Annotated in this window: 50 protein-coding genes and 6 pseudogenes (2 of these 56 cut by a window edge); 35 read left to right on the forward strand and 21 right to left on the reverse strand. The window is 37.4% G+C overall.

Annotated elements, in window-relative coordinates:
- From putP to EGS71_RS21900, 14 genes are all read right to left on the reverse strand, one after another.
- A protein-coding gene (gene putP, locus EGS71_RS21835; RefSeq protein ID WP_000119796.1) for a sodium/proline symporter PutP crosses the window boundary here: on the reverse strand, positions 1-975 show its 5' portion. 516 nt of this gene lie to the left of the window's left edge; 975 of the gene's 1,491 nt are visible here — the first part of the coding sequence; the start codon lies at positions 973-975; its stop codon lies off the left edge, out of view.
- 406 nt (positions 976-1,381) lie between these two features.
- Positions 1,382-2,089: an SIR2 family NAD-dependent protein deacylase gene (locus EGS71_RS21840; protein ID WP_085946747.1), complete on the reverse strand. Its 708-nt coding sequence runs from the start codon at positions 2,087-2,089 to the stop codon at positions 1,382-1,384.
- A 93-nt stretch (positions 2,090-2,182) separates the two neighbouring features.
- Positions 2,183-2,557, reverse strand: a complete 375-nt coding sequence (gene gcvH / locus EGS71_RS21845) for a glycine cleavage system protein GcvH (RefSeq protein ID WP_001016343.1) — start codon at positions 2,555-2,557, stop codon at positions 2,183-2,185.
- Positions 2,558-2,595: 38 nt separating this feature from the next.
- Positions 2,596-3,621 (reverse strand): AraC family transcriptional regulator, encoded by a 1,026-nt coding sequence (locus EGS71_RS21850; RefSeq protein ID WP_000705518.1) that lies wholly within the window; start codon positions 3,619-3,621, stop codon positions 2,596-2,598.
- 108 nt (positions 3,622-3,729) lie between these two features.
- On the reverse strand, positions 3,730-4,170 hold the full coding sequence (locus tag EGS71_RS21855; RefSeq protein ID WP_000966086.1) for a MaoC family dehydratase: 441 nt from the start codon (positions 4,168-4,170) through the stop codon (positions 3,730-3,732).
- The gene (locus EGS71_RS21860) at positions 4,170-6,017 is read right to left on the reverse strand and encodes an ABC transporter ATP-binding protein (protein ID WP_000922234.1); all 1,848 of its coding nucleotides are present in this window, start codon (positions 6,015-6,017) and stop codon (positions 4,170-4,172) included. Before EGS71_RS21860 ends, EGS71_RS21855 begins: the two co-directional genes overlap by 1 nt.
- A 374-nt stretch (positions 6,018-6,391) precedes the next feature.
- Positions 6,392-6,928 carry a DUF2058 domain-containing protein gene (locus tag EGS71_RS21865; protein WP_000240310.1) on the reverse strand — a complete coding sequence of 179 codons (537 nt, stop codon included), beginning with the start codon at positions 6,926-6,928 and terminating at the stop codon, positions 6,392-6,394.
- Positions 6,929-6,931: 3 nt separating this feature from the next.
- Positions 6,932-7,612: a YoaK family protein gene (locus EGS71_RS21870; RefSeq protein WP_001116532.1), complete on the reverse strand. Its 681-nt coding sequence runs from the start codon at positions 7,610-7,612 to the stop codon at positions 6,932-6,934.
- Positions 7,613-7,617: 5 nt separating this feature from the next.
- Positions 7,618-8,820, reverse strand: a complete 1,203-nt coding sequence (gene sstT, locus EGS71_RS21875) for a serine/threonine transporter SstT (RefSeq protein ID WP_000889007.1) — start codon at positions 8,818-8,820, stop codon at positions 7,618-7,620.
- Between the two features lie 423 nt (positions 8,821-9,243).
- The gene (locus tag EGS71_RS21880; RefSeq protein ID WP_000651464.1) at positions 9,244-9,552 is read right to left on the reverse strand and encodes an ArsR/SmtB family transcription factor; all 309 of its coding nucleotides are present in this window, start codon (positions 9,550-9,552) and stop codon (positions 9,244-9,246) included.
- A gap of 474 nt (positions 9,553-10,026) precedes the next feature.
- Positions 10,027-10,593 carry a TetR/AcrR family transcriptional regulator gene (locus EGS71_RS21885; RefSeq protein WP_000037057.1) on the reverse strand — a complete coding sequence of 189 codons (567 nt, stop codon included), beginning with the start codon at positions 10,591-10,593 and terminating at the stop codon, positions 10,027-10,029.
- A gap of 337 nt (positions 10,594-10,930) precedes the next feature.
- The gene (locus tag EGS71_RS21890) at positions 10,931-12,094 is read right to left on the reverse strand and encodes a cupin domain-containing protein (protein WP_000133502.1); all 1,164 of its coding nucleotides are present in this window, start codon (positions 12,092-12,094) and stop codon (positions 10,931-10,933) included.
- 30 nt (positions 12,095-12,124) lie between these two features.
- On the reverse strand, positions 12,125-12,718 hold the full coding sequence (locus EGS71_RS21895) for a Maf family protein (protein WP_000812864.1): 594 nt from the start codon (positions 12,716-12,718) through the stop codon (positions 12,125-12,127).
- Complete coding sequence (locus EGS71_RS21900) at positions 12,718-13,101, reverse strand: DUF2237 family protein (protein ID WP_000022187.1); 384 nt, start codon at positions 13,099-13,101, stop codon at positions 12,718-12,720. The genes EGS71_RS21895 and EGS71_RS21900 overlap by 1 nt, the downstream gene beginning before the upstream one ends.
- 138 nt (positions 13,102-13,239) lie before the next feature.
- On the opposite strand from EGS71_RS21900, the gene EGS71_RS21905 reads away from it, so the two are divergent.
- The 3 genes from EGS71_RS21905 (at position 13,240) to fba (ending at position 15,953) form a co-directional block, all read left to right on the forward strand.
- Positions 13,240-14,427 (forward strand): phosphoglycerate kinase, encoded by a 1,188-nt coding sequence (locus EGS71_RS21905; protein WP_001011094.1) that lies wholly within the window; start codon positions 13,240-13,242, stop codon positions 14,425-14,427.
- 124 nt (positions 14,428-14,551) lie between these two features.
- Entirely contained in the window at positions 14,552-14,794 is a 243-nt protein-coding gene (locus EGS71_RS21910; protein WP_001049828.1) for a hypothetical protein, read from the forward strand.
- A 121-nt stretch (positions 14,795-14,915) separates the two neighbouring features.
- The gene (gene fba, locus EGS71_RS21915; protein ID WP_001174011.1) at positions 14,916-15,953 is read left to right on the forward strand and encodes a class II fructose-bisphosphate aldolase; all 1,038 of its coding nucleotides are present in this window, start codon (positions 14,916-14,918) and stop codon (positions 15,951-15,953) included.
- 118 nt (positions 15,954-16,071) lie between these two features.
- Here fba and EGS71_RS21920 read toward each other — a convergent pair whose 3' ends face one another.
- Positions 16,072-17,382: a peptidylprolyl isomerase gene (locus EGS71_RS21920; RefSeq protein WP_000850088.1), complete on the reverse strand. Its 1,311-nt coding sequence runs from the start codon at positions 17,380-17,382 to the stop codon at positions 16,072-16,074.
- Complete coding sequence (locus EGS71_RS21925; protein WP_000682632.1) at positions 17,382-19,820, reverse strand: LPS-assembly protein LptD; 2,439 nt, start codon at positions 19,818-19,820, stop codon at positions 17,382-17,384. Before EGS71_RS21925 ends, EGS71_RS21920 begins: the two co-directional genes overlap by 1 nt.
- A gap of 120 nt (positions 19,821-19,940) precedes the next feature.
- Here EGS71_RS21925 and EGS71_RS21930 point away from each other — a divergent pair, with 120 nt between their 5' ends.
- The 28 genes from EGS71_RS21930 (at position 19,941) to pyrF (ending at position 41,984) form a co-directional block, all read left to right on the forward strand.
- Positions 19,941-20,954: an aminoglycoside phosphotransferase family protein gene (locus EGS71_RS21930; protein ID WP_001096098.1), complete on the forward strand. Its 1,014-nt coding sequence runs from the start codon at positions 19,941-19,943 to the stop codon at positions 20,952-20,954.
- On the forward strand, positions 20,954-21,643 hold the full coding sequence (gene murU, locus EGS71_RS21935; RefSeq protein WP_000646455.1) for an N-acetylmuramate alpha-1-phosphate uridylyltransferase MurU: 690 nt from the start codon (positions 20,954-20,956) through the stop codon (positions 21,641-21,643). The genes EGS71_RS21930 and murU overlap by 1 nt, the downstream gene beginning before the upstream one ends.
- Positions 21,644-21,730: 87 nt before the next feature.
- Positions 21,731-22,363 (forward strand): 16S rRNA (guanine(527)-N(7))-methyltransferase RsmG, encoded by a 633-nt coding sequence (gene rsmG, locus EGS71_RS21940; protein ID WP_000553196.1) that lies wholly within the window; start codon positions 21,731-21,733, stop codon positions 22,361-22,363.
- 21 nt (positions 22,364-22,384) lie between these two features.
- Positions 22,385-23,167 (forward strand): ParA family protein, encoded by a 783-nt coding sequence (locus EGS71_RS21945; RefSeq protein WP_000057212.1) that lies wholly within the window; start codon positions 22,385-22,387, stop codon positions 23,165-23,167.
- Positions 23,164-24,051 carry a ParB/RepB/Spo0J family partition protein gene (locus EGS71_RS21950; RefSeq protein WP_000023429.1) on the forward strand — a complete coding sequence of 296 codons (888 nt, stop codon included), beginning with the start codon at positions 23,164-23,166 and terminating at the stop codon, positions 24,049-24,051. Before EGS71_RS21945 ends, EGS71_RS21950 begins: the two co-directional genes overlap by 4 nt.
- Positions 24,052-24,100: 49 nt before the next feature.
- On the forward strand, positions 24,101-24,736 hold the full coding sequence (locus EGS71_RS21955) for a MotA/TolQ/ExbB proton channel family protein (protein WP_000264042.1): 636 nt from the start codon (positions 24,101-24,103) through the stop codon (positions 24,734-24,736).
- Positions 24,737-24,751: 15 nt separating this feature from the next.
- Positions 24,752-25,180 (forward strand): ExbD/TolR family protein, encoded by a 429-nt coding sequence (locus EGS71_RS21960; protein WP_000669680.1) that lies wholly within the window; start codon positions 24,752-24,754, stop codon positions 25,178-25,180.
- The gene (gene msbA, locus EGS71_RS21965) at positions 25,177-26,904 is read left to right on the forward strand and encodes a lipid A export permease/ATP-binding protein MsbA (RefSeq protein WP_001070738.1); all 1,728 of its coding nucleotides are present in this window, start codon (positions 25,177-25,179) and stop codon (positions 26,902-26,904) included. The genes EGS71_RS21960 and msbA overlap by 4 nt, the downstream gene beginning before the upstream one ends.
- 2 nt (positions 26,905-26,906) lie before the next feature.
- The gene (lpxK, locus tag EGS71_RS21970; RefSeq protein WP_000050452.1) at positions 26,907-27,917 is read left to right on the forward strand and encodes a tetraacyldisaccharide 4'-kinase; all 1,011 of its coding nucleotides are present in this window, start codon (positions 26,907-26,909) and stop codon (positions 27,915-27,917) included.
- 9 nt (positions 27,918-27,926) lie between these two features.
- The gene (gene kdsB, locus EGS71_RS21975; RefSeq protein ID WP_000680701.1) at positions 27,927-28,688 is read left to right on the forward strand and encodes a 3-deoxy-manno-octulosonate cytidylyltransferase; all 762 of its coding nucleotides are present in this window, start codon (positions 27,927-27,929) and stop codon (positions 28,686-28,688) included.
- An 11-nt stretch (positions 28,689-28,699) separates the two neighbouring features.
- On the forward strand, positions 28,700-29,680 hold the full coding sequence (locus EGS71_RS21980; protein WP_001075418.1) for a DNA polymerase III subunit delta': 981 nt from the start codon (positions 28,700-28,702) through the stop codon (positions 29,678-29,680).
- Positions 29,681-29,691: 11 nt separating this feature from the next.
- Entirely contained in the window at positions 29,692-30,033 is a 342-nt protein-coding gene (locus EGS71_RS21985) for a PilZ domain-containing protein (protein WP_001183024.1), read from the forward strand.
- Between the two features lie 17 nt (positions 30,034-30,050).
- The gene (locus EGS71_RS21990; RefSeq protein ID WP_000497298.1) at positions 30,051-30,824 is read left to right on the forward strand and encodes a TatD family hydrolase; all 774 of its coding nucleotides are present in this window, start codon (positions 30,051-30,053) and stop codon (positions 30,822-30,824) included.
- 37 nt (positions 30,825-30,861) lie between these two features.
- Positions 30,862-31,470, forward strand: a complete 609-nt coding sequence (locus tag EGS71_RS21995) for a TetR/AcrR family transcriptional regulator (protein WP_000375838.1) — start codon at positions 30,862-30,864, stop codon at positions 31,468-31,470.
- 9 nt (positions 31,471-31,479) lie between these two features.
- On the forward strand, positions 31,480-32,034 hold the full coding sequence (locus tag EGS71_RS22000) for a type II secretion system protein (RefSeq protein WP_000841379.1): 555 nt from the start codon (positions 31,480-31,482) through the stop codon (positions 32,032-32,034).
- Positions 32,024-32,404 (forward strand): type II secretion system minor pseudopilin GspI, encoded by a 381-nt coding sequence (gene gspI, locus EGS71_RS22005; RefSeq protein WP_000836910.1) that lies wholly within the window; start codon positions 32,024-32,026, stop codon positions 32,402-32,404. The genes EGS71_RS22000 and gspI overlap by 11 nt, the downstream gene beginning before the upstream one ends.
- A complete protein-coding gene (gene gspJ, locus EGS71_RS22010) occupies positions 32,404-33,105 on the forward strand; it encodes a type II secretion system minor pseudopilin GspJ (protein WP_000594572.1) in 702 nt (233 codons plus the stop codon). Before gspI ends, gspJ begins: the two co-directional genes overlap by 1 nt.
- Positions 33,105-34,064, forward strand: coding sequence for a type II secretion system minor pseudopilin GspK (gene gspK, locus EGS71_RS22015; protein WP_000301481.1), 960 nt, complete (start codon positions 33,105-33,107; stop codon positions 34,062-34,064). The genes gspJ and gspK overlap by 1 nt, the downstream gene beginning before the upstream one ends.
- Positions 34,065-34,293: 229 nt before the next feature.
- Positions 34,294-34,890 (forward strand): 6-pyruvoyl trahydropterin synthase family protein, encoded by a 597-nt coding sequence (locus EGS71_RS22020; protein ID WP_000908450.1) that lies wholly within the window; start codon positions 34,294-34,296, stop codon positions 34,888-34,890.
- Positions 34,891-34,940: 50 nt separating this feature from the next.
- The gene (gene ung / locus EGS71_RS22025; protein WP_001177528.1) at positions 34,941-35,654 is read left to right on the forward strand and encodes a uracil-DNA glycosylase; all 714 of its coding nucleotides are present in this window, start codon (positions 34,941-34,943) and stop codon (positions 35,652-35,654) included.
- Entirely contained in the window at positions 35,651-36,775 is a 1,125-nt protein-coding gene (locus tag EGS71_RS22030; protein WP_001983908.1) for an enoyl-CoA hydratase/isomerase family protein, read from the forward strand. The genes ung and EGS71_RS22030 overlap by 4 nt, the downstream gene beginning before the upstream one ends.
- Positions 36,776-36,781: 6 nt before the next feature.
- Positions 36,782-37,285, forward strand: coding sequence for a tRNA adenosine(34) deaminase TadA (gene tadA / locus EGS71_RS22035; RefSeq protein ID WP_000033177.1), 504 nt, complete (start codon positions 36,782-36,784; stop codon positions 37,283-37,285).
- Between the two features lie 69 nt (positions 37,286-37,354).
- Positions 37,355-37,798 (forward strand): SRPBCC family protein, encoded by a 444-nt coding sequence (locus EGS71_RS22040; RefSeq protein ID WP_001246675.1) that lies wholly within the window; start codon positions 37,355-37,357, stop codon positions 37,796-37,798.
- A 7-nt stretch (positions 37,799-37,805) separates the two neighbouring features.
- The gene (gene cmk, locus EGS71_RS22045) at positions 37,806-38,492 is read left to right on the forward strand and encodes a (d)CMP kinase (protein ID WP_000218018.1); all 687 of its coding nucleotides are present in this window, start codon (positions 37,806-37,808) and stop codon (positions 38,490-38,492) included.
- Between the two features lie 104 nt (positions 38,493-38,596).
- Positions 38,597-40,270, forward strand: coding sequence for a 30S ribosomal protein S1 (gene rpsA / locus EGS71_RS22050; RefSeq protein WP_000140309.1), 1,674 nt, complete (start codon positions 38,597-38,599; stop codon positions 40,268-40,270).
- 156 nt (positions 40,271-40,426) lie between these two features.
- On the forward strand, positions 40,427-40,729 hold the full coding sequence (locus EGS71_RS22055) for an integration host factor subunit beta (protein ID WP_000205997.1): 303 nt from the start codon (positions 40,427-40,429) through the stop codon (positions 40,727-40,729).
- A gap of 24 nt (positions 40,730-40,753) precedes the next feature.
- A complete protein-coding gene (locus tag EGS71_RS22060; protein WP_001269278.1) occupies positions 40,754-41,119 on the forward strand; it encodes a lipopolysaccharide assembly protein LapA domain-containing protein in 366 nt (121 codons plus the stop codon).
- Positions 41,120-41,285: 166 nt separating this feature from the next.
- On the forward strand, positions 41,286-41,984 hold the full coding sequence (gene pyrF, locus EGS71_RS22065) for an orotidine-5'-phosphate decarboxylase (RefSeq protein WP_000392929.1): 699 nt from the start codon (positions 41,286-41,288) through the stop codon (positions 41,982-41,984).
- Here the strand turns inward: pyrF and EGS71_RS22070 are convergent.
- Complete coding sequence (locus EGS71_RS22070; protein ID WP_001190737.1) at positions 41,981-42,892, reverse strand: lysine exporter LysO family protein; 912 nt, start codon at positions 42,890-42,892, stop codon at positions 41,981-41,983. The genes pyrF and EGS71_RS22070 overlap by 4 nt on opposite strands.
- Positions 42,893-42,941: 49 nt before the next feature.
- Positions 42,942-44,488, reverse strand: a pseudogene (locus tag EGS71_RS22075) (flavin-containing monooxygenase).
- Between the two features lie 121 nt (positions 44,489-44,609).
- Here EGS71_RS22075 and EGS71_RS22080 point away from each other — a divergent pair.
- From EGS71_RS22080 to EGS71_RS22095, 4 genes and pseudogenes are all read left to right on the forward strand, one after another.
- A pseudogene (locus tag EGS71_RS22080) lies at positions 44,610-45,628 on the forward strand (helix-turn-helix domain-containing protein).
- 83 nt (positions 45,629-45,711) lie between these two features.
- Positions 45,712-46,854, forward strand: coding sequence for a cell division protein ZapE (zapE, locus tag EGS71_RS22085; RefSeq protein WP_000933387.1), 1,143 nt, complete (start codon positions 45,712-45,714; stop codon positions 46,852-46,854).
- 370 nt (positions 46,855-47,224) lie between these two features.
- On the forward strand, positions 47,225-49,390 hold the full coding sequence (locus tag EGS71_RS22090) for a malate synthase G (RefSeq protein WP_000126958.1): 2,166 nt from the start codon (positions 47,225-47,227) through the stop codon (positions 49,388-49,390).
- 99 nt (positions 49,391-49,489) lie between these two features.
- Positions 49,490-49,621: pseudogene (locus EGS71_RS22095) on the forward strand (GNAT family N-acetyltransferase); the annotation flags it as partial.
- 69 nt (positions 49,622-49,690) lie between these two features.
- Here the strand turns inward: EGS71_RS22095 and EGS71_RS22100 are convergent.
- The 3 pseudogenes from EGS71_RS22100 to EGS71_RS22110 form a co-directional block, all read right to left on the reverse strand.
- Positions 49,691-50,102: pseudogene (locus EGS71_RS22100) on the reverse strand (ExbD/TolR family protein).
- 45 nt (positions 50,103-50,147) lie between these two features.
- A pseudogene (locus tag EGS71_RS22105) lies at positions 50,148-50,504 on the reverse strand (ExbD/TolR family protein); the annotation flags it as partial.
- Between the two features lie 50 nt (positions 50,505-50,554).
- Positions 50,555-51,314: pseudogene (locus EGS71_RS22110) on the reverse strand (MotA/TolQ/ExbB proton channel family protein); it runs 114 nt beyond the window's last position.

A 51,314-nucleotide genomic window follows, 5' to 3' on the forward strand; every position in this document is an offset into this window, starting at 1 on the left:
CCATGGATTGAATAAAATTTTAGTCAATTCCATAAATACAGTTTCAGGGTTTTTGCTTACCACACCTGCAAGTTCAGGGTGTTGCTGGAAGTAAGCAATACCAAAGAAACCGGCACCGACAGCACCGACTAAACATAAAATCATCCAGGTCATACCGATACGGCGAGCAGCAGGAATTGATTTTACAGAGTCAGCAGCCATGAAACGTACAAGGATATGCGGTTGACCAAAATAGCCTAACCCCCAAGCCATGGAAGATAAAACGGCCACCACACTTAAATCAGAAATGATGTTAAATGCATGTGGACGAGCAGTTTCAATAAGCGTCACAAACTGAGTTGTGTCACCAATTGCGAGGTAAGTCACTATTGGAGTGAGCAAGAGGGCAAAAATCATTAAGCCCGCTTGGAAAGTATCAGTCCAGCTAATTGCTAAGAAACCACCAATACAAACATAACTGATTGTTGCAATAGCACTTAACCAGATTGCGGTGGTATATGACATACCGAATAAATTTTCAAATAAACGGGCACCAGCTACCATGCCTGAAGCACAGTAAATAGCGAAGAAAACCAAGATAATAACGGCAGAGAAAATACGAAGTATCTTTTTCTGGTCATCAAATCGACTTGTAAAATAGTCTGGCAGAGTGAGTGCATTATTTTGGATTTCAGTATGAACGCGTAATCGACCAGCAACCAGTAACCAGTTAAGCCAAGCACCGATAATTAGACCAATTGCAATCCACGCTTCAGATAAACCAGAAAGATAAATCGCTCCTGGTAAGCCCATGAGTAACCAACCACTCATGTCCGATGCGCCTGCGGATAATGCAGTAACGAAACTGCCTAAACTACGACCACCAAGAATATAATCAGAGAAGTCGCTTGTAGCACGGTAGGCAAATAAGCCGATAAGTACCATTGCTACGATGTACACCATAAACATGATGAGGGTGGGATCAAAATAACTCATAATGGATGTGTGTCCTTATATCCATAATCCGTGATTGTAACCTAATCCAGGTCGCTGTTTTCTTGTACGGCATTTCAAGAGGTTGAGATTCAACCATAAAAGAATTTTTTTGCTCTGTTATCTTTGTGATGTATTTTATGTATCTTTGTGTAAACAAGTGTAAATTTGATTACATATTATATTTAGTTTAATGAAATCAATTAATTATAAATTTAAAATAATATCAAAACTTATTAAAAAACTAATAATATAAAAAAACTAAGAGCTAAATTCAGTTTTTTAGTTACAAAAATAGTAATGACAGGGTGCCTTTTAAGAAAAGTTATTATTTAGATGAATAATTTCTCATCAATTTTACGCGAAAAAATGGTTTTAATAAGAAAAAAAGAATATCAAAAGAGGAATATTAACTCGTCAATTGATTAAATAACTCGTGCATACCTTCTGTAGCCGTCATATTTAATAATTTATATTGAGGTGGAACACGAGAATGATCTGCTTGGGGATCTATGTAATACGCTTTGGTATAATGAGGAATCTCATGGACCAAGGCGGCAACTGGATATACGCTTAATGTCGAACCGATTACAATAAAAATATCAGCACTTTGTACTAAACGAATTGCTTCTTCATAAGCAGGTACAGCTTCACCAAACCAAACGACATGAGGGCGAAGCGGGTAACCATCTGGACAAAAGTCCTGTTCTAAATCGAGCTTCCAACCATTAACTTCATAAAATTGAGTTGTATATTGTGCATCTGGCCCAGAACTTTTCGCTAGTCGAATATTGCCATGTAGATGTAAGACATTTTGGTTTCCAGCACGCTCATGTAAATCATCAATATTTTGTGTAATGACTTGTACATCATAATGGTCTTGTAGCTTAGCAATATATTGATGAGCTTCGTTTGGCTGGGCTTCTAAAATATTTTTACGACGTTCGTTATAAAAGCGTTGAACTAAAGCTGGATTTCTTTCCCATGCTTTGGGAGTCGCAACTTGTTGTATATCATAATTTTCCCAGAGACCATTACTATCGCGGAAAGTACGAATTCCACTTTCTGCACTCATACCGGCGCCGGAAAATACCACAAGTTTTGTCATATGAATGATCCATTATGAATTTGGTTTTTAAATCTGATCTATACATATATAAAAAAACCAGTTAAATCTAAACTGGTTTTTTTATTAAAAACTATATCTATATTATAGACCAGCTTCATACTCTGCATTTGTTAAAAGTTTTTCAACATCTGCAATATTGTCTGGTTTGATTTTATAAATCCAGCCTTTGCCATATGGATCTTCATTTACAAAATCCGGGTCATCTTCAAGATCAGTATTAACTTCTACTACTGTACCAGAGACAGGGGCATGAATATCAGAAGCAGTTTTAACTGATTCAACAACTCCGGCTTGTTCGCCAGCGGTTACTTGGCTACCCACTTCAGGAGTTTCAACATAGACCAAATCTCCAAGCTCATCTTGTGCATGGTCGGTAATCCCTGTAATAACAAGGTCTCCTTCAATTTTTACCCACTCATGTGTACGTGCATACTTCAATTCTGAAGGATGGTTCATGATAACTCCTTAAGCTTGTGTCCAATATTTTAATAACATTATAAATAGGGGTCTTTGCGCCAGTTGCTCGGACTACGACCGCTCCAGCGTTTAAAAGCGCGACTGAAATTTGCGACATCCGAGTAACCAAGTTCATCTGCAATTTGTTCAAGACTATAATCTGTACGCGAAAGCAGAGAGGTCGCATGACGATATCGAACTTCATCTACTAAAGTAGAAAATGAAGTACCTTCGGCTGCCAATTGTCGCTTTAAGGTACGATCTGACATATGTAAATATTCTGCTACACTTTCTATGCTTAAGTAATGTTGTTCCGAATTACTTAAAATATCACGTACACGCATGGCTAGACGTCGGCGTTCACCTAAAGCAGAGAGTTCAGCCTCGCATTGGTTAATAGCAATTTGACTTGCGATTGGATCTGAATTAATTAATTTAAGACCTAAATATTTTTTATCAAAACTAGAGATTAGATGAGGCTGGTTAAACCGAATAGTACTGCTTAGTTTGCTCTTATATTTATCAAAGCCTGCTGGTTCTGGAAAGTCTAAATCAACATCGCCTGCTAAATCTTCAATACCTGTCATAGCTTTAGCCATGGTCATAATACCAATAGTTAAACCTAAAACGATCTCAGTACGAAGAGGCTCTAACTCAATATCACATTGCAATTGTAATGTGGCTTTTGGTCCGAAAGTAGAAAAATATAATTGTAAAAAAGGTAAGCGTAATTGGATAAAACGGGCAGCGAGAGCAATCGCTTCTGTAATATCTTTTGCTGTCATTATCGCGTAGCCAATAAATCCGTGAATGGAAATACGCATTTGAGTGCCAATATGGTAACCCAGTGTACTTTCACCGGTAAGATTTAAGGCATGTTTGACCAGCTCATTTGCTACGAGTGTTGAAATACGATATTCAGGATCGGCCAATTGCTCACTAGTAAGATGAAAAGGAGCAAATAATGTTTCATCGTTGTATCCCCAACGTGAAACTACATCTAATAGCAATAAGCCATAGACTCCTGGAATACCTTGATCTTGACGAGCTGAGGTAATTTTCATATGCGTTCCGTTGCTCTCATCAATTTTCTACGTGCATTTCTTACACATCTTGTCATGAAATATAATTTGAGTTTATAAAAACTGTTAGACAATCATATCAACGATTCATTAAACATTCTTTTTAAAGACAACGATTTTTGTCGTTGAAATAAGTAAAACATCCCCATGCTGATTTAAGGCTTGCGTAACGTAGCTTACAATACCACGATCCAATTTTGTTTTGGATGGCGTAATGGCGGAAATTTCAGCTTCAACATGAATACGGTCACCAGGCCGAGTAGGGCGTGGCCAACGTAGACTAGATTCTGAGCCTACTAGTCCACCATGAATCGGCATGCATTCAGTCCATAAGCGCATAGTAATTGCCGAGGTATGCCACCCGCTAGCGGCGATACCTTTAAAGATTGGATCTTCTTTGGCTAATTCTTCATCTGTATGGAAAGGTTGAGGGTCATAGTGGCTTGCAAATTGTTTAATTTCATCAAGTGTAATTTCATACTCACGACTGATAAAACGATCACCAATTTTTAAATCTTCTAAATAAAGCATTAATCTTGACCCTGTACTACTTTTTGCTCAATAAGAAAACCGCCCGTTTGACGTTTCCATAATTGTGCATATATACCATTTTTAGCAATTAATTCTTCATGAGTACCTTGCTCTGCAATTTTACCTTCATCAAGAACAATTAAACGGTCCATTTGAGCAATGGTAGACAAACGGTGAGCAATTGCAATAACTGTTTTATCTACCATTAGGTCATTTAAACTAGACTGAATAGCTGCTTCAACTTCTGAGTCTAAAGCGCTAGTTGCTTCATCTAAGATTAAAATTGGTGCATCTTTTAAGAAAACACGCGCAATAGCGATACGTTGTCTTTGACCACCTGACAGTTTGACACCACGTTCACCAACTTGTGCTTCATAACCTGAACGCCCTTTTAAGTCGACAAGTTGAGGAATAAATTCAGCTGCTTTTGCCTTATGCACGGCACTTTGCATATCTTGATCAGTTGCATCTGGACGGCCATATTTAATATTTTCGGCAACTGAGCGATGTAGTAGAGAAGTGTCTTGAGTAACTAAAGCAATATTTGCTCTCAAACTATCTTGCGTAACATCTTCAATATTCTGCCCATCAATTAAAATTGCACCTTCTTTAAGATGATAAAAGTGTAACAGTAATTGGATGAGGGTAGATTTACCTGCACCTGAACGGCCAACGATACCAATCTTTTCACCTGCTTTAATGTGTAGATTAAAGTGATCGATGACATTTTTATTGTTATAAGCAAAGGTCACATCTTTAAATACGATCTCACCTTGTGTGACTGCAAGTGGTTTTGCATCTGGCTTGTCTTGAATATTGATTTTTTTACCAAGTGTTTGCATGCCATCTTGAATGGTACCAACATTTTCAAATAATGCTGACATATGCCACATCATAAACTCAGCCATGCTATTAAGTTTTAAAATCATGGCAGTAGTAGCAGCAATTACGCCTAACGCTGCTAAACCTTGAGTCCATAACCAAACTGCGGTACCAATTACCCCAACAAATAAAACAGCAGACAGTAAATTAATGCTAACTTCAAAAAGAGTACCTAGACGCATTTGCGCATAGACTGTGGTCATAAACTCTTTCATTGACGCTTTTGCATATTGGCTTTCACGCCCAGCATGCGCAAAGAGCTTTACAGTTTGAATATTAGTGTAGGCGTCAGTTACACGACCAGTCATTACAGCGCGTGCATCGGCTTGTTGTTGTGATACTTTGCTTAAACGTGGAATAAAGAACCATGCGCTTAATAAAAATAACCCTAACCAAACCATAAGTGGAATAAGTAATGTGGGTGAGATTGCACCAAGAACAATACTTACGGTAATAAAGTAAATGCTGACGTAAGCCAACATGTCGCCTAAAATAATCCAGAATTCACGGACTGCTAAAGCTGTTTGCATGACCTTTGCAGAAAGTCGACCAGCAAAATCATTATGGAAAAAGTCTAGGCTTTGTTTTAATAAAAGGTTATGGAAGCGCCAACGTAAGCGCATTGGAAAAGTACTATATAAAATTTGATGTTTTATAATAGATTGAATATTAACAAATAAAATGTTAGCAAATAACACGCTAATGAGAATAAGGATGTTTGACGCATGTTGGCTTAAGAAACTTTCAGGCTGACTATTACTAAGCCAATCTACAAGTTGCCCAATTTTTGAAAAGAGCAGGGCTTCAAAGCTAGCTGCACCAGCTGTACATATAATAAGTAGCAATAAATATGGACGCACACCTTCAGTAGCTTGCCAAATAAATGGGAAAAAGCGTGTTGGTAAGGGCTCATCCAAACCTTTGGTTGGATAAGGATCTACAAGTTTTTCAAACCACTTCAGCATGAATGACTACCTTTATACATCAGCTACTTTAGTAAAATTTCGCAATTTAATTTGCAATAAAGTCAGTTAGATCAAACTTAATTAAGGTATTGATCTGTTGGGTGTGTGGATACACGTCAAAGTTTATGTTGTATATCTTTGGCTAAAACTGACATGATTTAGTCAAGACATAAATTTGGAATCGGGAAGAAGCCTAAAAGGCATCGTAAAGACAAAAAATGTTTTATTCATTATATCGATAATAATAGATGAAGTGGTGAATGAATTTGGCTTGAATGTAATTTTTATAAATTTTTTTAATAAATGATAAAATATTAATATTTATTTTAAGCAGTATGAGCCTTTATCCGAATGTTGATAAAGGCTCATAACAGTTACCACATTAAGTCATCCGGAATTACATATGCTGCATATGGATCTTCTTCATCAGTAGTTTGTTCATTTTTCTCAGCATTATTGATCAAAATAAATCCTTTCATTTTTTGATCAATTTTTTCAGCTAAGGCTTTAGGAAGGTAAGCATATTGATCTTGATCTTTAGCAATCACTAAACTGCCTGTAACAAGTGCATTATAAACTTGCTGAGATAGGTAAACCTTTTTAATCTTATTCTCGTCAATAAATTGATAAGCCACATCTCCGGCAAAATCTACAATTTTGTGTTGCTTGATCATTTGAATGATTGAAGCCTTTAATGCTTTTTCTTCGAGTTGCTGCTGCTTTTCTAGATTCAAAGCTTGATCTTTTGCTTGTTTCTCTTTTTGAGCTTTTTCAATATTAGCTTTAATTTCTGCTTCATTGCTTTGACCAGTACGCTGCTCATGCTGAGCTTGTTTGGTAAGTTTTTTCGCTTTTTTATTGTCAACTAAACCAGCTTTGAGTAACTGAGCTTGTAAGGCATTTTTAACCATGACTTAATCCGAATTTGAAGAGGAAGAACTATGAAAGTAAACTGCCCAATACGAAATACTGAGAGTTAAGCTTAAAATTGCTGGAAGCAAAAATGATTGCAATTTTAAATAAGGGTGAACTAAAGCAGCAATTATACCGCCAGATAGAAAACCTATAAAAATAAGTAGATGCAAAATAATGCGGCGATTCTCTACTTTTAAACCTCGTGCTATATAACCAAGTGCAAGCCCAAGATCTGTTAAGACACCCGATAAGTGAGTAGTCCTAATAATGGTTCCTTTATAGTGACTTACCATTGCATTTTGTAGCCCCATGGCGACACAAGCCCATAATAGTCCATATTTTGGAAAATAAGGCAGCAGTAACCAACAGAGAAAAATAAATAGTGAAACTAGACTTAAAGGAAGGCCATACCGGCGGCCTAATTTGAAATGGCTATTGCCTAGAATAAAACCACTGTAAAATGATCCACATACATAACATAATATAACTAGTACTAAATATATGATGTGTTCAAACTGCCAGTTTACCAAACTCATGGCTAGCATACTGACATTACCAGTCATATGCGACACCGATTGATGTAAAAGGGTGATAAGCCCTAATACATTAATCATTCCGGCATTTATTGCCAGTAAGAAGGCGCCAAGTTGGAACCAGTTTGGTAAACTTTGAAATGGCATGTTCTCTATGAGTTTTGTCTTGAGCGAATATCAACTGCGGCTGTAAATAAAACATCGGTAGATGAGTTAAGCGCCGTTTCTGTTGAATCTTGTAATACACTAATAATCATACCTACTGCAACAACTTGCATTGCAATTTCTGATGAAATACCAAATAAGCTACATGCGACTGGAATTAGAAGTAGGGAACCACCTGCAACACCAGATGCACCACATGCTGATATTGTAGCTACAACAGATAAAATAATCATTGTTGCCAAATCAACATGAATTCCTAACGTATGCACAGTTGCTAAAGTAAGTACAGTAATCGTAACTGCTGCACCAGCCATGTTAACAGTAGCACCTAAAGGAATTGAAACGCTCGCAGTTGAAGGATTTACGCCTAAACGTTCAGCTAAATCAAGGTTTACAGGAATATTAGCTGCTGAGCTGCGTGTAAAGAACGCTGTGATACCACTTTCTTTTAAGCATTTAAATACTAATGGGTAGGGATTACCGCGAATTGTTAAACCTACCAGAATTGGGTTAATCACTAGAGCAACAAACAGCATTGTTCCTAATAGAACAGCAAGTAATTGTGCATAACTTTCAAGTGTTGCTAGTCCAGCATCTGCAAAAGTTACTGCAACTAGACCGAAAATACCAACAGGTGCAAACGCAATGACTTTATGAATAATAGCGCTTACAGCATGTGAAACATCCTGCATTACTTGTTTGGTCGTATCCGAGCTATGGCGCATTGCTAAGCCGAGACCAATTGCCCACGCAAGAATACCAATAAAGTTCGCTTCACTGATTGCTTGAACAGGGTTTGCAATAAAACTTAAAAGCAGATTTTTTAATATATCAGCGAGACTACCAGGCGCTTGCAAATTATTATGAGAAACAGTGTTGAGATAAAGCGTACTAGGAAAAGATAAGCTAGCGATCACAGCACTAAAAGCAGCTAATAACATACCTACTACATAGAGTAGTAATACTGGGCGTAAATTTGCACTATGACCGACTTGGAAGTTGGCAATAGATGAGAGAACCAGTACAAAGACTAAAATAGGAGCAACCGATTTTAATGCTTTAATAAATAGTTCACCAAACAAGCTTAAGTACGGCGTAACGGTTGGAAATAATAGTGCGACGCCTATCCCTAAAATAATGGCGATAATAATTTTAGTGACTAAGCTTAATCGAGAAAAGAATTCAAGCATATAAAGGCCTTATTAACCTATTCATGGCTAAAGGTTGAACAAGCTGAGTATTTTATACGTAAGTGATGTGAATCTTAAGCTTTTTTATATCAAGTCATCAGTTTTATAAGGTTTGGTAATATTAAGTTTTTGTTTTTAAATAAATAAAATTGATTTTTTAAAGTGGGGTATCTAATGTTTTGCTTATATTACAGCCAGTAACGCTTAAGTTCTTATTATTTGCCATAAAAATTAGTGAAGAGGGAGAAAAGATATAAAAAGAAATAGGAGAGGTTATTTTTGTTTTTTTAATAGATTGGAATGCTAGAAAAACTACGCGAATTTTCAATCCTCTTTGCTCGGATAATTACCAGCTACCAAGTTGAAAAATCGCATATTTCAGGAATACATTAATATTATTATAATTTTATAAGTTTAGAGCAGTTATTCTATGCAGTATAACTGGTAAAGCATATTTAAAATTGAATGCATCTTATCATCCTTGATCGAATAGAAGATTTGCTTGCCATCACGACGTGTTGAAACGACATCACTTTTACGTAGCATCATCAATTGTTGTGAAAGGGTGGGTTGGGTGATTTGTGTTTTCTCTTCAATTTGAGAGACATTTAACTCCTCATGGGCTAAGTGACATAAAATTAATAAACGGTCAGTGTTAGCTAAAGATTTTAATGTTCCTACGACTGAATCCGCCGCATTTTTCATTTCTTCAATTTGGAGTCCATCTTTCATACTTTATACCTATATCAATATGGCCGGCATAGTATAGATTGATCTTAAGAAAATGAATGTAGCAAAACTAATCAATCCAATTGTTTTTGTTGAAAAGGTTTATAAGTGTAATTGATAAATATATAACATTATTAAGGTAAAACAAGAATTTGTATTTGTTTTGTGTCAAAAGTGTTGCTTTGTGTGAGAAGCGTAATTGTTAAGTATAAATGAAACAAAGTCAAAGAAAATAAATTCTATTTTTCTCTCTATCAATAGTTAAATCTGATTTATATATAAAAGGGCAAGAAAAAAAGATTGTGTTTTTATTTTCTAAAGTTATAATCGATCATGTGCAGACAGGTCTGTATATTCTAGTTTGGGATGATAATTTAAAAAAATGTCAAACTCTAAGCTAGAATGACTTTCAGACGCAGCGTGATGAATAAGAAGAAGATTCAACAAGATAAGAAGAATAATATCACGCTTTATTTTTTAATGTGCAATTTTTTCAAATTCAATGAGTTTCTCTACACGCTTCCAATAGTCATCAATTTTTACTGAACCATGCTCAACTTGGGCTTGAATGGTCATACCCTCTAAAATATTGATTAAAAGCAATGCCAAAGGTCGAGACTCTTCAATTTCATATTGAATAAGAAGATCTTGCATTAATTGTGTTAACCAGATTTTGTATAAAGTTGCTGGTTGATGTGTTGACGGGTATTGTTTTAATACTTCTTCTAAGGCTTTTTGGAACATGCAACCATTAAAGTCTTCACTATTAAACCAATCTGAATACCATAAAAAGATAGCTTTAATACGAGCTAGTGGGTTGGTTTCGTCTTCTTTAGAGATTGCCGCAGTAAGAGAATTTTGTAAAAGTGAGTTTCTTAATAATAAACACTCTTCAATAAGTTTCTCTTTTGAAGGAAAGTATTTATAAAATGTCATTTTCGCTACACCAGATTCACTGATGATACGATCTACCCCTATAGAATTATAACTATATGAATTAAAAAGTCTTAAAGCAGTGGTAATAATGTCATCTTTTTTTGACATATTTTAGTAGCCTCACACAAATATTTTGCTATTAGCCTAAAGGTCGAGTGTACAAATAAAAAGCACGAACGCGAAATTTTACATTGTATTGAGTGTTATTGATAGAAAAAAATAGGTTTTTTAAAAATAATAAAAGAACAAAACTCAATGCTAAGCATTAATTTTTTTATAATTGAATAGCTATGTTTAGTAGTTAATTTTTTGATTTGGTAAGGTGGTTTTTACTATAAGTGGGCCTTTATAACTTTGATTTAAAGATTGGTATATTTAAACATGTATTTATAAAAGAAAAAAGGAGAAATTTTATAATTTCTCCTTTTTATATATTTAGTTAGTATTACTCTGCAGGAGGTAACAACATAAGAATTGAATTATTCAATAATTGAACAATGTTTTCTAAAATATCTGTATTGTTAAGCTCACTATTGAAAGGAATGCTTTTCCCATCGGCAATCGATTTGAGTTGGGTGGCAAAAGATTCCACAATCGGTAATTCTTCTCCATTACCCCAAAACTTTAAAACGCCATTTTGTTCTGTATAAAGTAGACGCGAAGCAGGTTCGAGTAGCAGCTCATAGCCATCTGACAAAATAGCATTTAGGTCTTCAACCTCTATTTCATCTGGTTCTGGAATATTGTCTGGATATTTAGGCTCGCTCATGTAAGACATGAGGGCAGCATCAAGTACTGTTGAATTTTTCAATTGAGCTAGCACTAAATCTCTTAAATAAGCCAACTCTTCCGTGTTTATTTCCCCAATTTGAGGAGGATTCTTACGGGTAATATCGACAACGGGATTTTGAAGTAATTCATCAGTAGCAAATTGATCGCTAATTCTATCGATCATGCCTGAAATATTAGGCATACGGAAACCAAAGGAGAAAGTTAAACAATCATCTTCGGCAACGCCATAATGTGATAATCCAGGTGGAACATATAATAAGTCGCCAGGAGCTAATACTTCATCAAAATGAACATCTATTTCTGGTAGCAACTTTAAAGGTTGATTAGGTACAAATTCAGTGTTTGCATCACACATTTGGCCGAGTTGCCAGCGACGATGACCATATCCTTGAACAAGAAAAACATCATAAAAGTCAAAATGTTTTCCTACTGAACCACCTTTTGGGGCATAAGAGACCATAATGTCATCACGGCGCCATTGCGGAATAAAAGGAAATTTCTTCCATAACTCAGCTATATCAAATGAGTAATGGTCTACTGCTTGAACCAAAAGTGTCCATAACTTTGGTAGTTTTTGAAAATCACCTTTAGTTAAGGGAGACGATTTTACATGCCATTCATTTGGATTTTTATCTTTTTGACGGATAAGACGAGCTGTTACATGGTCTTCTAAAGCGAGTTCTTTTACATCATTCGGCTCTAACATACCCACAATTTCAGGCATAGCATTACGTACAAGTAATGGTTTTTTCTGCCAATACTCTGTTAAAAACTGTTCAGCAGTAATACCGCCTAAAACGGTTAAAGCTTCTGTCATGGAAATAACCTATAAATAAGCTAATAAATATTAAGGAATTTGGAGATTGAGTTGTCTTAAAATCTGACAAAGCTGAATCATGGGTAAACCCATTAGCGTGGTTTGGTCTTGGCCTATCATTTTTTCAAATAAACTAATGCCAAGACTTTCACACTTAAAACTTCCTGCGCATTGTAAGGGCAGATCTAAGTCGACGTATCTTTCGATTTCAGGCGCGCTTAAATTGCGAAACTTAACTTGATAATGCTCAACAAGCGTATGTTCAAAACTTTTTTCAAGGCACTGCACACTTAAAGCAGTACTAAAAAAGACTGTTCGGCCAGAGTTTGCTGTTAATTGAGCTTTGGCATTTTCAATTGTTAAGGGTTTACCAATAAAATCATGAGGAGCATGCTCTCGCCATGCAACCTGATCTGATCCAATTACAATTGCTTCAGGATTTTTTTGTGCAATTAGCTGTGCTTTAGTAAATGCCAGTCTTTTTGCTAAATCATCGGCATGCATTTCACCACAAGGACTCTCGTCAATATCTGGACTAATGCAGATATATTCGATTCCTAAACGATTCATTAAATCTTTACGTGTCTGACTGCTTGATGCCAAAATAATTTTGGGTTGTTTCATTACACTGCAAATTCCATTAATACATCTAATGGAACATAGCTCAATACAGCTTGATGACAAGCATGAAGTTTAACAGGAGGTGCTTGACCAGCTTGATAAGCTTCTACCCAACGAGTTACACAAATGCACCAGAAGTCTCCCGGTTGTAGGCCAGGGAAGCCTGCTTCAGGTAGAGGAGTGATCAGATCGTTTCCGACTTTTTGTGAAAAATTTAAAAACTCAGAAGTCATTTGGGCGCACACCGTATGTTGACCAAGATCTGTTACGGCTGTATGGCAAAAACCATTCCGGAAGTAGCCAGTAATAGGGTCAAAACAACAGCTTGCTAAGGGTTCACCTAAAACATTTAAACGATTGATTTGTGGATCTGGATGAATAGACATAATGGATGAAATATTAGATGACTACCTCTATCATAATCAAAACTTTGGCTTTCTACAGCTTTTATGCAAAAAAACTAACCTTTTTTGATGTAATCATTTAAAATTGGCGCGTTTTTAAAATCATAAAGAGAGCTTTACATGAATTTTCAGCGCATGACTGACCTTAATTTAGCAGGTAAACGTGTCCTTATTCGTGAAGATTTAAACGTTCCTGTTAAAAATGGTGTGATTACTAGCGATGCTCGTTTACGTGCCGCACTTCCAACAATAAAAGCTGCTTTAGAAAAAGGCGCTGCTGTAATGGTATTTTCACATTTAGGTCGTCCTGTGGAAGGTGAGCCAAAGCCTGAACAATCACTTGCACCAGTGGCTGCATATTTAACTGAAGCATTAGGTCAAGAAGTTAAATTATTTACTGATTATTTAAATGGGGTTGAAGTTGAAGCAGGACAAGTTGTTTTGCTTGAAAATGTTCGTTTTAATCCGGGTGAAAAGAAAAATAATCCTGAACTTGCACAAAAATATGCAGCTCTATGTGATGTGTTTGTAATGGATGCTTTTGGTACTGCTCACCGTGCAGAAGCTTCTACAGAAGGTGTAGCACGTTTTGCACCTGTTGCAGCGGCAGGCCCATTATTGGCTGCTGAATTAGATGCACTTGGCCGTGCAATGCAAACACCTGAAAAACCAATGGTGGCAATTGTCGCTGGTTCTAAAGTTTCAACAAAACTTGATGTGTTAAATTCATTATCTGGTATTTGTGACCAACTGATTGTAGGCGGTGGTATTGCAAATACTTTCTTGGCGGCTGCTGGTTACAATGTTGGTAAATCTTTATATGAAGCTGACTTGGTTGAAACTGCAAAACAAATTGCTGCTAAAGTAAGTGTTCCACTTCCTACAGATGTAGTTGTAGCTGATGCTTCACAAATTAACTTCGAAGATTTCTTAGGTTCTTTGGCAGCAGCGCAAGCAGTAATTAAGAAAGTTGAAGATGTCACAGCAAATGATATGATTTTGGATGTTGGTCCTGAAACAGCTAAAGCATTTGCAAATATTTTAACAACTTCAAAAACGATTCTTTGGAATGGTCCTGTTGGTGTATTTGAAGTTGATCAATTTGGTGAAGGTACTAAAGCACTTTCTCTTGCAGTTGCACAATCTGATGCATTCTCAATTGCTGGTGGTGGTGATACTTTAGCTGCGATTGATAAATATAATGTAGCTGATCAAATTGGTTATATTTCAACAGGTGGTGGTGCATTCCTTGAATTTGTTGAAGGAAAAACATTGCCAGCAGTTGCCGTTTTACTTGAACGTGCTTAAAAACTGTTATATTGAAATAAGAAGGGATTGAGTTATCAATCCCTTTTTCATTGATAAGTCATTAAATTGTCATATTCCTGAAATAATATAATGAGTACTAAATCACCAATTGTGGAAAATAGTGATGAATTTAAAACTTACCTTTGCTGCTTTGTTAATTGTCCCAATGATGTTGACTGCTTGTGCGAAAAAAGAAGAGGCGACTCAAGCAGGCCAAGATGCGTCATCTACAGCTGTTGCTGACAAAGTAACTCCGGAACAACAAGCTGCAATCGATGCTCTTGATAAGCCAGTTTTAGATGAAAAGAATACAGATGTGGTTGAAGGTAGTGCATCTAGCGAGACGGCTGCTTCAGAAACGCATTAATTTGTTGTTTTTTGTTAAAAATTCCCTGCAAATGCAGGGATTTTTTTTGAAATACTGTGATTTGTTGCTGAATTGAAATAAATGACAAGGTAGAATAAGCCGCACTACCTGGGAGGATATTATGGCACTCATTTCAATGCGCCAGCTCTTGGATCACGCTGCGGAACATAACTACGGCGTACCAGCATTTAACGTAAATAACTTAGAACAAATGCGTGCAATTATGCTTGCCGCAGATGCTACCAATTCACCTGTAATTGTTCAGGCATCTGCTGGAGCTCGCAAATATGCAGGCGCTCCATTCTTACGCCATCTTATTTTGGCTGCAATTGAAGAATGGCCACACATTCCAGTGGTAATGCACCAAGACCATGGTACAAGCCCTGATGTATGCCAACGTTCTATTCAACTTGGTTTTAGCTCAGTGATGATGGACGGTTCATTAGGCGCTGATGGTAAAACTCCTACAACTTACGATTACAACGTAGATGTAACTCGTCAAGTGGTAGCAATGGCTCATGCTTGTGGTGTATCTGTTGAAGGTGAGATCGGTTGCTTAGGTAGCCTTGAAACAGGTATGGCTGGAGAAGAAGACGGTGTGGGTGCAGAAGGTGTACTTGACCATTCTCAGCTTTTAACCTCTGTTGAAGAAGCAAAACAATTCGTTGCTGATACAAATGTTGATGCTTTAGCAATTGCTGTAGGTACTTCACACGGTGCTTATAAATTTACACGTCCACCTACAGGGGATATTTTAGCAATTGACCGTATTAAAGAAATTCATGCGGCATTGCCAAATACTCACCTTGTAATGCACGGTTCAAGCTCTGTACCACAAGAATGGTTAAAAGTAATTAACGAGTTTGGTGGTAATATTGGTGAGACTTATGGTGTACCAGTTGAGCAGCTTGTAGAAGCGATTAAACATGGTGTACGTAAAATCAATATCGATACTGACTTGCGTTTAGCTTCAACAGGTGCAATTCGTCGTTTCATGGCGGAAAACCCAGCTGAATTTGACCCACGTAAGTATTTCGCTAAAACTGTCGATTCAATGAAACAAATTTGTATCGATCGTTATGAAGCTTTCGGTACAGCTGGTAATGCTGACAAGATTCGTCCAATTTCTTTAGAGAAAATGGTTGATCGTTATAAATAATTCCCTTTAGGGTCTGATTTATAGAAACCGGTTATTCATATAACCGGTTTTTTAATGGCTGGGTTTTGTTTACAAAAAAACCTGTGATCAACACAGGTTTTAACGACAAAAGATTAACTTATTTTTGTAAGTTCTTTTTGTCGAGGCTTGGATCTTTAATTTCTACATAAGCATTTGCACGGACTTCACGTAACCAGCTATCAATTTCAGTGTTAAATTGACGCTCACCTAAAATTTGACGTGCCATACGCTCTTGATATTCATGCGTCATATCTTTTTCGCGTTTGTCTGTCACTTGTAAGATGTGCCAGCCGAATTGAGTTTGGAAAGGTTCACTAATTTCACCTACAGGAATTTCCTGCATTTTTTTATCAAACTCAGGAACCATCATGCCAGGCGTAACCCAACCTAGGCTGCCGCCATCACGTGCTGAACCTGTATCATTTGAATAAGTTGCAGCAAGAGTAGCGAAATCTTCACCCGCTTTTAATCGCTTGTAAATGCTATCAATAATTTGTTTCGCATTTTCAGGGCTTACCACTTCGGAAGGTTGAATAAGAATATGGCGTGTTTGATATTGCGGTACTAATGCTTTCTGTTCATTTTGCTTACGTTCTAAAAGTTTTAGAACATGTACACCATCGCGTACAGAAATTAAGTCAGTTGTTTGACCATCTTGCAGTGGAGTAATACGAGCAGCAAGTTCAGCTGGTATGTCAGAAAGAGGACGGAATCCCATATTTGCACCTTCAACTTTTACAGTTGCAGTTGAAAGCTTTTTAAGAGCGTTTAAATCATTGTTTTGAGCAAGTTGTGAACGAACTTCTTTTGCTACATTTTGAACTTCTTGAGGGTTGTCTCCAGAAATTCGCATATGAATCACATGAGCTTGATTACCTAAAGCAGCTTGCCCTTGTGGTGACTTCAAGAAGTTATCTACATCTTGATCACTGATTTTAATGCGAGACATAACTTGCTGTTGACGCAGACGATTAATTGCTAAATCTTCAGCAATACGGCTACGTAAGTTTTCATAAGTTCCAGGTGCAATCGCATCTAATTTTTGTTGAAAGGCTTCTAGGCTTTTGCTACCCGATTGACTTGCAACTTTAAGTACAGCCTCATTTAGACTTTTCTCATCAGGTTTGATGCCATATTTTTTAACTTGTTCAAGTTGTGCTTGACGTAAGATGAGTTGGTCTAATACTTGAAATTGTAAGTATTGTTGAGGTGGAACTTCTTTTTTTTGTGCTTGCAATTCGTGAGCTGCTTCAGCCATTCCTTGTTCAAGGTCACTTTTTAAAATTACGCTATTGTCCACAATTGCCACAACTTCATCAGTAGGTTGGGCAAAACTATGCATTGATGAAGATATTAATACAGCAAGGGTCGTCGCTTTAAAAAACTGTTTAAGATGTTTTGTCTTCATTAACGTTGTGTCCAAGATTGATTAATTTTGTTAAAACCTAAAACGCGATTTTCAAGTAAAGACGCGAGTTTATTGTTTAAACCACCTAAACCTTTAAGTGTAATTTCGGCCATGATCGCGCGCTTTTCACTAACATCTGAAGTTTTCGGATCATCTAGATCGTTATAGTATGAACGGCCATAGACAGAAATACCCCAGCAACATGACTCATAATTAACTCCTAGCAAGAGTTCACGGGCAACATCATTGTCCATGTCATATTGTACGTGGCCCATAATACGCCAATTGTCTTTAATTGGTTGTATAAACGATGCAACAACTTGGTCGTATGTATCTTGGCGACCAGGAATATCTTTACGATAGAAATAGCCTAAGTTATATAGATTTCCTTTATCACCTGTATAGTAAACTTGGAAGTCACGTTGAGCATTATCGCCATTTGACATCCAGGCCGAGTTGGCAGCAATGGTAAAGTTTTGATTAAGTTGGCTTGATAAGCTTATAACAGGGCCAGTTTTACGCTCGGTGTCGAATTCATCTTGGCCTTGTTTTAAAGTGACGCGGCGATCTTCAAAATAATAGCTTTGTCCCACACTTGCACGTAAACGCTCTAAACCTACTGTGTCAAAAAGACTATAACTTACACCTAACGATAAAAAGTTATTGTCTTCAAGGCGGTCATGACCATAGAAGCGGTAAGGGTTAAATAATTGATCGTAACTAATTGACGCAGTGGTTGAGTCAAAGTTAGGGTAGCCATCTTGATTTTTGTATGGCGCATAGGCATAGAAAGCACGTGGTGTAAGTGTTTGTAAATATTTACCTTCACGTTCAAAATTCAAACCAGTGTCCAATGTAAATTGTGGCACAACGACTGATTTGTTTTCAGAGCCGCCAGGGTTATTTAACTGAGTATCTTTATCATAGAAGGTTTGAATAGAACGTACAGAAACCTCAGGAATTACAAAGGCTGCTGGTGTTCGATAGTTATAACGTGTTGCAAACTGGTTATAAATACGCGTACCGCTACTTTCTTGTGCAGAATTATCGTTAATTGATTTCTTAAAGTATGCAGTATCGTTATTGAATTCGTATTGTAAGCCTAATGGATTACCTGTGACATAATTCAACAAGAATTGCGGCAAACGTGCATATGGCTTGTCTGCATCTTTAACTTGAGGATCAAGGGTCTGGAAATCTTCGACTTTAAGCTGTGCTTTTAAACCCGGAATACCATGTTGATAGTTAAGTTCCCAAGCTCTACGTAAGTTAAGATCTGTTTTAGAGATAGGGCTACTATCTAAATCAGAGAAGTAGTCTTTATCTGATGCGTAATTGTATTCAAGGTTGGTAGACCATTGGTCATTGATATTCCAATTATGTAAAAAATGGAAATCTTTACGGTCTTTATCATCATATTCTTTATCAGATGGCAAAATGCCGCCCCAAATCTGTCCGGCACCAAACCCATCCGTCAAATATCGGAATTCACCTTGTAACATTGCACCACGATCTGCTAAGTATCGTGGCGTAATTGTTGCATCGTAATTAGGCGCAAGGTTTAAATAAACAGGAACCGAAAGTTCAATACCACCATCGTTTGAGAAACCAAATTGTGGGTTGAGGATACCTGTAGTGCGGCGGTCATCAATCGGGAAGTTAAAGTAGGGAACTGCTAGAACTGGAACATCTTTTACATATAGTTTTGTTCCGCGCGTAACACCACGCCCAGTTTCTTGGTTCAACTCAATTTTGTTGGCTTGAATTTTCCAACCTGGTTTCTGGCCTGGCGGACAGGTTGTGTAAGTCGCATCATTGAGAACCATTACATTCGGAGAGGTTCTCTCGATCTTCCCAGCATGACCATGGGCATGTTGTTGTTCAGAAATATAAAAACTATTATCTAAATTTCCGGTTTGAGTCTTTAGATTGTAATCAATTTCATCACTTTGAGAGAGTAAGCCGCCTTGAGCTAACTGTACTCGGCCTTGTGCATGTGCAAATGTTTGAGTTTTATCGATGGTGACTTTATCGGCACGAACTGTACGGCCTTCCTGATCTATCACCACGTTTCCTTCCAACACAGAGTCGCCGGCAGGGTTGTAGTGCCCATAATCAGCCGTTACAACTGAAGTAGCTTTATCTGCATCTAACGCTTTAGTTTCAGGATTAATTGGTGTAATCCAAGTTCCTTGGCAGAATGCTGAACTCAAATATTTATTATTGCGCAATTGCGCCTCAGGAGCAGATTTATCAACATAATATTGTTGAAAGAATTCCTGCCCTGGATAGGCTTCCTTAATACTCGCCTTAAGTTGATTATTGTCTATGTTGGAGACAACACCAGCTGACTCAGCATAACTTGATTGTATGGAGCCACTACATAAGAGCGTAAAAATAGCGGTCGCTAAAGGATTAAATTTAAACTGATGCTTCATTGTCTCATTAACCAAGTATGCTAATTCACAATTAATTATTGTCGCATCATAGAGAAAAAGTTTATAAGTGGCTACACTTAACCCTTCAAAAATCTCAGCTTGTTTTAGATTTTATTGCAAATGAATACACAACGTGAACAATTGATACATACATGGCTTACATCTGTTCTTGAAAATGATCAATTTCAGATCGCTTATTTAGCAGGGGATGCAAGCTTTCGACGTTATGCTCGCATCCAGTTACAAAATAAAACGTATATGCTTATGGATGCGCCTCCTGAAAAAGAAGACTGTATTCCGTTTGTGACCATTGACGAGTTTTTTGCAGGGCATGGGGTTCGGGTACCTCAGATCGTTGCAAAAGATTTAAATCAAGGTTTTTTATTGTTAGAAGACTTTGGTGATGTGCTGCTGTCTACATTGTTAAACGATGAAACAGTTGATCAATATTATGAACAGAGTTTTAAACAGCTTATTCATTTGCAATCGATTAATGGGGCTGAACATTTCCCGGCTTATTCTTATGAAAAGCTTTTATCGGAAATGCAGTTGTTAACAGATTGGATGTTACCGTCACTCGATATCCATCCAACAGCTGAGCAAAAGAAAACTATTGATGATGCATTTGATTTCTTGGCTCAGGCAGCATTAGCTCAACCGCAAGTTATTGTACATCGTGATTTTCATAGCCGTAATTTAATGAAAATTGCTAATGAAGAAGAATTGGGAGTAATTGACTTCCAAGACGCGGTTATTGGTGCTGATACATATGATTTAATCTCGATTACACGTGATGCATACGTGCAGTGGAATGCTGAGCGTGTTTATCAATGGTTTAAAGTGTTCTATGAGCTTTTACCAGCATCTGCTAGACAAAACCGAAGCTTTGACCAATTTAAACGTGATGCTGATTTAATGGCAATTCAACGCCATATCAAAATTTTAGGTATCTTTGTCCGTTTGTTCGAGCGAGATGGTAAGTCTGGTTATTTGAAAGATTTACCACGAGTCATGTGGTATTTACTTGAAGAGAGCCGTGGCTATCATGAGCTTGATGACTTCATGGCGTTTATTCACAGTTCAGTAATGCCTAAATTTATTGAAAAATATGGCCCTTATGAGGTTGCAGCATAATGAAAGCAATGATTTTAGCTGCTGGCTTGGGCAATCGTATGCGTCCACTCACGCTATATACACCAAAGCCTCTGCTTGAGGTAGGGGGTAAGCCACTTATTGTGTGGCATATTGAAAAACTTAAGAAAATCGGTGTGACCGAAATAGTCATCAATTCTGCGTGGTTAGCCGACAAACTCATCAGTAACTTGGGAGATGGCTCTCAATTTGGTGTGGATATCCGTTGGACACGAGAAGAAGAAGGGCTGGAAACAGCTGGCGGAATTATTAATGCTTTGCCACTGCTTGGAACAGATCCTTTCATTCTGGTGAATGGAGATGTATGGACTACAATGGATTTTGAAGCTCTACACCATATTAAGTTAAATGATGATTTGGCACATCTTGTATTAGTTGATAATCCTAAACAGCATCCCGAAGGCGACTTTACATTATTAAATGGACGCGCTTTTACATTCGATCAAGATGTGAAGGGCGAGAACCTCACGTTTAGTGGTGTATCTGTTATCCATCCTAAGCTTTTTGATGGATTGGAAGCTGGTAAACGTCCGTTAGCCCCATTGTTGAAGCAAGCCATGCACAATCAAAAAATATCTGGTGAAAAGCTTAAAGGTGCATGGGTAGATGTGGGAACGCCTGAGCGTTTAATGGAGCTAGATTTGCAAATTCGTGAAGGCTTCTACGATTAACTGCGTAATCCCTAATCGTTAACTAGTGTTCCACGATGCATAAATGGGTATACTTTGTTTTAAATTTTACTTAGATGTTATCTGTTTATGCATCCGTTTTTTCAAGAGTTACAACAGGGTAGTCAAAAATTAGGTTTATCGCTTAGCGATGAAGCTGTGACATTATTGTTGAAGTATCAAGATGCTTTGGTACTTTGGAACAAAGCTTATAATCTAACAGCGATTCGTGATCCGAAAGAAATGTTAGTGAAGCATTTGTTGGATAGCCTAAGTATTTTGAAAGATTTGCCAGCAGGTCGTTTGCTCGATGTAGGTACAGGTGGTGGCATGCCAGGCATGATCATTGCTTTATGTCAGCCAGAACGCTCTTGTGTATTGCTTGATTCAAATGGTAAGAAAATTCGTTTTTTGAAACAGTTTATTGCTGACCTTAAGCTTAAAAACGTAATAGCTGTGCAAACGCGTGTTGAAAATCAAGATACAATTGATGAACTTGGCCAATTTGATGTAATAACAAGTCGTGCATTTGCATCATTAACAGATTTTGTTGAGGCTGCGCGTCCATATTTACATGAGCAGAGTATAATTGCCGCGATGAAAGGACTGATTCCAGTTGAAGAAATGGAAGAGCTTAAGCAGGAATTTTCATGTAAAGTGATTGAACTGCATGTACCGAGACTTGATGAACAACGTCATTTACTTTTACTTCAACGAATTTAAATAAAAAGTATTAGGGTTACCATGGCTCAAATTATTGCGATTGCAAACCAAAAGGGTGGTGTTGGTAAAACAACGACTGCAGTAAATCTTGCAGCGTCACTAGCTGTATTGAAAAAACGTGTGCTACTTGTTGATATAGATTCGCAAGGTAATGCTACGATGGGGTCTGGTATTCAAAAGAATGATCTACTTTATTCAATTACGGATGTGTTATTGGGTGAAGTGCCAATCGAAACGGCAATTCAAAAAGCTGAGGTTGGATATAAAGTTTTGGGTTCAAACCGTGAACTTTCTGGTGTCGAGCTTGCCATTGCCGAGCAAGAAGGTCGTGAGTTCATTTTAAAGAATGCTTTGAATGAAATTCGGGACTCATTCGATTACATTATTGTTGATTGTGCGCCTAGCTTAAGTTTAATTACCGTGAATGCTTTAGCTGCAGTAGATGGTGTAATCATTCCCATGCAATGCGAGTACTATGCATTAGAAGGTTTGGCAGATTTAACTCAAACGATCGATCGTATTCAAAAAGCGTTAAATCCAGATTTGGAAATTATTGGTGTTTTACGCACCATGTATGATGCGCGTAATGCCTTAACTCGCGATGTATCTGCTGAGTTGGAACAATATTTTGGTAAGAAACTCTACGACACTGTGATTCCACGTAATGTTCGTTTGGCTGAAGCTCCAGCACATGGTTTGCCAGTAATTTATTTTGAAAAAAGTTCGAAAGGTGCAGTTGCATACTTAAATCTTGCGGCTGAGATGTTAAAGAAAAGTAAAGTGAAGAAAGGAAGTAAAGTATGAGCATCAAAAAACGCGGATTGGCGAAAGGTCGTGGTTTAGATGCATTACTTGGTTCAATTCAAAAAGAAAAATTACAACTAGAAGCTCAAGCGCTTGATCATGGTCAGTTAAAGCAAATTGATGTGAAGTTGTTGAAACGAGGTGAATATCAACCACGTCGTTTTATCCATGAGCATGATTTGCAAGAGTTGGCATCCTCTATTGAAAAACATGGGGTAATGCAGCCAATTGTTATTCGTCCTGTAGATGATGAAGCTCATCCTTACGAAATTATTGCAGGTGAGCGTCGTTGGCGCGCAGCTCAAATTGCTGGCTTAACGGAAATCCCTGCAATTGTTCGTGATTTAAATGATCAGGTTGCTATTGCTTTAGCACTTATTGAAAATATTCAACGTCAAGATTTAAACCCGATTGATCAAGCGTTGGCGCTACAACGATTCCATGATGAATTCGGTTTAAGCCATCAAGAAATTGCTGATACAGTCGGTAAAGCAAGAACAACGGTAAGTAATCTATTACGTCTGTTGAGCTTGGCTGATGACATTAAAGAATTTATGCAGCAAGGCCAGCTTGATATGGGGCATGCTCGTGCCATCTTAACTTTAAAGGGCAAAGAACAACTTGAAGTTGCAAAAATTGTAATTGAAAAAGGATTATCTGTTCGTCAGACTGAGCAGTTAGTACGCGATTGGAACGAGCCTAAACAGGAAAAGGAAAAAGCTCCTGTTGCACCAGACATTGAGCAACTAACTCAGAAATTATCAGAACGTTTTGGTGCCAATGTTAAAATTGATCATAACCAGAAAGGTAAAGGTAAGCTTGTTATTCACTATCATTCACTCGATGAGTTAGATGGTATTTTGAATATTTGTTTACCAGATTAATTCTAAGTTAGGTCATATATTTCTAATTTATATTCTTGGGGAAGAAAATATGTGGGAACTTGTGAAAGCGGGCGGCTGGTTAATGCTGCCTTTAATTTTGTGTTCAATTTTAACCGTCGCAATTAGTATTGAGCGTTTTGTACGTTTAAGACGTTCACAAGTTTTACCTAAAGTACTAATGAATGATGGCAGTGCAGATATTTCTGTTGTTATAACAAATTTGGAGCAGGATACTAATGCGCAAAGCACGGCATTGGGCAATATTCTAAAAGCTGGTTTTGAGTATCAGGAACATGGCGAACAATTTGCGCGAGCACAAATGGAAGCTATGGCTTCTCAAGAAATTTCTTATTTAGAGAAAAATATTAACTTCTTAGGAACCTTAAGTGCTATTGCGCCTTTACTAGGACTGCTTGGAACAGTTGTGGGAATTATTGAGTCTTTTTTGGTTATTGATTTTGGTTCGGCAGGTAGTCCTAGTTTAATGATTCCCGGTATTTCCAAGGCTTTGATCACAACAGCAGTTGGTATGCTCATTGCAATTCCTGCGCTTATTTCCTATCGATATTTTCAAAGAGTAGTGCAAGATTATATTGCTGAGTTAGAGCAACAATCTACGCTATTTCATGCCTCATTGTTTTACAAACGTTCTTCAGTCATGCAAGAACATCGCCGCGTTGGTTGATGGGTAGATCGCAATATGAAGTTTAAACGTTCTCATGTTGAAGATATTCATATCAATCTAACACCTATGATTGACTGTTTATTGTTCATTCTAGTGTTTTTATTGTTATCTACCACTTTTAATCAGCCTAGTCGCATCAATTTAACTTTACCAGATGCACAAGGTGTTCCACCAAAACAGTACGATCATAAAATTGAAGTCGTGGTAGACTCTAGCGGACATTACGCCGTGAATGGTCAGGCGCTATCTAGCAAAGATGTGGCTGATTTGAGCACTGCAATTAAGCAGATTGCTCAAGAGCGACGTGACTTTATGTTTATCATTGCTGCTGATGCAAAAGCATCCCATCAGGATGTTATTCGTGTTATGGATGTAGCAGGACAACTCGGTTTTGTTAACATCAATATTAGTACCAAAGTTCCTTCTAGAGGTTTTTCTGAGTGAATCAAGATTTTAAGGTTTATTTGCGTCTCCTATCCTATTTAAAACCTTATTGGGGCGTGGCCTTATTAGTTCTTATCGGGTTCGGTATGAACTCAGCAACGGAGGTTTCTGTTGCTAAGCTCATTAAATTTATTATTGATGCAATTCAAAATGCGAGTAGAGCGGATCTAGATTGGTTCCCTTTATTAATCATTTTATTGGTATTCTTCCGTGGCCTTGGCCTATTTATGGGGGGGTACTATACGGCTGTAATCTCGCGTAGTTTGGTTTTTAGTATTCGCCAAGAAGTTTATGCAAAACTTCTAAGGTTACCGGCTCAATATTATCTCGATAACTCTTCGGGACATATTACTGCCAAAATTATGTATAACGTCGAGCAACTTACAGCTGCTTCATCTGAATCATTAAAGACCATTGTTCGGGATGGCATGATTACTTTGGGGTTATTAGGTTATTTGTTCTATACCAATTGGCGTTTAACAATTTGTATTATGGTGTTCTTACCTGTGATTGGGATTTTGGTGCGTAAAGCTTCAAAAAGAATGCGCAAGCTTTCGATGCAAGTTCAGGACACTATGGGTGATGTTAACCATGTAGTGCAAGAAAGTATTAATGGTAATGCAGTTGTTAAAAGTTTCGCTGGTGAAGAGTCAGAACAAGAGCGTTTTTATAAGTCATCGGAAGAAAACTTAAAACGTGGTTTAAAAATGGTGATTGTGCAAAACCTAAATAGTCCTGTTGTTCAAGTGGTGATGGCTTGTGCAATGGCTCTAATCGTATGGTTAGCATTAAGACCACAAATTTTAGGGAATACAACTGCTGGTGAGTTTGTTGCATATATTACGGCAGCAGGATTACTTTCAAAGCCTGTTAAAAACTTAACTGATATTAATGAGAAGTTACAACGTGGTTTGGCTGCAGCACATTCAGTTTTTGAATTATTAGATTTACCTGAAGAAGAAAATAGTGGTCAGCTTAAACCTCAGTTGCATGGTGCAATTCGTTTTGACCATGTTGTACTTAACTATGCTGATGGCACTCAGGCAATTAGAGACTTTTCTTTAAATATTCGCCCAGGTGAAACTGTTGCATTGGTAGGGCGCTCTGGTGCTGGTAAAACTTCTTTAGTGAACATGTTGGTACGTTTCCAAGAAGTCTCAAGTGGTCAAATTTATTTAGATGATTTACCAATACGTGATATTGAGCTTTCAAGTTTGCGTACACAAATTGCGATGGTAAATCAGCAAGTTGTTTTGTTTAACCGAACTGTACGTGAAAATATCGCTTATGGTCAGCTACATGATGCGAGCGATGAAGAAGTTATCGCAGCGGCAAAGGCTGCTTATGCCCATGACTTTATTATGAACTTACCAGATGGCTACGATACTGTTTTAGGTGCCCAAGGTCTAAACTTATCCGGTGGTCAACGTCAACGTATCGCAATTGCTCGTGCAATTTTGAAAAATGCGCCTATTCTCGTTTTAGATGAAGCTACAAGTGCGCTTGATAATGAATCTGAACACTTTATTCAACAAGCATTTGATGAGGCTATGCAAGATCGTACAACGATTGTGATTGCTCACCGTCTATCAACCATTGAAAATGCGGATCGTATTGTTGTGATGGACCGCGGACAAATTGTTGAACAAGGTACTCATCAAGAATTACTTGCTAAACATGGTGCTTATTATCAATTACATCAGCGTAATTTTGAGGACCATTAAGTATGTCTTTAGCCCAGCTGATCCAAAATGCATGGAATAAGCAATCAAGTTGGTTGATTGTTTTACGTCCTTTGTCTTGCTTGTATCGTGCTGGGTTTTTACTAAATCGTGGTTTTTATAGTTCAGGCTTTAAAAAAGTTTATACCGCACCTGTGCCAGTCATGGTAATTGGCAATATTACGGTGGGGGGAAGTGGAAAAACGCCATTATTAATAGAGCTCGTCAATTATCTAAAGCAGCATAATGTAAAGGTAGGGGTAATTAGTAGAGGCTATGGTGGAGCTGGCCCTTTTCCTGTGTTGGTAACATCGGCCAGTCAAGCAGCTGAAGCAGGAGATGAACCTGCTTTGATTGTACAGTCAACTGGCGTACCTATGGCAGTAGGACCCAATAGACAAGCTGCAATCGAGTTATTATTAGCATCGACTAAACTAGATTTAATTATTAGTGATGATGGGTTGCAACATTGGGCATTAGGTCGCCAAATAGAATGGATCGTACTTGATCAAAATCGTGGCCTTGGAAATAGAAAGTTATTACCAGAGGGATATTTACGTGAACCTGTGGAACGTTTAAAAACTAGTACGGTAATTGAGCATACTTTCACACCAACAACTACATTGCATATGCATCTTGATGCAGGGCAGCCTTACTTATTGAATCCTTCTTCGGCAACTGAATTATCATTCAATATTCAAAATAATTACCATGCAGTAGTCGGTATTGGTTTTCCTCAGCGCTTTTACCAAACACTTAAAGGTTTAGAGGTGAAACAATTTCAAGAGCATGCTTTTCGTGATCATCATGATTACAGTATTGATGACCTTCTATTTAATGATGACCAACCTATCATTACAACTGAAAAAGATGCAGTTAAGTTGTTACCATTACTTGAAAAGCATCCAGAATTTAAACGACCTATTTGGGTCGTGCCAGTTAAAGCTGTTTTGTCTACAGAGTGCTATCAGGTTTTAAATCAACAATTGCAAAAGCTTGATATTCAAATATCTTAGGAAGAAAAAATGAAACATATCGTCATTCCAGCACGCTTCTCAAGTTCGCGTTTGCCAGGTAAGCCATTGTTACTTATTCATGATCGTCCTATGATTTTACGAGTGGTGGATCAAGCAAAAAAAGTTGAAGGTTTCGATGACCTATGTGTAGCAACGGACGATGAACGTATCGCTGAAATATGTCGTGCAGAGGGCGTTGATGTCGTTTTAACAAGTGCAGACCATCCATCAGGAACAGATCGTTTAAGTGAAGTTGCTCGTATTAAAGGATGGGATGCTGATGACATTATTGTAAATGTACAAGGCGATGAGCCATTACTGCCAGCCCAGCTTGTTCAGCAAGTTGCAAAGCTTTTGGTTGATAAGCCAAACTGTTCAATGTCTACATTATGTGAGCCTATTCATTCGTTGGATGAATTTCAGCGTGATAGTATCGTAAAAGTAGTCATGTCTAAACAAAATGAAGCATTATATTTTAGCCGTGCAACGATCCCTTATGATCGAGATGGCGCTAAGCGAGACGAACCAACTTTACATACTCAAGCATTTCGTCATTTAGGTTTATATGCTTATCGTGTGAGCTTATTACAAGAATATGTTACATGGGAAATGGGTAAACTTGAAAAGCTCGAGAGTCTTGAGCAATTGCGTGTTTTAGAAAATGGACACCGTATTGCTATTGCTGTAGCAGAAGCGAATTTACCACCAGGTGTTGACACTCAAGCAGATCTTGATCGTTTAAATAATATGCCTGTTGAGTCTTTTGAGTAAGCGTTAATTTAATGAATCAGAATGTGACTTCTAAGGTTTATCCGTGGCAACAGACAATGTGGGAAACGTTAACAACACGTTTTCCTAATATTGGGCATGGCTTATTATTTTATGGTAAACAAGGTTGTGGTAAACATGCTTTTGCTAAGCATTTCTTAGCGTGGGTACTTTGTTTAAATAAACAACCTCAAGGTGCTTGTGGTGAATGTAGTAGCTGTCAATGGTTAAAATCAGATACGCATCCAAACTATGTTCATATCACGACAGATGAAGAAAATAAAAAACAGAATGCAAAAATTAAAATAGAAAAAATTCGAGATTTATTGCCATTTGTACAACAAACTGGTGAGGGATGGCGTGTTGTTGTTATTGAGCCAGCTGAAGCTTTAAATCTTGCGTCATCAAATGCGCTGCTAAAAACCTTAGAAGAGCCAGGTGAACGCGTCGTTTTAATCTTGTTGGCCGATCATTATTTGAAATTACCGGCAACCATTCGAAGTCGCTTACAGCATTTTGCTTTAGACCGTATTTCATATACAGAAGCCACATCTTATCTAAATGAACATTTAGCGGAAACAGCATCTGTACCACCTGAATTATTGCTAGGCCTTTCTAATGATATGCCTTTGCAAGCAGTTGAAATTGCGACTAGTGATTGGTTTGCTAAAAGACAGTCTTTTTTAGAAGATTGGACTAAAGTTGTAAATCAAAAAAATATGCCTTTATTTTATTCGGCTAAATGGCAAAAAGAACTCAACTTTAGTGATTTTATGATGCTTCTTGAATACTTGTTAGGGGATTTAATTCGTGTCAAGCTCAATCAACCACAGAAAAATATAGATTTACAGTTCGATCAATTGGCGCAAAACTATAATTTAGAAAGTTTATTCAGTCTTTATGAGGAATTACAGCAATCTAAAAGATTAGTTGAACAGAATGTACAAACACAACTCATCATAGATCAACTTTTTATAAAATTAATGAACGTTTAAGGGGAACACTAATGCAACCACAAATGGGTGGAATTATTCAGGTCAATATTCCAGATAGAGCAACATTGCAAGCAAGTTATATGGGATATGTACAAGGTGGGGGCTTGTTTGTACCATCAAAGCAAAAAGTGAAGATGGGCCAGGAAATTTTTATTTTAGCTACGTTACCAGAACAATCACAAAAAATTCCTTTAACTGGTAAAGTAGTTTGGATTTCACATAAGCAAAGTGGATTTAAACCGCAAGGTTTCGCAATTCAATTGAGTGGTGATAAAGGAATTTACTATAAAGCTGAAGCTGAGCGGATTTTAGCTGGTAGTATGTCTTTAGATCGCCCAAGTTATACCATGTAAGCAGATAGGAAAGAACAGTGTTTGTTGATACCCATTGCCATTTAACAATGTTAGATTTAACGCCTTATAACGGTGATTTAGATCTCGCACTTGCTGCTGCGCGAGCAGAAGGTGTTTCTAAGTTTATGGCAATTTCAGTTGACCTTGATGATCATATTGCTTTAGCTGAAATCGCAAAGCGTCATGAAGATGTGGGGTATACGGTAGGCGTACATCCGTGTGAGGATGTTGATACTATGGCTCGAGCAACGACTGAGTATTTGACTGAATTGGCTCAATCAGAAAAGGTATGGGCTTTAGGTGAAACAGGTTTAGACTATTACCACAGCACTGACTTTATTAACGAGCAAAAAGATTGTTTTGCTCGTCATATTCAAGCCTCTAAAAATGTTAAAAAACCAGTAGTTGTTCATACACGTTCAGCAAAACATGATACCGTGGATATTATTCGAGCTGAACAATCTACACATGGTATTTTGCACTGTTTTACTGAGGACTGGGAAACAGCAAAAGCTGTATTGGACTGTGGTTACTATATTTCCTTTTCAGGAATTGTTTCATTTAAAAATGCTCAAGATCTACGAGATGTAGCCAAGCAAGTTCCTTTAGATCGGCTTTTGATTGAGACAGATAGCCCTTATTTGGCTCCCGTACCATATCGTGGTAAAACGAATGAACCAAAATATGTACCTTATGTAGCGAAAGCACTAAGTGAGGTATATGATAAGCCAGTTGAGGAAATTGCAAGAATCACCTCGCAGAATTTTGAAAATTTACTTAAAGCGATTTAACTTATAGAAACTATATAAAGAGAGTAATTGCGTGAAGATGGACCGTCAAGCTCAGTTCCGAGCAAGAGAAGCATTAATATTTCAAGTTGCGGAACAGTTGTTGTTAGAAAATGGCGAAGCCGGAATGACACTTGATGTGCTGGCTGCTGAGCTTGATTTGGCAAAAGGTACTTTGTACAAGCACTTTCAAAGTAAAGATGAATTGTACATGCTATTAATTATTCGTAATGAGCGCATGTTACTGGAAATGGTTCAAGATACTGAAAAGGCTTTTCCAGAACATTTAGCTTTCTTTATGTTGCATCATTTGCACCATCCGGAAAGAACAGTGCTGTTTCACCAAATTGAAGAAAAGCTTTCAATTACTGCCCAAGGTGTGCACCATCTTTTTAATGAACTCTACCAAGTGAGAAAGCAACGCTTACGTATTATTATTCGTATGACTGATCACTATTTAGAGTCAATCCAGAGTCATATGACTACACGAGATTACTTAGCTTCAATCTGGTCACTCACTCATGGAGCTGCTGCAATTCTGAATTCAAGCTTTTATCAACGTTATTTGGGTTCAAGAGATACTTTACGAGTAGCCTATATTGATCAGGCATTAGCCTTACCCAAACAAGCAGTTGAGCAGTACGCTTAATAGGTCGATATGAAATCGAATCTACCACTTCAATCACAAAAAGGCTTTACCCTCATAGAAGTGATGGTAGTCATTGTGATTATGACAATTATGACTTCTCTAGTTGTATTAAATATAGGTGGTGTCGACCAAAAAAAAGCAATGCAGGCGAGAGAGTTATTTTTACTCGATTTGCAGAAAATTAATAAAGAATCGATCGATCAATCACGTGTATTGGCTTTAGAAACTCATGGTGAGACAGATGTCTCACCATTTTCTTATGAACTTTATGAATATCACGATCAAAGCACTTTACAAGTACAAGATATAAAAAACCGTTGGCAGAAATATACTGAGTTTAAAACACGGCAACTTCCTGCCCATGTGTCTTTTTCAGTACAACCCTTGGATGACCAGAATTATTCTAAAGCTAAAAATACAGATTTGATTGGAGGACAAACGCCTCAACTCATCTGGTTTGGCAATGGAGAAGCTAAAACCGTTAAAATACAATTTTATTTAGAACAAAAACCGATTGGTTCAGAAATACAAATAGATCACTTGGGTAAAATAAATGAAATCTAAAGGCTTTACCCTCTTAGAAGTTATGGTTGCTTTGGCAATCTTTGCAGTCGCAGCTGTCGCTTTAACTAAAGTGGCAATGCAGTACACGCAGTCCACTTCAAATGCAATTTTGCGAACCAAAGCTCAGTTTGTAGCAATGAATGAAGTTGCTATGATGGAGATTAATCAAGAATGGTTGCAAGGAACCCAGAGTAAGCAAGTAACTTCCCAAGGTGAAACTTGGCAAATTGATAAGTCAGCTCAATCTACTATTAGCCCGAATGTTCAAAAAATTGATTTACAAGTGAGTTTGTATGATCCGGATAAGGGAAAAGTACAAAATGGCATTACACATATAGTCTTTTTTAATTATCCAGTGAAAGCAAAATAATGATAAAAAATAAATATATTCACATCCGAAGCTTTGCTGCTCGCCTTGCAGCACGATCGAGCAGTGCTCGATTAACTCGCGCCTCAGGATTTACTTTGGTTGAATTGTTAGTCGCGATCGCTATCTTTGCGGTTTTATCTTTATTGGGGTGGAAAATTTTCGATTACTTGCTCAAAGTTCGTGATCGTAATGCCGAACATGAAGTGCATTTATTTGAATTACAAGATGCTTATCAACAAATTCTTCGTGATACTTTGCAGATTATCCCTTTATCCGCCAACCAAGGTGGGCAACTTCATCCAGCTTTAGAAATAGATAATCAAATTCTACGTTTTAGTAAAGCTGGGGTAACAGATCCTTTAAAACAAGGCTTATCACCATTTGAACGAATTGAATATCGTTATGATGCAGATCAAAAAAAACTATATCGTCTTAAATATACAAATTTAAATACTTCGAACAGAGAGCAACCTTTATCGAGTACTTTGTTAAGTCAAGTCGACCAATATCAGATTATGGTTTTGACTCCGCAAGAAGTCACAAAATGGCCCGAGGTTAATATTGATCCAACGAAACCTAATGAGTTAAAAAAATTACCGAAAGGGATAAAAATCCAACTTACAGTCGCTGGTGTAAATTATGAATGGATTTATAGCTTAAATCAGGGTGACTTATCGCTTTCACAGGAAGGTAATTCATAATGGCCGTTAGTTACAAACACCAACAGGGTGTCGCTTTACTGACAATACTTATTATGGTTGCCTTGGCTACAATTTTAGCGGCTTCTATTGCCAAGCATCAAAATAATACTATGGAAAATACAGCCTACTTGATGCGCCAAAATCAATCTTTGCTTTATGCAAAAAGTGCAGAAGCCTTTTTTTCAGAATTATTAATTCAAGATACAAATAATGCAGGTGGAGTAGATCATTTAAAAGAGACATGGGCACAACCTATGCCTCCGTTTCCTATTGAAGATGGTTTGGTATCCGGACGTTTGCTTGATGAGTCTGGTAAATTTAATTTAAATAATCTAACTAATGGGGAAGGCATTGTAAATGAAGATGCTAAAAGTTGGTTTGAACGTTTACTGGTACGTGTGGGATTACCAGCCGAATTAAGCCAAGCTGTGATTGATTGGCAAGATCCAAATGATGAGCCAACTGGGCCAATGGGGGCAGAAAGTAGTTATTATGAAGGTTTGGATCCAGGTTACATGGCTGCGAATACTAAATTCCATCGTATTGAAGAGTTAAAGTTAGTGAGAGGCTTTGATGGAAAAAAATTTGATCTAATTGCTCCATATATTTCTGCTTTACCAGAAAATTCGAAGTTAAATATTAATACTGCTTCACCATTGGTTTTAGCTAGTATGGATGAAAAATTAGATATAGGGGCTATCGAAAAAGAATTGCAAACACGCCAACAAAATTTAAAGTTCTTCCAAAATGTAGATGAATTGTGGCAATTGAATGCTTTTTCAGCGGTTGATAGTCAAAAGAAAAATCAAGTAAATAGTCTTATTGATGTTAAATCCAGCTTCTTTCAAGCTCAGATTGAAGTTGTTCTAAATAATAGGAAGCGACAGTTTACTAGTGCTTTAATGAGAAAAGATAAGCAAGTATATGTTTATTCAAGAAGCATGACTCCATTTAACTAAATAAATTTATTGATATTTTTTCTGAGTCTGTAATACTTGAAACTTATTAATAAAAGGGATGAGGTTATACTTCTGTATAGGCAGTATTTAAAGTAAAAATCAATATCTTCAAAATTTCTTCACATCTCTTATCATACTTTTTGCTAATTGTTTCTATTTGAAAAGTGGTGCGAAGTTTTTATCTTTTGCTTTATAATAATGTTCTTAGAAGGAATGATCGATTTGGCACATGTTAATTCGTAAGTTATTTAAGTTTGAAAATGCACACGTTGTACGTAACTGTACATCGGATCGTTGTAAGCGATCCATTCATGGGCATAGTTATAAAGTCGAGTTATTACTTAAAGCTTCGAAATTAGATCATGGACAAATGGTATATGATTTTGGGCTGTTAAAAGGCGTAATTAAGGACCTTTTCGATAGCTTTGATCATGCGATTTGTTTCTGGGAAAAAGATGATCCTCAATATATTGATGCTTGTAAGACTTTTAGCGCGCGTTGGATCTCTTTACCAGTTTCGCCATCTGCTGAGCAATTTTCTCGAATCTTCTTCTTTTTAGCTCAGCAAGTATTACAATCTACTGTTACCCAAAATGGGGAAGGTGATGTTGAAGTCTATTCAGTGATTGTTCATGAAACCGATACAGGTTATGCCCAAAGTTTTCTTGAAGATATTCAAAATGAACAAATGGGGCTGTTAAACCTTGAGGGAATTATTTTTTCAGAACAAGTCCAATCCGAATGGGCTGATCCAAATATGTATGAAAATTTAAAACAAGGGATTAAGTTTCATAATCCGCATGTTAACTTACAAGTAGAAGTGTAAGTTAACTTCCTTTTGTTTGTCGAAATGAAAATTGATCTAGGATGACATTAATGCAATTAACTGAGCAACAGCAAGACAAACTCAGTAAAGTTCAATTAGAAGAAAGCTGGAAAAGATCATTAACTCCATTTTTACTGAGTCCTTATATGGATAGTTTAAGAGACTTTTTGTTTCAACAAAAACAGGCTCAAAAAACCATATATCCACCAAGTAAACAAATATTTAATGCTTTAAATATTACGCCGTTAGATCATGTGAAAGTCGTTATATTAGGGCAAGATCCATATCATGGTCCAAATCAGGCAAATGGCTTAAGTTTCTCGGTTCAAAGAGGGGTTGCATTACCACCATCTTTACGTAATATTTTTCATGAACTACATACAGATTTAGGGGTGCCGGTTTCTCGTCATGGTGATTTAACCAAATGGGCTGAGCAAGGCGTACTTTTATTAAACAGTGTACTTACTGTAGAAGCAGGGCAACCCACATCACATCAAAAACAAGGTTGGGAAGAGTTTACTGACGCAGTAATTGATGTTTTAAATGAACAACGTGAACACATTGTTTTTATTTTATGGGGTGCTTATGCACAACGTAAAGGACAACGTATAAATAGAGAAAAACACTTGGTTTTAACTGCTGCACATCCATCGCCACTTGCGGCTAATCGTGGTGGTTTCTTTGGATGTAAAGTGTTTTCCAAAACAAATCAATATTTGAAACAACATGGCATTGAGCCCATAGACTGGCAATTGGACGCATGATGAACTCTCCCAATGTAAATAGCTATCATCCGGATTTGGTAGTTGAAGAAGCGAAAAATGGTTGGCGTATTGTACGTTTGAATCGACCTAAATCATTACACGCTTTAGATGAATCAATCGTAACGGCTCTATTACGAGTATTTGAAGACTTCCGTGATGATGAGCAAGTAAAAGCAATTTGGTTGGACTCGACTACACCAAAAGCATTTTGTGCGGGTGGAGATGTACGCAAATTACGTCAGCTGGTAATTAATCAGGAAGTAGAAACCGCAAATAAATTTTTCCAGCAAGAATATGCTTTGGATTTATTGTTACATAACTATGCTAAACCGGTTGTTGTTTGGGGCGAAGGCTATGTAATGGGTGGTGGTTTAGGCTTGTTTATGGCTGCACCTTTCCGTTTGGTTACACCATATTCACGTTTGGCTATGCCTGAAATTAATATTGGTTTATACCCTGATGTTGGAGCAAGCCGTTTCCTTGCTGACCGTGGGCAAATTGGTTTATTTACTGGTTTGACAGGTTCTATTATGACGGCTGCTGGGGCATATAGCATTGGTTGGGCGACGCATATTTGTGAAGCACAACGTGATAATGTTCTACAGAAAGTACTCAATATTAATTGGGCTCACTATCCGGCAGGTGATTTCCGTGCGATCGATGATACTTTAAATAGTTTACATCGCCCGGTTGCCGCAGGGCCATTACAAAATTCGTTAGACGTTATACATAGTGTTTGCCGTGGTTCAAGCTTTGAACAAGACTATCAAGCGATCGTCAGCTTGCGAGATGCAAGCAGTGACTGGTTGCGTCAAGCGAGTGAAAACTTACAAAAGGGCTCGCCTAGTACAGCAGCAATTACTTGGTTGTTATGGCAATGGGGTAAACAAGTTCATTCTTGGGATGAAGTTTTTGATTTAGAAGCGCAAATCTCTGAATGGAAAATTCGCCATCCTGACTTTGTGGAAGGTGTTCGCGCACGCTTAGTTGATAAAGATTTATCACCTGAATGGAAAGCATGTGAAGATCTTACATTACGAGGTATTTTGGCCGATGATCCACCGATCACGACGATTGATAGCTGGAATGCCTTACTTAGACAATATGGTGTAGTGTCATAATCAATAATGTCTAAATTTAGTGATGAGTATTGGATGCAGCTTGCTTACGAGCAAGCTGAATTAGCAGCCGAGCAGGGGGAAATTCCTGTAGGAGCTGTAATCGTGAGTCAAAATAAGTTAATTGGAGCTGGTTTTAATGCTCCAATTGGTTTATCTGATCCTACAGCTCATGCAGAAATTCAAGCTATTCGTGCGGCTTGTGAGTCATTGAAAAATTATCGTTTACCTGAAGATGCGACTTTATATGTTACGCTTGAGCCGTGCACAATGTGTGTGGGAGCATTAGTACATGCAAGAATTAAACATGTCGTATTTGGAACAACAGAACCTAAAGCTGGCTCACTCGTGAGTGCACGTCAATTATTAGAAAATGGTTATTACAACCATAAATTTACTTTTGAGCATGGATGTTTACATGAAAAATGTGCTCAACAGTTAAGTCTTTTTTTTAAGCAAAGACGTGAACAAAAGAAACAAGAGAAACAACAAAAAACGTCCTTAAATGATTAAAAAATGTCATGAGGTTATGGCACACTAACGCCGTTTCATTGACATGATTTATTTAAATAAGGAACTTTCATGCGTAATGTAATTACTATACAAAAAGAATTTAATGCTCCTCTTAGTGATGTCTTTAACCTGCTTTCTAAACATGCAGCTTACAACACTGCGTTTGCTCCACTACAAGTTGTGCGTGTTAAAGATTCGGCAGATCCTGAAAGACCTGATGGAGTGGGTTCTGTTCGTCGTATGGGGTTTGGCGTGATTAAACCACTTAAAGAAGAAATCACGCATCTCGAAGAAAACAAACGTATTGAATATAAACTGATTGATAATCCTCTAGTGAAACACCATTTAGGTCGAATCGAGTTCTCAGAAATTACTCCTTATATTACTTTGGTTACGTATCGTATCGAATTAACCGCAAAAGCTCCTGTTGTAAGTAAATTAATTCTTGCACAGCTAAAACTAGCGATTACACTAGGCTTTTCGAGATTAGCTAAAGCATTTGCTTCTTCGTGAGAGTTCAATGACAGTTCAAATTATTACTATTGATGGTCCGAGTGGTTCGGGTAAAGGAACATTAGCGGCGAAACTTGCTGCGTATTATCAATTTCATTTACTTGATTCGGGTGCCTTATATCGTTTGTTAGGGTTGTCATTACATAAACATGATTTATTGGAAAAATTAGATAGCCATTTAGATGAGTGTGTTAACTATGCTCGTCAGCTTAATATTAAGTTTGAAACCTCGGCAGAGGGAACATTAGTTTTCCTCGATGGGGAAGATGTAACCCAAACTATCCGTACAGAGCGTGTTGGAGAATACGCATCTAAAGTTGCAGCAATACCAGAGCTCAGACAAGCACTCTTTGAGCGCCAAAGAGCATTTGCACAAACTCCGGGATTAGTTGCAGATGGCCGAGATATGGCAACATCAATTTTCCCGGAAGCTAATGCTAAAATTTATTTGACTGCTTCAGCTGAGTCGCGTGCTGAGCGAAGAGTAAAACAGTTGCAGGGTATGGGGCTAGATGCTAAAATAAACGACATTTTAGCTAATATACAAGCGCGTGACAAAAGAGACATGGAGCGAGAAGTAGCTCCTCTCAAGCCAGCCGCAGATGCTTATATTATTGATAGTTCGGAATTAACGATCGATCAAGTATTTAAGTTGATGGTTGATTACGTCAATAGCCGTACTGTTAGCAACTAAGATTATCAGTTGACGCATAGCTTGATCAGTCTATAAAGACTATGTTGATACTTAACTAAACCGGCCTTGTCTGATCCAAGACCGCTGACTTTATCAGGTATATCATGACCGAATCTTTTGCAGCCCTCTTTGAAGAAAGTGAATTAAACCTCAACGTTGAAAAGGGTGCAGTCATCCAAGGTGTTGTTGTAAACATCGATAGTGACTGGGTTACTGTTGACACTGGCCTTAAATCTGAAGGCATTGTTGACCGTGCTGAATTTTTAAATGAACAACGTGAACTTGAAGTTCAGGTTGGCGATACTGTTGACGTAGTTGTTGAAGCTCTTGACAACGGTATGGGTCAAACAGTTTTATCACGTGAAAAAGCTAAACGTGCTGAAACTTGGACTAAACTTGAAAAAATCTTTGAAGATGGCGAAATCGTTACTGGTGTTATCTCTGGTAAAGTTAAAGGCGGTTTCACTGTTGACATCGGTCCTGTTCGTGCGTTCTTACCAGGCTCATTAGTTGACACTCGTCCTATCCGTGACACAACTCACCTTGAAGGTAAAGAGTTAGAGTTTAAAGTAATCAAGCTTGATGCTAAACGTAACAACGTTGTTGTATCTCGTCGTGCTGTTATGGAAGCTGAATCTTCTGCTGACCGTGAAGCATTACTTGCTCAACTTGAAGAAGGTCAAACAGTTACAGGTACTATCAAAAATCTTACTGATTACGGTGCATTCGTTGATCTTGGCGGTATTGATGGTCTTCTTCATATCACAGATATGGCTTGGAAGCGTATCAAGCACCCTTCAGAAGTTGTTGAAGTTGGTCAAGAAGTTACTGTTAAAGTACTTAAGTTTGACCGTGAACGTAACCGCGTATCTTTAGGTCTTAAACAATTAGGCGAAGATCCATGGTTAGCGATCATGAGCCGTTACCCTAAAGGTTCTATCGTTAAAGCACGTGTTACTAACTTAACTGACTACGGCTGTTTCGCTGAAATCGCTGAAGGCGTTGAAGGTTTAGTACACGTTTCTGAAATGGACCACACTAACAAAAACATCCACCCATCTAAAGTTGTTCAGATCGGTGACGAAGTTGATGTTATGGTTCTTGAAGTTGACGAAGAACGTCGTCGTATCAGCCTTGGTATCAAACAAACTCGTGCTAACCCATGGGAAGAGTTTGCTAAGTCTCATGAGAAAGGCGAAAAAGTTTCAGGTACAATCAAGTCTATCACTGACTTTGGTATCTTCATTGGTTTAAATGGCGGTATCGACGGTCTAGTTCACTTGTCTGATATTTCTTGGAACGAACAAGGCGAAGAAGCTATCCGTCGTTACAAGAAAGGTGACACTGTTGAAGCAGTTATCTTGTCTGTAGACGCTGAAGGTAACCGTATCAGCCTTGGTATCAAGCAATTGAACAGCGATCCGTTCAATGATTTCTTAGCTGCTAACGAACGTGGTGCTTTAGTTAAAGGTACTGTAACTGCAGTTGATGCTCGTGGCGCAACTGTTAAGTTAGCTGACGAAGTAGAAGCTACTCTTAAAGCTTCTGAAATCAACCGTGACCGCGTTGAAGACGCAACTAAATTCTTAGAAGTTGGTCAAGAAGTTGAAGCGAAAATCATCAACGTTGACCGTAAATCTCGCTCTATCAACTTGTCTATCAAAGCGAAAGACGAAGCTGAAGAGAAAGAAGCAGTTGCTAACTTGCGTACAGCATCAGCTTCTCAAGACAATGGTCCTAAGACTATTGGTGACTTGATCAAAGCACAAATGAAGTAATAAGTTAACAAAGTACAGTTTCATGTAACGAAATTGTACTTTTTATACAAATTACTGTAAACGGTAGCGTAGTATTCAACATACTGCGCTACCGTTTTGTATTTAAACAGGTTATTATCAAACGACTTAGAGTAGTAATAAATAACGAGGTCGTAGATGACTACTGAAGCTCTTAATAAGTCTGATTTGATTGAACGCATTGCGCTAAAAAATCCACACTTGGCTGAACCATTGGTGGAAGAAGCGGTTAAGATTATGATTGACCAAATGATCGAAGCTCTTTCGTCTGACAATCGTATTGAAATCCGTGGTTTTGGTAGCTTTGCATTACACCACCGTGAACCTAGAGTTGGTCGTAACCCTAAAACAGGTAAGTCAGTAGATGTTGCAGCGAAGGCTGTTCCACATTTTAAACCAGGTAAAGCACTCCGTGATGCAGTGAATGAATCTGGAAAATAAATAAAACTCATAAGTGGGGTGCCTATGCGTTATATTCTAATTGCATTACTCATTATTGTATTTGGCTATTCTTTAGCACTTGTTTTGCAGAACCCAACAGAACTTCCTGTTGATTTATTATTTACTCAAGTTCCTGCAATGCGTTTAGGTTTATTATTGTTGCTTACCTTAGCGCTTGGAATTGTGGTTGGGCTTTTATTAGGTGTACAAGTTTTCCGAGTTTTCCAAAAAAGCTGGGAAATTAAACGTCTCCGCAAAGATATTGATCATTTGAGAAAAGAACAAATTCAAAGTGCTCAATTGGCGGCAGCAGAAGCAGCTGCAAATGTAAGACATGAAAAAACTGTTGTAGATATTTATCCCCAAGATAAAAACTCTACTCCTTTATAATTTTTGGTACTACTCTTTATCTCGTCATAAAGAGTAGTATTTTCCCTTCTATATTCCTCATTATCCTTCTAGTTTAAAATCACTATTTCCTCATTTAAGAATTTGGTTCAATAGATTTCTTTATTACTGGCTGACTTGTCTATTATAATAGCGCTGATTTTATGTGATGGAAGAAAGTCTCTTGAGTATCATTGTTGCGTTGGACGCTAAAAGCCAATATGACGCTTTAAAAATTGTTGAACAACTTGATCCTACTTTATGTCGCGTAAAAGTAGGTAAAGAGCTTTTTACTCATGAAGGCCCATCTGTTGTAAAAAAACTTCAAGAAGAAAATTTCGAAGTTTTCCTAGATTTAAAATTCCATGATATTCCAAATACGACGGCTCAAGCTGTATGTGCTGCCGCAGACTTAGGTGTATGGATGGTTAACGTACATGCATCAGGTGGCCGTAAAATGATGGAAACCTGTGTGGAGCGTTTAAAAGCAGGTAATTATCAAACACAATTAATTGCGGTAACAGTTTTAACTTCTATGGGGCGTGAAGATTTAAAAGATATCGGGTTAGATATTGAACCTGTAGAACAAGTTAAAAGATTGGCGAAACTTACTAAAGAAAGTGGTTTAGATGGTGTAGTTTGTTCTGCTCAAGAAGCTAAAATTCTTCGTGAGTTAATTGGACAAGATTTCTCTTTAGTTACTCCGGGAATACGTCCTGAAGGTAGTAATGCAGATGACCAAAAACGTATTGTAACTCCGAAACAGGCAATGCTTGATGGGTCTACACATTTAGTTATTGGTCGTCCGATTACTAAAGCAGAAAATCCAACTGAAATGTTGAAATCAATTCTTGCTTCAATTGTTTAAAAGTTTAAAAACACAGTAATTAAAAGTGGAGCGAGTAGACTTAAGAGTAAGCCACTCATCATGGCATGTGGTACATAATGTGTGCCACATGACTGTTTTACCATTGCTAATGTTACATCCATTGAGGTAGCGCCAGCACTTGAAATCGCTGGACGTGGAAACCGCCAACCCATTGTATACATGAGTAAAATTGCAACTATCTCTCTAAATAGATCTGTGAGCAAGGCAATCCCACCTAACTCAGCTGAATGTAGCTGTGTAAATAAAATACCTGACATTGAATACCAACCATAGCCTTGGCCCAAAGCTAATATTTCATTAAGTGTAAACTCATGACCAAGTAAGGAATAGTTGAGAAGCCCAGCTAAGCACGAGCCTATAAAGGCGGCCAAAGGTACAATAAGAATTTTCCAACTTAACCATGTACGATTAAAATGAGTAAAAGCAAGTTCGATTCCGATTAAAAAAATAAAAAGTAATAGTAAATACCAACTATTAAAGGGAATATGGGTATGTAATTGGGTAAGAAGAATGCCTAAAATCACGCCTATTGTTAAAGCTAAAAATGCCTTGGCAATATTTTTTAATGCATTCATAAAAAGTTGAAGCGAAATTTTCCCTTTAACACTTTCTTTATCAAAAATTGTATAAGCGAATAAGCAAGTAAAAAAAGAACCAAGAGAAGTGGTTAATGCAATTAATAGAGCAGGTGGAAGTATAGTTGAGGGATTATCAATTTGGTCAAGGGCGAGTGTTAGTTCTAAAGCTACACTGGTTAGTAAAATATAAGAAAAATAAGGCAGGATTTTAAAAATAAAATGCCGAATATTTATTGAGAGTTTAGGACCTAGAAAATAACCAAATGCTAATACAAGAAAAATTTGAATAATGAGACTAATGGACTGCATATAATAATAGATAGATTGTTATCAACCTATCTATTATGTATTGAACATATTATGCTGCATAGCTCTGTGAGCATTTATTTAATAACAAATAATCTTTAGGATTAATTTTACGAGTGTCTAGCCAATATTTCCATGTATAAGTTGGCCATAAAGAAAAGTTCTTTCCATCGGCAGCTTGATACCAGCTGCTACATCCGCCAGCTTGCCATACAGTACCTTGAAGTTGTGTTTGTATTCTTTCATTGAAGGAATCCTGAACTTCCGGTTTAATTTCTATAGCGTGCTGTCCAGATTTTTCAACTAGATCAATAAGCTGTAAAATATAATTAACTTGTGACTCAATCATAAATATAATCGAGTTATGACCTAAAACGGTATTTGGCCCGACCAGTTGAAATAGGTTAGGAAAATTCTTGGTCATAATTCCATAATAACTTTCTGCACCGTTTTTCCAAGCCTGTTTCAATTCAATTTGATTGCGACCAATACATGTAAAATGTTTTAAATAAATACGTGGATCGGTAACAAAACCAGTTCCATAGATTAAACAGTCAATTGGTCTTTCTTTTCCATCCTTTGTAATAATACTGTTCTCTTTAATTTCTTGAATACCCTCGGTCACTAATTCAACATTTTTACGGTTAAAAGTAGGGAAGTATTTATTTGAAATAAGAATGCGTTTACAGCCCATCACAAAGTCTGGTGTAAGTTTCTTGACTAAATCTTTATCTTTAACTTGGAAACGTATAAATGCCTCAGCTAATTTTTGTCCATATTTCATGATTTGCGGCTGAACTATAGGAACAACGCGGGATTCATTACTCCAATAAAGGCGGCTGCGATGAATTTGTCGATAGAAGTTTGATTTTTTAAATAGAGCTTTGCTCAAATTAGAGTATTTACGCTCATCTCGTGGGATAACCCAAGCTGCTGTACGTTGGAATACATATAATTGCTTAACGTCTTTTGCGATTTCTGGAATATATTGAATTGCACTACCACCAGTACCAATGGAAGCAACTGATTTACCTTCTAGACTGTAGTCATGTTCCCATTGGGAAGAGTGAAAAACTTTACCCTTGAACTTTTCAATACCTTGAATATGAGGGATTTGTGGAATATGTAGTGGACCTGATGCAAAAACTACAAATTGTGCTTCGAGAGAAGGTTGGTTTGCAAAATCTAGTGTCCATATATGGCGCACTTCATCATACTGTACATGAGTAACCTCATGGTTAAACTTACAGTAGTTTTTAATTTGATATTGATTGGTTATATCTTGGATATAATCGAAAATTTCAGGAGCTTCTGCATAACGTTTTGACCAGTCAGTTTTAGGTGCAAAAGACAAAGAGTACATATGTGATTGAACATCACACGCAGCTCCTGGATAGCGGTTTTCACGCCAAGTTCCACCGACATCATTAGATTTTTCTAAAATAAAAAAATCTGATTGTTGGCTTTGTAACAGACGAATAGCCATGGCAAGGCCACCGAATCCAGCACCAATAATTGCGATTTTAGTTTTTGAATAGCATGTTGTTTTGCGTTTAGCATTGGAAACCCTGCATATGCGGTAAAGAGGATTGCAGGCAAGACTAACGTTTTTTAAACAGTTTAAACATGATTGTATCGACGTGAAAATTGATAGATTCGGCAATTAATTTTATCACTTCTTTATAGTAAAACATTTCAGTCTAGGGAAATTGATAAAAGAATGAAACGATCGGCACTTGGTTTAATCTATTTAATTCAAGGAATGCGCAATGCGGGCATTGATGTCGACTCACGTTTGGCAGATATAGGTATTAAAGTAGATTCCTTGGACCCAAGCTCAACAATTCATGACAGTTTGGAATGGGATATACAGCAAATTATTAGTGAGAATGTTGACCCAGAGAAAGGATTATTTATTGGACAACATTACGCATTGGCAGGTTATGGTCCTTTACTCATGTTACTTGTGACCAGCCATGATATACAAACAGCCTTAGAAAAAGGCATACAGTATCAAAAGCTTACTCATTTATTTGGTACTTTGAGCTTACAAGAAACTGAAAATCACATTATTTGAACTATTTACCGGTCGATTTAAAAACAGAAATCGGTTTACTCCGTGCCCAATGCGAAATTTCGGGTACTTATAAGTTTATTCAAGATATTTATACCATGATGGGCTTAAAAATGCCTGACATGCGTATAGATTTACCATTTCCGAAACCCTCTGATCCAGATACCGTTGCTCAATATTACGCATATTATGGAGATGATCTACATTTTAATTCTACACATGCAGCATTTAGCCTAAGTAAGAATGTGCTGGAAATAAAAATTCCTTCAGCAGATATTATTACTCATCGTATCTATGAGGCTAAATGTATCAAAGAAATAGAAAGATTAAATGAACAAGATCATCAAATACCGCCTATTATTCAATATGTGCAAGATTATTTAGAGCTACAACAAGGAATTATCCCGAGCATGGCGGAAACCGCTTTTGCTTTGAAAATGCCTGAAAGGACATTAAGGCATCAATTGCAGCAGCTTAATACGAGTTATAAACAAATTCGTGAACAGATTATTAAGAATAAGGCGCTTAAACTTATGGAATATAAAGAGTATTCAATAGAAGTTATTGCAGAAGCACTTGGTTATTCTGAACCTGCCGCTTTTAATCATGCATTTAAAAGATGGTTTGGACAGAGTCCTCGGCAATATGGAAAAGAGTTTTACTGAGTGTAACTCTTGATGCTAAAAGCTAATGTGGTCGGACAAAATGTTCGCTATACTCTCTTCAGTTAAAATTGAAATAAAATGATATGTTAAATTTAAAATCTTCTCATAGTACTGCATTTACTCCGTCTTCCCCAGCAGAGCGCTATGCTGAGGCATTGGCTTCAGGCCAGTTTATGGCAGATGAGGCACAAGCACAGGCAGTGCAAGAATTAGATCGTGTATGGAAAGAACTTTTAAATCGTTATAAGGCTTCTAAAAAAGCTTTCCGTCGTTTCCGCCGCCAAACTTCTCCAAAAGGTGTATATATGTGGGGCGGTGTAGGACGTGGCAAAACTTGGCTTATGGACCAATTTTATGAGTCTGTACCATTTCGCCGTAAAACACGTATGCATTTTCATCACTTTATGCAACATGTTCATAAAGAGTTAAATAAACTTTCGGGTCAACGTAATCCACTCGATATCGTAGCTGATCAAATTTATAAAGATGCTGTCGTTATTTGTTTCGATGAGTTTTTTGTCTCGAACGTAACTGATGCAATGATTTTGAGTGACTTATTCCAAAAGTTATTTGTTCGTGGTGTAACACTCATTGCAACTTCAAACATTGCACCAGACGGTTTATATAAAAACGGGATTCACCGTGATCGTTTTATTCCTACAATTGAAATGGTTAAAAAGAACTGTGTCGTTTTAAATGTAGATGCAGGGGTGGATTACCGTTTACGTGTTTTAAAACAGGCTCAATTGTTTAAATCACCATTAGGTAATGAAGCTCAAAGCTGGATATCAGAGCGTTATACTGCTTTAACTCATACTCAAACCAATTCTCATGAACCGATTGTGATCAATAACCGTGTTGTTGAAACACTAGGGCATACGGAAGATGTTTTATGGTGTGAGTTTTCTGAACTTTGCTTAAAGCCGCGTAGTCCAGCAGACTTTATTGAAATTGCCAATATTTATAATACGGTTTTAGTCAGTAATGTTCCTCACTTAACAGACTTCCTGTCTGAAGGCACACGTCGTTTTATTTATCTAGTCGATGAATTTTATGATCGTGGAGTGAAACTACTTTTAACCTCTCAAGATAGTATTATTGATATCTATCAAGGCGAGAAATTGGCTTTTGAAATTGAGCGTACTCGTTCACGTTTATTAGAAATGCAGTCAGATGAGTATTTGCATTCTGAACATCGACATATTGATGCGACTAAAACTTCTTAAGAAATCAGATATGAAGAGCGCTCTAAATTGAGCGCTTTTTTTACAACAAAAAAAGATAAATTTAGCGAAATAGTACTTTTTCATTGTGCAAAGTTTGATATAACTAAATACGCTTTAGAAAAAAACAAGATAGTGAAATTTTTTGTCTGTTAACAAAAAGTCTAGTTTCAGTATCTTTAAATATTGAATAAATTGTTGGGAATCCTAGTTAGAATTTTAATATTTTCCTATATAGAAAAATTTATCTTTGTCAATAGTTATGCAAGGGAAAATGCTTACTATTTAGGAATGTGATATTAGTATTCAGCTTAATTTAAATCGGTATACTAGGATTCTCTTGGTATAAAAAGTAGCAACTTCAGGAAAGACAATGACTGCACGTATTCAAAAAGGCAAGTTAGCGATTGCTAAAGAACTTTACGATTTTATCGAAAATGAAGCTTTACCAGGTTCTGGTTTAGATAGTGAAACTTACTGGAAGAACTTTGAGCAAGTTGTTGTCGACCTTAGTCCAAAGAATAAAGCATTATTGGCTAAGCGTGATGAATTACAAGCAAAAATTGATGAATGGCACCGCAACAATAAATTTGAATTAGGTGCTTACAAAGCATTTTTAACTGAAATTGGTTATTTATTACCAGAAGTTGAAGACTTCCAAATTACTACTGAAAACGTAGATGAAGAAATTGCATTGTTAGCAGGCCCACAATTAGTAGTACCTGTACGTAATGCACGTTATTGCTTAAATGCAGCAAATGCACGCTGGGGTTCTTTGTACGATGCACTTTACGGCTTCGATGTAATTTCAGAAGAAGGCGGTGCAGAAAAAGGAAAAGGATATAACCCTGTACGTGGTGCGAAAGTTATTGAGTTTGCTAAAAACTTCTTAAATGAAATTTTCCCGCTTGCGCAAGGCTCACATGCTGATGCAACTAAATATGCAATCGAGCAGAATAAACTCGTTGTGAATTTAAAAGATGGTACTAAAACTGGCTTAGCTCATGAAGCTCAGTTTGTGGGTTTCAATGGTGAAGAAGCGAACCCTTCAGAGGTTGTTCTTTTGAGTAATGGCCTACATGTCATTATTGAAATTGATGCGAATAGCCCAATTGGCCAAACTGATTTAGCGGGTGTTAAAGATCTAACACTTGAAGCTGCGGTTACAACAATTCAGGATCTTGAAGACTCTGTAGCAGCTGTTGATGCAGAAGAAAAAGTTGAAGGTTATCGTAACTGGTTAGGTTTGATGAAGGGTACTCTTCAAGAATCTATCGAAAAAAATGGTAAAACAATTGTTCGCGCTTTGAATAAAGACCGTGAAATTAAAAATTTGATCGGTGGCACAACCAAACTACATGGTCGTTCACTTATGTTACTTCGTAACGTAGGTCATTTAATGACGAATCCAGCGATTTTAGTTGATGGTGAAGAAATTTTCGAAGGTATTATGGATGCGTTGGTAACACCATTGTTGTCAATTGCTGACATCCGTAGTGAAAACGAAAATAAAAACTCTCGTAAAGGGTCTATGTATATTGTTAAACCAAAAATGCATGGTCCTGAAGAGGTTGCTTTTGCTGTTGAGTTATTTGAGCGTGCTGAGCAAGCCTTAGGATTACCAGCGAAGTCTTTAAAAATCGGTATTATGGATGAAGAACGCCGTACATCTGTAAACTTGAAAAACTGTATTGCTGCTGCTAAAGATCGCACAATCTTTATTAACACTGGGTTCATGGACCGTACTGGTGATGAAATTCATACTTCTATGGAAGCTGCTCCAGTTGTTCGTAAAGAAGCGGTTAAAACACAAAAATGGATTGCTGCTTACGAAAACCGTAACGTTGCAATTGGTTTGAAATGTGGTTTACAAGGTAAAGCTCAAATTGGTAAAGGCATGTGGCCAAAACCAGATAGCATGAAAGATATGTTGGCAACTAAAGCTGCTCATCCAAATGCTGGTGCTTCATGTGCTTGGGTTCCATCACCAACAGGTGCTGTACTTCATGCGATGCATTACCATCAAGTAAATGTAAAAGCACGTCAAGATCAGTTAAAAGCTGAAGAAATGTTGTCATTAGATGACTTGTTAACTCCTCCATTTGCAACTGATACAAACTGGTCAGCAGAAGAAATTAATAACGAACTTGAAAATAACTGCCAAGGTATTTTAGGTTACGTTGTTCGTTGGGTTGACTTAGGTGTAGGTTGTTCAAAAGTTCCTGATATTAACAATGTGGGCTTAATGGAAGACCGTGCAACATTACGTATTTCTTCTCAACATGTTGCCAACTGGTTACGTCACGGTATCGTGACTCGTGAACAAGTTGAAGAAGTGCTTAAACGCATGGCAAAAATTGTTGATGAACAAAATGCGAATGATCCATTGTATAAACCAATGGCAGCTAACTTTGAAACTAGTATTGCTTTCCAAGCGGCTTCAGATCTTATCTTTAAAGGTTGTGAACAGCCTTCTGGTTATACTGAGCCATTACTACATGCGGCTCGTTTAAAATTAAAAGGTTATACAGGTGACTAATTTTAACCTGTTATAAAAAGCCTCTTCGGAGGCTTTTTTATTTTTGGTATATTTGTGCTTATAGATAAGGCGTGAATTTATAAATAAAGGATTTCAAGTTTGATTAACTTAAAAAATCTTGATCGTGAGAATTGGCTTCTATGCGCAAAATTATCATTAGATGATTATCAAAAGGACTATGTCGCGCCAAATGTATACTCTATTGCTGAGTCTAATGTTGAGGAATACTTTAAAAAAACGCTAACTGAGAATTCAAGTTAGCGTTGAAGGAAATGGAATTAACTAAAGTTAAAAGCGATATTAATTGCTACTCACAATCCCAATTTTAGTTACACCTAAACGCTGCGCCATAGCCATGACCATCGCTACATTTTTATATTCAGCCATTTGGTCTGGTTTAAGTTTGATTTGGTCTTGATCTTTTTGGCGACAACACCTTGAAATAAAGTCTCTAGTGCCTTGCGGTCAGAAACCTGTTGGTTATTCCAAATACTTTGCCTGCTGCATCAATTCTTACATCAATGATTTCAAGTGGCTTTTCATTTGTTGGTGGCGGTGTGCCATTTGGCAAATTAATATTAATCGCATTGTTTGGTGCAGGTATAGTAATAATAAACATAATAATGAGTACCAGCATGACATCAATAAGCGGTGTCATGTTCACCTCTAGCATTACATCGTCATCATTATTTGAGCCAACATTCATACCCATAAAATTCTCCTTAAATCATTACGGGGAGGCTGGAGGGGTAGTAACAAAGGCAATTTTGCCAATACCAGCTTGTTTGGTCGTACTAATGACCTGATCTATCGCTTCAAAATGGGTAAGCTGATCTCCTCGAATATGTACCTCGGGCTGCGGTCTTTTTGTGCCACAGCTTGTAATTTTGCTAACAATATTTCTTTATTCGGTACATAACTCTCGTTCCAGAAAATATCGCCTTCTTATTAACTGAAAGTTGGATGTTTTCAGGCGTGGTCGCGTACGGAGTATTTTTTCTTCTGGTAGTTTCACCGGAACTGTATGCGTAACTACCGGAATAGTAATAAGAAAAATAATAAGTAAAACCAACATGACATCTACGAGAGGTGTCGTGTTAATCGTTCCAATCATTTCGTCATCATCTTCAGAACCACACTCATACCCATAATGTCTGCTCCTGATTATTTAATGCTGCGATTAATTGAATTGTTGGTATTAATTTCTCCGCTTAATAAAACTGCATGTAAATCTGAACCAAATGAACGAACATTTTCCATCACTGCTTTATTACGACGAGTCAACCAGTTGTAACCCAGTACAGCAGTACTGCGACCGCAAGACCAATAGCTGTCATAATGAGAGCTTCACCAACTGGGCCTGCAACTTTATCAATAGATGCCTGACCTGAAATCCCGATTGCAGTTAAGCGTGATAGATTCCCCATACTGTTCCGAAAAGACCTACGAAAGGTGCTGTAGAGCCAACTGTTGCTAAAAAAGCGAGACCGCCGCCTAAATGGTTTGTACTTTTTCGATAGCACGTTGTATTGAAATGCTCACCCAAGTATTAAAGTCAATGCGTTCAAGTAGTGAGCCGCCGTGTGATTAGTCGAGTTAATGCCTTTTTCTGCAATAAAACGGTACGCGCTACTTTGTTCTAAACCTTCTGCAGCATTATCAAGCGAAGTTGCCTCCCAGAAATGTTTTTCAGCTTCTTTACCTTGGCGTTTGACTTTACCTTGTTGTAATAATTTAGAGATGATGATGTACCAAGTACCAATCGACATGAGTACTAAAATAAATAAGGTAGACTTAGCGACTAAGTCACCTTCACGCCAAAGGGCTTCTAGACCATATGGATTTTTAACAGTTTCACTTGTTGCAGGCTTTGGTGGTTTGGAGTAGTTGTATTTGAAGTAGCTTCAGTAGTTGCTGTTGCCAC

This window comes from Acinetobacter sp. FDAARGOS_559 (genome assembly GCF_003940475.1).
Lineage (GTDB): Bacteria > Pseudomonadota > Gammaproteobacteria > Pseudomonadales > Moraxellaceae > Acinetobacter > Acinetobacter baumannii.

Coding starts and splice junctions, on each gene's coding strand:
- EGS71_RS21955 (WP_000264042.1), top strand. CDS start 24,101: ATGTGGGAACTTGTGAAAGCGGGCGGCTGGTTAATGCTGCCTTTAATT.
- EGS71_RS21895 (WP_000812864.1), bottom strand. CDS start 12,718: ATGAAACAACCCAAAATTATTTTGGCATCAAGCAGTCAGACACGTAAA.
- EGS71_RS21985 (WP_001183024.1), top strand. CDS start 29,692: ATGCAACCACAAATGGGTGGAATTATTCAGGTCAATATTCCAGATAGA.
- pyrF (WP_000392929.1), top strand. CDS start 41,286: ATGGAAGAAAGTCTCTTGAGTATCATTGTTGCGTTGGACGCTAAAAGC.
- EGS71_RS22030 (WP_001983908.1), top strand. CDS start 35,651: ATGATGAACTCTCCCAATGTAAATAGCTATCATCCGGATTTGGTAGTT.
- EGS71_RS21945 (WP_000057212.1), top strand. CDS start 22,385: ATGGCTCAAATTATTGCGATTGCAAACCAAAAGGGTGGTGTTGGTAAA.
- EGS71_RS22040 (WP_001246675.1), top strand. CDS start 37,355: ATGCGTAATGTAATTACTATACAAAAAGAATTTAATGCTCCTCTTAGT.
- lpxK (WP_000050452.1), top strand. CDS start 26,907: ATGTCTTTAGCCCAGCTGATCCAAAATGCATGGAATAAGCAATCAAGT.
- EGS71_RS21905 (WP_001011094.1), top strand. CDS start 13,240: ATGAATTTTCAGCGCATGACTGACCTTAATTTAGCAGGTAAACGTGTC.
- sstT (WP_000889007.1), bottom strand. CDS start 8,820: ATGCTTGAATTCTTTTCTCGATTAAGCTTAGTCACTAAAATTATTATC.
- cmk (WP_000218018.1), top strand. CDS start 37,806: ATGACAGTTCAAATTATTACTATTGATGGTCCGAGTGGTTCGGGTAAA.
- EGS71_RS21885 (WP_000037057.1), bottom strand. CDS start 10,593: ATGTCAAAAAAAGATGACATTATTACCACTGCTTTAAGACTTTTTAAT.
- EGS71_RS21870 (WP_001116532.1), bottom strand. CDS start 7,612: ATGCCATTTCAAAGTTTACCAAACTGGTTCCAACTTGGCGCCTTCTTA.
- murU (WP_000646455.1), top strand. CDS start 20,954: ATGAAAGCAATGATTTTAGCTGCTGGCTTGGGCAATCGTATGCGTCCA.
- EGS71_RS21925 (WP_000682632.1), bottom strand. CDS start 19,820: ATGAAGCATCAGTTTAAATTTAATCCTTTAGCGACCGCTATTTTTACG.
- EGS71_RS21900 (WP_000022187.1), bottom strand. CDS start 13,101: ATGTCTATTCATCCAGATCCACAAATCAATCGTTTAAATGTTTTAGGT.
- EGS71_RS22020 (WP_000908450.1), top strand. CDS start 34,294: ATGTTAATTCGTAAGTTATTTAAGTTTGAAAATGCACACGTTGTACGT.
- EGS71_RS21880 (WP_000651464.1), bottom strand. CDS start 9,552: ATGAAAGATGGACTCCAAATTGAAGAAATGAAAAATGCGGCGGATTCA.
- EGS71_RS21995 (WP_000375838.1), top strand. CDS start 30,862: ATGGACCGTCAAGCTCAGTTCCGAGCAAGAGAAGCATTAATATTTCAA.
- rsmG (WP_000553196.1), top strand. CDS start 21,731: ATGCATCCGTTTTTTCAAGAGTTACAACAGGGTAGTCAAAAATTAGGT.
- EGS71_RS21855 (WP_000966086.1), bottom strand. CDS start 4,170: ATGCTTTATTTAGAAGATTTAAAAATTGGTGATCGTTTTATCAGTCGT.
- gspJ (WP_000594572.1), top strand. CDS start 32,404: ATGATAAAAAATAAATATATTCACATCCGAAGCTTTGCTGCTCGCCTT.
- EGS71_RS21860 (WP_000922234.1), bottom strand. CDS start 6,017: ATGCTGAAGTGGTTTGAAAAACTTGTAGATCCTTATCCAACCAAAGGT.
- EGS71_RS21890 (WP_000133502.1), bottom strand. CDS start 12,094: ATGACAGAAGCTTTAACCGTTTTAGGCGGTATTACTGCTGAACAGTTT.
- EGS71_RS21865 (WP_000240310.1), bottom strand. CDS start 6,928: ATGGTTAAAAATGCCTTACAAGCTCAGTTACTCAAAGCTGGTTTAGTT.
- EGS71_RS22090 (WP_000126958.1), top strand. CDS start 47,225: ATGACTGCACGTATTCAAAAAGGCAAGTTAGCGATTGCTAAAGAACTT.
- fba (WP_001174011.1), top strand. CDS start 14,916: ATGGCACTCATTTCAATGCGCCAGCTCTTGGATCACGCTGCGGAACAT.
- EGS71_RS21960 (WP_000669680.1), top strand. CDS start 24,752: ATGAAGTTTAAACGTTCTCATGTTGAAGATATTCATATCAATCTAACA.
- gspI (WP_000836910.1), top strand. CDS start 32,024: ATGAAATCTAAAGGCTTTACCCTCTTAGAAGTTATGGTTGCTTTGGCA.
- EGS71_RS22070 (WP_001190737.1), bottom strand. CDS start 42,892: ATGCAGTCCATTAGTCTCATTATTCAAATTTTTCTTGTATTAGCATTT.
- EGS71_RS21950 (WP_000023429.1), top strand. CDS start 23,164: ATGAGCATCAAAAAACGCGGATTGGCGAAAGGTCGTGGTTTAGATGCA.
- EGS71_RS21980 (WP_001075418.1), top strand. CDS start 28,700: ATGAATCAGAATGTGACTTCTAAGGTTTATCCGTGGCAACAGACAATG.
- zapE (WP_000933387.1), top strand. CDS start 45,712: ATGTTAAATTTAAAATCTTCTCATAGTACTGCATTTACTCCGTCTTCC.
- EGS71_RS22055 (WP_000205997.1), top strand. CDS start 40,427: ATGACTACTGAAGCTCTTAATAAGTCTGATTTGATTGAACGCATTGCG.
- gcvH (WP_001016343.1), bottom strand. CDS start 2,557: ATGAACCATCCTTCAGAATTGAAGTATGCACGTACACATGAGTGGGTA.
- EGS71_RS22060 (WP_001269278.1), top strand. CDS start 40,754: ATGCGTTATATTCTAATTGCATTACTCATTATTGTATTTGGCTATTCT.
- kdsB (WP_000680701.1), top strand. CDS start 27,927: ATGAAACATATCGTCATTCCAGCACGCTTCTCAAGTTCGCGTTTGCCA.
- EGS71_RS21850 (WP_000705518.1), bottom strand. CDS start 3,621: ATGAAAATTACCTCAGCTCGTCAAGATCAAGGTATTCCAGGAGTCTAT.
- tadA (WP_000033177.1), top strand. CDS start 36,782: ATGTCTAAATTTAGTGATGAGTATTGGATGCAGCTTGCTTACGAGCAA.
- EGS71_RS22000 (WP_000841379.1), top strand. CDS start 31,480: ATGAAATCGAATCTACCACTTCAATCACAAAAAGGCTTTACCCTCATA.
- gspK (WP_000301481.1), top strand. CDS start 33,105: ATGGCCGTTAGTTACAAACACCAACAGGGTGTCGCTTTACTGACAATA.
- EGS71_RS21910 (WP_001049828.1), top strand. CDS start 14,552: ATGAATTTAAAACTTACCTTTGCTGCTTTGTTAATTGTCCCAATGATG.
- rpsA (WP_000140309.1), top strand. CDS start 38,597: ATGACCGAATCTTTTGCAGCCCTCTTTGAAGAAAGTGAATTAAACCTC.
- EGS71_RS21930 (WP_001096098.1), top strand. CDS start 19,941: ATGAATACACAACGTGAACAATTGATACATACATGGCTTACATCTGTT.
- EGS71_RS21920 (WP_000850088.1), bottom strand. CDS start 17,382: ATGAAGACAAAACATCTTAAACAGTTTTTTAAAGCGACGACCCTTGCT.
- ung (WP_001177528.1), top strand. CDS start 34,941: ATGCAATTAACTGAGCAACAGCAAGACAAACTCAGTAAAGTTCAATTA.